Genomic DNA, 56,870 nt, shown 5'->3' on the forward strand with positions numbered 1-56,870 from the left:
TTTGCTTTGTGCGCCGGAAATACCAGGTGGCGGCACCGACTGACCGTGCCTACAATTGTTAAAACGATTTTTACAATGGTGCCGCTTTGACACGTCCCTTTAATTACCAACAAGATTTTGCCAATATTAATTTCCGTGACCATGCAGAGCTGTATCAGGTGGGGCGGGGAGAGCAGGGTGTGCTCATGGTGGAACCTTACAAAAGCGAGATCCTTCCGCACTGGCGATACAAAGATGCTGAAGTTGCAGCGCGATCGGCAAAAGAAATTTACGCCCTGTTTGAAGAATATCGTCAGCAAAACGACTTTGTGGGTATGGATATGGCGCGTAAATTCATTCAGATGGGCTATACGCGCGCCAGGCGATACGCCAATCATAAAGGCGGTAAAAAGTACGATGAGAAGCGCCAGGTCAAACCGCTGGATTGCGATCCCGTAAAAGCCGAAGCCGCCGCGGTCTTCAAAAAGTGGTGGGATAAAATTCGTGCAGATGAAGATTATTTGCAGCGAAAAAAGGCGCATCAGCAGAAGTGGGGATAATTGCTACGTCCGCTAATAATTCGAGACCTGATCGAGTTCACAAAACGTAATGAAACATATTGGAAACATTTTATTTACCTAACGATTCGTTTTAAATCCGGTTTTACTGTTTGTGGGCAATGGCCCGCAATGTGAGACAGGGGATTTTAAAATGACAGAAACCGTAGCCAGTGCAGATACGGATAACACCAATTTGGCAGGTAAGGATACCCGTCGTCGGGTTTGGGCAATCGTTGGGGCCTCCTCGGGGAACCTCGTAGAGTGGTTTGACTTTTACGTCTATTCATTCTGTTCACTCTACTTTGCGCATATCTTTTTCCCGTCCGGGAATACCACCACTCAGCTTCTGCAAACCGCAGGCGTTTTTGCCGCCGGGTTCCTGATGCGCCCGATCGGTGGATGGCTGTTCGGCAGGATCGCAGACAGAAAAGGGCGCAAGACCTCCATGCTCATCTCCGTATGCATGATGTGCGTCGGCTCGCTGGTGATTGCCTGCCTGCCCGGATATGACACTATCGGAACATGGGCACCAGCGTTGCTGCTGCTGGCACGTCTGTTCCAGGGGCTGTCGGTCGGTGGGGAATACGGCACCAGTGCGACATACATGAGCGAAGTGGCGGTTGAAGGCCGAAAAGGTTTCTATGCATCATTCCAGTATGTGACCCTCATTGGCGGACAGCTGCTGGCATTACTGGTTGTGGTGATCCTGCAACAAATCCTTAGCGATGAAGATCTGCACGCCTGGGGCTGGCGCATCCCGTTTGCTATGGGCGCTGCCCTGGCGGTTGTCGCCCTGTGGCTACGCCGTCAGCTTGATGAAACCTCTCAACAGGAGGTCAGGGCGCTGAAAGAGGCGGGCTCGATGAAGGGGCTCTGGCGAAACCGCAAAGCATTTTTGATGGTGTTAGGTTTTACCGCCGCGGGCTCGCTAAGTTTCTATACCTTTACCACCTATATGCAAAAATATCTGGTTAACACCACGGGCATGCATGCAAACGTTGCGAGCGTCGTCATGACGGTGGCGTTACTCGTCTTTATGCTTATCCAGCCGATTGTCGGCGCGCTGTCGGACAAAATAGGTCGCCGCACCTCCATGCTGATCTTTGGCGGCATGCTCACCCTGGGTACCGTTCCGCTTTTGACTGCGCTACAGCAGACAACGTCGCCGTATGCCGCTTTCGCGCTGATCATGGTGGCACTCATTATTATCAGTTTTTACACGGCAATCAGCGGCATTTTGAAAGCGGAAATGTTTCCCGCACAGGTGAGGGCGCTGGGTGTTGGCCTCTCTTATGCGGTCGCGAATGCCCTGTTTGGCGGTTCGGCAGAGTATGTCGCGCTATCGCTTAAGTCGTGGGGCAGTGAAACGACCTTCTTCTGGTATGTCACCGTAATGGGAGCGCTGGCGTTTATTGTCTCGCTGATGCTGCATCGCAAAGGAAAAGGTATCCGCCTTTAATAATGTGCCATCTGCCAGACGGCGTAGCCGGTTGTTGCGCCGGCTACGTCCCAGGCGAAATCTTTCCAGCTCCAGCCGCTCCCTGCGGGGCGGCTATCCCATAGTTCTTTTGATGCCCCAAGGCCCACTGAGAACATCAACCCTATCGCCGCGCTACGGTCCCGGCTGTATCCCTGATGCTGCGCGTACTCATTACCGGCTGCAGACAGCATAGCGGAAGCGAGGAAGTGTTGTGCTTTGTCCTGACCGGACCAGCTATCATTGGCCATATGACTGCAGCCAGTCAGAAAGAAAGCGCTCAGTAACAGAGGAATACGCATCAACGGGCTCCATAAAAAAGCCCTGCGGGTAACAGGGCCTGGACATTACAGAATTCGGCTGATAAGTCGGTCAATACGGATACGACGCAAGCGGCGAATCAGCTTGCGAACTTTCACCGGATAATCGGCAATGCTCTGCAGCTCGCGGTAATGATTAACCACCGTGGTGTGCGTGCGAATCAACTCCAGTTCACGCTCACGCTGTGCGGCTAACTCATGCTGCGGGTCATGGATCAGGATCGCGTTTTCCAGATCCAGTCTCCACGCGCGCGGGTTCAGGTTGTTACCGGTCAGCAGCATCCACTCATCGTCGACCCACATACCTTTCAGATGGTAACTGTTGTCTTCATCTTTCCACAGACGCACAACCAACTGGTCAGTGTTTACGTAATACTGTAAACGGCTCAGGAAGCGGCGCAGGTTAATTTCATAAAGATAAGGCAGCGCACCGATGATTTTGAACGGCTGATCTTCAGGTATGAAGAAGTCGTTCGCCGTTTTATCCCCAACGATAATTTCCACTTTTTTACCATCGCGCAGCAGCTGAATGATATTACGCACCAGCACGGCAGGAAGGTTAAAGTACGGCGTACAGATGGTGAGCTTTTGCTCCGCGCACGGCATCAGATGGAAAATCGTTTTATTCAGCAGGCTTGATTTGCCAAGCCCAACCAGCGGGGTAACGGATAACTCTTCGTTGTTAGCGTCGCCCTGAAAATGGTAAACAGCATCGCGCAGCTCCTGGCGGAAGGCGCGAACATCGTTTTTGATTTCCGGGCTCTTAGGGCGCTCGGGATCGTCAAGGCGATTAACGCCACGGCCATGTACCAGGTTTTTATCAACCCAGTTAAACATGATATCGGCCATCTGAGGATTACGGATCAGATGGTAGCGGTCATAGCGATATTTATCGAGCTGATGAAGGTAGACATCATTGAGGCTTGCGCCGCTGTAAAGCACGCTGTCATCGATGATGAACCCTTTAAAATGAAGGACACCGAGCGCTTCGCGGGTATTCACCGGGACGCCATAAACAGGTACATCGACGCCAGGATTTTCCTGCGCCGTGCGGCAATACCAGTCTGCATTGGTGTTTGAAGCGGCCGCGCCAATACGGCCACGCTGGGCGCGATGCCAGTCAACCAGCACGCGAACATCCAGTTCCGGACGCAGACGCTTGGCTTCATAGAGCGCGTTCAGGATCGCGCGCCCGCCTTCATCTTGTTCAAGATACAGGGCCACAATGCAAATGCGTCGCGTGGCACTGGCAATCTTTTCCAGAAGCGTCTCCCGAAAATGAGCGGGAGCGTAAAAGAACTCTACATCATCAACTGACTGAGAAATCTTCGGTAGTTGAGCAAGGTGTTGTTGATGTTTATTACGCTTAAATTTTGACAACATCACAGTGCGTTTCTTCTCTGTTCATTGAAGGGTTGTCTGTACCATGCAAACAACATAAGCGGACAATGATACCACCAGTCCCGTCCAAAGTGGGTAACATTTCCAGTAGCTTACTCGGGTTTGTCTGCCGGTGTCAGGCCGAGGGATAAGGCGACAATACCTTCGTCCAGCTGAATATCAACGTCAAATCCGAGTTTTCGCGCCAGGGTCACCATACCGCGATTGTTCGGCATAGTAATGCCATTCAGGCGTAACAATCCGTGATCTCGCGTATAACTGATGAGTTTTTCCAGCAGTCGTCTGCCCAGACCCAGGCCTTTAAGATCGGAGCGCACCAGCACAGCAAATTCCGCGTCAATGTTATCCGGGTCAGAAATTGCGCGCGTCACGCCGAGGATCTCATCGCCCCGATCGGAACGTCGAACGGCCACAAACGCCATCTCTCGATCGTAGTCGATTTGGGTCATATTGGCTAAATCATCGTGGGTAAATTCGTTGATTTCGCTAAAGTAGCGATAATAGAGATCTTCTTTCGTAACCTGAGAAATAAAGGTACGCAGCTGCGGTTCATCTTCCGGCAGAATAGGGCGGAACAGGGCGCGTTCCCCATTCTTCATCTCGACCCACTCCTCCAGCTGCAGAGGATACGGACGGATCGCCAGGCGACTCTCTCTGTCCCCTTCAAATGGCGCGATATCCAGCGTTACGTCCAGCGCCGTAAACTCAGTGCCGGAGGCGAGCAGCGGATGGATATCCAGCCGCTGGATCTCCGCACAATCTACAACCAGGTTAGACACCTGCACCAGGAACTGACTCAACCCGGCAATATCGAGCGGACGCAGGGCGCTGCGGCCCCGGATCTTTTTGCTTTTAATCGCCTGAATGATCAGATAGCGCGCCAGATTCATGTTCAGCGGCGGTAGCGCCACCGCGGCCTGTTCCTCTGGACGCCACTCAACGCCGCCTTCCCCCAGCATAATGAGCGGGCCGAAGACAGGATCGTGTTCAACCACCACCCGCAGTTCCTGGGCGCCCGCGCGGTTAGCCATGCTTTGCACCAGCAGTCCGTGGATCCGAGCCTGCGGCCAGGCCATTTTGACGCGATCGAAAATGGCATCAGCTGCCTGCTGCACCTCCGTTGCCGTACGCAGGTACAACATGACCCCCTGAACGTCCGACTTATGCGGGATATCGGGGGAACGAAGCTTCAGGGCGACCGGGTAGCCAATCTGTTCGGCTATATGTACGGCCTCAGCGCTGTCGCTGGCGATCCAGGTTGGCAGAGTTTGCATCCCGTAGCTGCCCAGTATGGGCTGCACTTCATGCGTATCAAGCGAGGTCGCGCCTTCTTCAATGGCCTGCTGTAACAGCCGATGAACGTCGACGGTGTTCGCCGTCAGGTTTCCGGGCAAAGCCGGTGTCTCACGCAGCTGTTTCTGGTTGCGGCGATATTCCACCATATGCATAAATGCCGTGATGGTGCCTTCCGGCGTGCGGTAGGTTGGCAGTCCGGCTTCACTGAACAAGCGTCGCGCCTCCTGAGAGGAAAACTCACCGCACCAGTTGGTCAGCAGGGTGACATATTTGCCGCGCGGATGATTTCGTACCGCCTCAATCAGCGCCCGCGCGCTTTCACTGCCCGGCGCGGCCGCGCTGGGGGAGTGGATAATCATTAGCGCATCGAAATCCTGGCTGTCCAGCAATATGGAGATTGCTCTGATATAGCGATCGCTGCTGGCATCATCGCGCAAATCAAGCGGATTGCCAGGCGTCACGCTTGCCGGAAGCGCCTCTCTGAGGCGTTGCAGCGTCTCTTCACCCAGCGTGGCCAGCTTGCCGTTACGCAGCCAAAGCTCATCCAGCGCCAGCGCGGCAGGGGCCGCGCCATTGCTGACAATCATTAACTTCTCGCCGCGCAGCGGACGCATGTGGCTCAACGTCTCAACGGCGGAAAAAAGCTCGTGTGTATCCTGCACCCGCAGCAACCCCGCGCGCTGAATGGCAGCATCCCATGCCGGATCCATACCGGAATGAGACTGCAGCAGACGCTGCGCCGCAGGGCTGCGACCGCTTTTGATAACGAGGATCGGTTTATTGCGCGATGCGCTACGCGAAGCGGAAACAAAACGACGGGCGTCGCTCAGGTGCTCAAGATAAAGGAGGATTGCGCTGGTTTTGCTGTCACGCGCCAGGAAATCCAGCAGTTCGTCAACATCAATATCCAGGCTGTCGCCCAGAGCAATGAAGTAGGAGAATCCCATTTCACGCTGCTGCGCCCAGTCAAGGATGGTGTTTGAGACCGCAGCCGACTGCGAGATAAACGCCAGCTTGCCTTTACGGATCGGCACCGGGGAGAAGCTGGCGTTCAGCCCCTGCCAGGGCGCGAGCAGACCCAGGCTGTTCGGCCCGAGAATGCGCATCTGATAGCGGCTGGCGCAGGCCAGCAGTTCGGGCTGCTGTTCAGGCGGAGACGAGAGAATAATGCAGGTTTTACACCCTTTCTTGCCGAGTGACTCCAGCAGTTCCGGATTGCGTTTGGCGTTTGTACACAGAACGGCGAGATCCGGTACGAAAGGCAGGCTCTCCACGTCCGGCCAGGCAAGCACGCCCTGAACGGCCTTATAAGACGGCGTGACGGGCATAACGGGACCGTTAAATCCTCCGGCCAGAAGGTTGCGCATCATCAGATAGCCTGCACGATCCGGTTTCATTGATGCGCCGATGACGGCAATGGATTTAGGACGGAGTAGCGCTTCTAACCCTCTCTGGCTCATGCAGGCCTCCTGTGAATGCAAGCGACCTGATGATTTTAAACGCTTTCTGTCTCCGTTGCTGTGATGCTGCCCTTATGAACGGTTTTTCCCGCCAGATAGCGCTCCCGGAAGCATGAGAAATGGTTGCCCAGGGCACCAGCTGCAGCGGTATCTCCTGCTAAATCCAGTAGCGCAATAGCTACTTCGGCAGTGCAGTATTGCCCGTCAGCATGCGCTTCGCGCAGGCGGTAGGCCGAGACGCGGGAAAGATCGACAGAAATAACCGGCAGAGCGTCGAGGTAAGGGCTTTTGCGAAACATTTTCCGCGCTTCGGTCCAGGTACCGTCCAGCATAATAAACAGCGGTGGTTTCCCTGATGGCGGCGCGGTGAGGACCTGACGCTGTTCTCCCGCATAAGATGCCGGGAAAACCACCATCGGCTGGTAGTCCGGGCTTGCCACCAGGTCGAGCAGAGCCTGAGGTGGCTCAGTGCGCGACCACTGAAACGCGGCGGTATCCGGCAGAATATCGGCAATAAGACGCCCCGTATTACTGGGCTTCATCGGCTCGGTATCGAACATGACCAGACAAAAGCGGCTCTCCGCAGTACTTGGGGCCAGCGTCTCGCACAGACACACCTTTAGCGGCAGCAGGCAGCGCTGACAGCGACGTATGCGATTGCCACGAGCAAGAAAGGGGCGAGTCGCGCGCGCAAGGCGTTCGGCGCGTAATTTAAGGACAGCGTTATCAGTCATGGGCGAAATGGAGGAAAAACCCTATTTTCGCAGAGGCGGGAACGGGGCACAAGGTGTGCCCCGGGAATGTTACAGCGATTCGTTTAACCAGCTATCAAAAGGTGCTTTTGGAACCGCACCGTTGAGCATATCGATCACTTCACCATTTTTGAAAATCATGATGGTCGGGATACTGCGAATACGAAAACGTGCGCTTAGCTCGCGTTCGGCCTCGGTATTAACCTTAACGAACCGCATTTTTCCGCTGCGCTCTTCGGCCACATCTTCGAAGATTGGCGCGAAGCTGCGGCACGGACCGCACCATGGCGCCCAGAAATCGACCACCACCGGGAGATCGTCCTTGAGGAGTTTGTCCAGCGTAGCACCCGTCGCGTTAATGACATCGCCATCAAACAATTCATGGCCACAACGTCCGCATTTCGCACCGTCATCCATCCGATCGTCCGGAATGCGGTTTAAAGCCTGACAGTTGGCACATACGGTATTCATAACTAACCTCTGATAGAGCCGTGGGACAGCGGCAGAACGCCGATAATGTTTCTGATATGTTACATATTATCAGTGAGCCTGTATGAAACGACAATGCGTTTTATTCAATGGGAACAATAGTCACAGGCTTTTGTACGAAATTATGGCTATGCGCTGGCACATCGGGTAATCTGCGCGCTTCGCGCAGCGCTGGTGGAGAAAAGCATGAACGACGAAATGAAAAACAAAAGCGGCAAGGTCAAAGTGATGTATGTCCGCAGTGATGATGACTCTGATAAACGCACCCAAAATCCGCGTACCGGAAAAGGTGGCGGGCGTCCAGCGTCCTCTCGTGCAGACGGTGGCCGTCGCCCCGCCCGCGATGACAGAAATAACCGCGGTGATGACCGCAAACGTGATGACCGCAAGCGTGACGATCGCAAGCGCGATGACCGTCCGCGTGATGACTTCTCACGTGATAACGCCTCTCCGTGGCGCACCGTTTCTCGCGCCCCAGGCGATGAGACGCCGGAAAAAGCCGATCACGGCGGTATCAGCGGTAAAAGCTTTATCGACCCGGAAGTGCTGCGTCGTCAGCGCGCGGAAGAGACCCGCGTATATGGCGAGAACGCCTGCCAGGCGCTGTTCCAGAGCCGTCCTGAGTGTATCGTCCGCGCCTGGTTTATCCAGAGCGTAACCCCGCGCTTCAAAGAAGCGCTGCGCTGGATGGCGGCGAACCGCAAAGCCTACCACGTGGTTGATGATGCTGAACTGACAAAAGCGTCCGGTACCGAGCACCACGGCGGCGTCTGCTTCCTGATTAAAAAACGTAACGGCACGACAGTTCAGCAGTGGGTCAGCCAGGCAGATGCCGATGACTGCGTGCTGGCGCTGGAAGACGTGGGCAACCCGCACAACCTGGGCGCAATGATGCGCAGCTGCGCGCATTTTGGCGTGAAGGGCGTGCTGCTGCAGGATGCCGCGCTGCTGGAATCCGGCGCCGCGATCCGTACTGCGGAAGGCGGAGCCGAGCACGTTCAGCCGATCACCGGCGACAGCGTTCTGGATGCCCTCGAGCAGTTCCGTAAAGCGGGCTATTCCATCGTGACCACATCCAGCCATGCCGGTACGCCGCTGTTTAAAGCGACGCTGCCGCGCAAGATGGTGCTGGTGTTGGGTCAGGAACGCGATGGTCTGTCTGATGCGGCGCTCTCCAGTTCGGATCTGAGCGTCTCCATCGACGGGACGGGCAATGTGGAAAGTCTGAACGTATCCGTTGCGACCGGCGTGCTGCTGGCCGAGTGGTGGCGTCAGAATAAGGCATAAGCCTCTTATGTGCCGGGCCTGACCCGGCACATTCAAACCCTACTCGCTCTCTGCCGGTAACACAGGCATCCAGTCAATTGGCGTTTCGCCACGTTTTTCCAGCCATTCATTTGCCAGAACAAAATGATTACTGCCAAAGAAACCGCGATGGGCAGAAAGCGGTGACGGGTGCGGTGCCTTCAACACGTGATGACGCTGACGATCGATAATTGCCCCTTTCTTCTGCGCGTGAGAACCCCAGAGTAAAAACACGACCCCTTCACGATGCTCGTTGATAAGGCTGATAACTTTATCGGTAAAGGTTTCCCACCCTAGGCTGGCGTGCGAGTGCGCCTGGCCCGCCCGTACGGTGAGCACCGTGTTCAATAACAGCACGCCCTGGCGCGCCCAGCTTTCCAGATAACCGTGGTTGGGGCGGGTAAACCCGGGCACGGTTCCCTCAAGCTCTTTATACATGTTGAGCAGAGAAGGGGGGATCGCCACGCCTGGGCGTACGGAAAATGCCAGCCCGTGCGCCTGCCCAGGGCCGTGATAAGGATCCTGGCCCAGAATGACGACTTTCACATCGCTCAACTCGGTATAGCGAAACGCGTTGAATACATCTTTTTGCGGCGGATAAATCGTTTGCCCGGACTGACGCTCAGCGGCAACGGTACTGAGCGTATTGATAAAATAAGGCTGCTGCTTTTCTTCTGCCAGCACGTCATGCCAGGTTAAAGGTGTCGTCATGTCGCTCTCCTGCGAATCTCAATCTGTCACTAGCTTACCTGTTTAACGCTTGTGAGCAAAATTACGCGCTGAAATGCGTGCTAAGTCGTTAAATTTATTTTGAAATGATGCAGATTAAGTTGAGTTGATGGGGGTATGAAATTGATCTAAAGCAATAAATTCAAACCACACACTTTATGTGGTTGGTGTTTTTGTTGATTTAAATCAATAAATCGCCGTGGTGTGAATGATATATATACTCACAAGAAACAATGGTTTTACCAATTGGCCGCGTAAGGCCAGCATCAGTTAATGTAGCCTAAGGGAGGCAACACATGATTACAGGTATCCAGATTACCAAAGCGGCAAATGACGATCTGCTCAACTCTTTCTGGCTGCTGGACAGCGAGAAAAATGAAGCGCGCTGTGTGGTTGCGAAAGCGGGTTTTGCTGAAGATGAAATCGTACCGGTGAATAAACTGGGCGAAATCGAATACCGTGAAATCCCAATGGAAGTGCAGCCGGAAGTGCGCGTTGAAGGGGGTCAGCACCTGAACGTTAACGTGCTGCGCCGCGAAACGCTGATGGATGCCGTTGAGCACCCGGAAAAATACCCACAGCTGACTATCCGCGTGTCTGGTTATGCGGTTCGCTTTAACTCACTGACTCCAGAACAGCAGCGCGACGTTATCGCCCGTACCTTTACTGAAAGCCTGTAAGGCTTCAGCCACGGGGGGGGAACAAAAAAGCCGGGGATTACCCCGGCTTTTTCTTACTCTTCAGTCTTCGTTTCCTGCGCGGCAGCGCTTGGCTTACGACGCTTACCAATGTTTTTGGTATCGCGGTGGCGCTGCTTCACGCGCGGCTTCTCTTTTTCTTTCTCTTTTCTCTCAGCACGTTTCGCGAGCGCTTTCTTGGACGGTTTACCCGTCATTTTTTCACTCGGCGCACGTGTGGTTGGGCGCAAGCCATCAATAACGCGCGCTTTCAGCGGCTCGTCAACATAGCGGCCAATTTTCTGCAGCAGCAGGTAGTCATGCGCTTCAACCAGTGAAATTGCAATCCCTTTGCGACCCGCGCGACCGGTACGGCCAATGCGGTGCAGGTAGGTATCTCCGCTGCGCGGCATATCGAAGTTAATGACGTGGCTCACGTCAGGGATGTCGATCCCGCGGGCGGCAACGTCTGTTGCGACCAGCACGTTAACGCGGCCATCGGTCAGGCGCTTAATGCCTTCGGTACGCTTGATCTGCGCCATCTCACCTTCAAGATAGCAGTTGTTGATCCCGGCGTTGCGCAGCATTTCAGCCAGCTCGTGCACGCGCTCGCGCTTACGCACAAACACGATAGTGCGGGTGGCGTCTTCCTGCTTCAGCAGGTGCTTGAGCAGCTCAACCTTATGCTCAAGGTTGTCCGCACGGTAATACCACTGGTGGATCTTTTTACGCTCTCGCGTAGATGGCGTCGCAGAGACTTCCACCGGATCTTCCAGCAGACGCTCTGCGAAGTCTTTAATCGCATCCCCTTCAAGGGTGGCAGAGAACAGCATCGTCTGGTTACGCCAGCGCGTTTCACCTGCAATATGCTCGATATCCTGCGCAAAGCCCATGTCCAGCATGCGGTCCGCTTCGTCGAGGATCAGCGTTTCTACCGCGCGGCAGTCGAAGTTTTCTTCTTTAATATACTGCAGCAGGCGGCCCGTCGTCGCGACGACGATGTCCTGGTTTTCGCTGAACACTTCGGCGTGGTTCATATACGCAACGCCGCCGGTGATGGTGGCGATATCCAGATGCGTATTCGCTGCGAGTTCACGCGCGTGATCGGCAACCTGCATGGCCAGCTCGCGCGTAGGCGTCAGGATCAAAATACGCGGCGGGCCAGATTTTTTACGTGGAAAGTCGAGCAGGTGCTGCAACACAGGCAGCAAATAGGCTGCTGTCTTCCCCGTGCCGGTTGGCGCAGAACCGAGCACATCGCGGCCCTCAAGCGCAGGCGGAATGGCCGCTGCCTGAATGGCGGTCGGGCGTGTAAAGCCTTTGCTCTCAAGAGCATTGAGCAGGCTTTCATCGAGTTCAAGTTCGGAAAAAGTCGTTACAGTCATGTTCTACCTCTGTGTGGGGCGCTGATTATAGACGTTACGGCTGTAATCTTCATCTGTTTGTATGGATATCGCTTTGCGGCCACTTCGCTTTCCCCTATGCTACTCCAGTTTCACTTAGAAGGTTGCCCTGACATGTCTCAACTCAAAGCGCAGCTGCGCCGCGATGGTTTTACGTTTAAACAATTCTTTGTCGCTCACGATCGCTGTGCCATGAAAGTCGGTACAGACGGCATTTTACTGGGAGCATGGGCACCTGTCGCAGGTGTTAAGCGTATTCTTGATATCGGTACCGGCAGCGGGCTGGTGGCCTTGATGCTGGCGCAGCGTACTGAAGAGCATGTCACTATTGATGCCGTTGAGCTGGATGCGCAGGCCGCAGGGCAGGCGGGTGAAAACGCGGCCGAGTCACCCTGGGCTGACCGGATAACCGTTAAGTGCGCGGACGTGCTTGCCTGGGCGCCAGAGCAGACGGCGCGTTACGATCTTATCGTCAGCAACCCCCCTTACTACGAGCCCGGCGTGGAGTGCGGTACACCGGAGCGTGAACAGGCGCGCTATACCGGTTCACTCGATCACAAAGCGCTGCTCGTCAACGCGGCTGAACTTATCTCAGAAGAGGGCTTTTTCTGCGTGGTGCTGCCAGAAAGTACGGGCAACACGTTTATCGCTACCGCGCAGGAGATCGGCTGGACGTTACGTTTGCGAACTGACATCTCAGATACGGAAAGCCGATTGCCGCACCGCGTGCTGCTGGCGCTTTCGCCAAAAGAGGGTGAGTGTTTTAATGACCGTATGGTGATCCGTGGGCCAGACCAGCGTTATTCCGAAGATTACACGGCTCTGACCCAGGCGTTTTATTTGTTTATGTAAACCTGCGGGGCAAGTATCGACGGGCCGGACTCAGCAAGCCGATCCGGGTAGTCGAGTGTGTAGTGCAAACCCCGGCTCTCTTTACGCAACATCGCGCAGCGAACAATCAGCTCGGCAACCTGCACCAGATTGCGCAGCTCCAGCAGATTATTGGAGACGCGGAAATGGGCATAATATTCATCAATTTCCTGCTGCAGCATCGTAATGCGGCGCAACGCGCGTTCCAGACGTTTCGTGGTGCGCACAATCCCAACGTAGTCCCACATAAACAGCCGTAGCTCGTGCCAGTTGTGCTGGATCACCACCAGCTCGTCCGGGTTCTCCACGCGGCTTTCATCCCAGGCCGGTAAACGCTCTGTTTCACGGGCGTAAGGCATGCGCTTCGTGATGTCCTCCGCCGCTGACCAGCCGTACACCAGACATTCAAGCAGCGAGTTAGACGCCATACGGTTCGCGCCGTGTAGCCCGGTATAGCTGACCTCACCAATAGCATACAGACCGTCTACATCAGTGCGTCCGTGATCGTCAACCATCACGCCGCCGCAGGTATAGTGGGCGGCTGGCACAATGGGCACCGGATCGCGTGTTAAATCAATGCCAAGATTGAGCAGCTTTTCGTAAATCATCGGGAAATGCTGGCGAATGAATTCTGCCGGCTTATGGCTGATATCGAGATACATGCAGTCCACGCCAAGGCGCTTCATTTCGTGGTCGATGGCGCGGGCAACAATATCACGCGGCGCCAGTTCACCGCGGGCGTCAAAGTCCGGCATAAAGCGGGTACCGTCAGGGCGTTTTAGATAAGCCCCTTCGCCGCGCAGGGCTTCCGTCAGCAGGAAATTTCGCGCCTGAGGGTGGAACAGGGCGGTGGGGTGAAACTGATTAAATTCGAGATTCGCCACGCGGCAGCCGGCGCGCCAGGCCATAGCGATACCGTCCCCGGAAGCGATATCCGGATTAGTGGTGTACTGATACACCTTAGAGGCGCCACCTGTAGCCAACACCACAGCCTTCGCCTGACAGGTTTCCACCTTCTCTTTATTACGGTTCCAGACCCACGCTCCCACCACGCGACGCGTACCGGGCAGGCCTATCTTGTCGGAAATGATCAGATCAACCGCGTTGCTCCGCTCAAGGACCCGGATGTTAGGATGGTTCAGCGCTTTGCTGACCAGCGTGGTTTCCACTTCTTTTCCGGTAGCATCCGCGGCGTGCAGGATGCGGCGGTGGCTATGGCCGCCTTCACGCGTTAAGTGGTAGCTCTCTTCACCGTTGGGCTGAACCTGAGTATCGAATAAAACACCCTGATCGATAAGCCACTGAACACAATGGCGGGCATTGCTGGCGACAAACTCTGCCGCGTGCGCATCCACGATCCCGGCCCCGGCAATCAGCGTATCTTCCACATGTGACGCAATGCTGTCGGTCTCGTCAAATACTGCGGCAATGCCGCCCTGAGCATAAAATGTGGAGCCTTCACTTATCGGGCCTTTGCTCAGAACGATAACGTTCTGATGTTCAGCCAGACGCAGCGCCAGAGAGAGACCGGCAGCGCCGCTGCCGATGATCAGTACATCACAATGAAGTTCAGGTGTTGTGTTCATGATTTTTGTTTAATTTACTAAACAGTGTTGGGGCAGAATAGCACCTGAATGCGAAATATCGCACGTTTTTTTTAAGGGAAGTTGCAATGACTAAACGCGCAGGCAGGGGTAAACGAAGGGTAAATAAATGAAATTATTTTGCGAAGCAGATCGTTAGCGTCAGATTTTGTGGTGAAATAAAGCCTGTGTTGCGTTACTCTTCTGGCGGGAAAAAGATGTTTCTTGTCAGAAAGTGGTGCGTATCGTGAACAGACTTATAATGAGAGAAAATGAACGGTCTGCGGCGCGATGAACAAAAACAAAGGCGTTACGGAACTTATTGAAGATCAGACACTCTAAGCTGGTGCTTGCTCAAAGTGCGGTAGTTATAGAGTGGCGTTTCGATAACGCGTGGAATTTAGGTTTGGGGAGACATTACCTCGGATGAGCGAGCAGTTAACGGACCAGGTCCTGGTTGAACGGGTCCAGAAGGGAGATCAGAAAGCCTTTAACCTACTGGTGGTGCGCTACCAGCATAAGGTGGCGAGTCTGGTTTCCCGCTATGTACCGTCAGGTGATGTACCTGATGTGGTGCAAGAGTCTTTTATTAAGGCCTATCGCGCGCTGGAATCTTTCCGGGGAGATAGTGCTTTTTATACCTGGCTGTACCGTATTGCTGTCAATACGGCAAAGAATTACCTTGTTGCTCAGGGTCGTCGCCCGCCGTCCAGTGATGTAGACGCTATCGACGCCGAAAACTTCGAAAGTGGCGGTGCGCTGAAAGAAATTTCGAACCCTGAGAACTTAATGTTGTCAGAAGAACTGAGACAAATTGTTTTTCGCACGATCGAGTCACTCCCGGAAGATTTACGCATGGCAATTACGTTACGGGAGCTTGATGGTCTGAGCTATGAAGAGATAGCCGCTATCATGGATTGTCCGGTCGGCACGGTTCGTTCACGAATTTTCCGTGCGCGAGAAGCTATTGATAATAAAGTTCAACCGCTTATCAGGCGTTGACGATAGCGGGATACTGGAAAAGGTATTAGGCATGCAGAAAGAAAAACTTTCCGCTTTAATGGATGGTGAGACGCTGGATAGTGAGCTGCTCAACGAGCTGTCTCATTCTCCCGAAATGCAAGAGACCTGGGAGAGTTACCATCTCATCCGTGACACGCTGCGCGGTGATACCGGAGAGGTTCTCCATTTCGATATCTCAGCCCGCGTGATGGCGGCCATCGAGAATGAGCCTGTTCATCAGACCACTCCGCTGATTCCTGAAGCGCAACCCGCACCGCACCAGTGGCAAAAAATGCCGTTCTGGCAAAAAGTGCGTCCGTGGGCCAGCCAGCTCACCCAAATGGGGGTGGCTGCATGCGTATCGCTTGCAGTTATCGTTGGCGTCCAGCACTATAATACTCAGTCTGAAACTAATCAGCAGCCAGAAGCGCCAGTGTTTAACACACTGCCGATGATGGGCAAAGCCAGCCCGGTAAGTCTGGGCGTACCGGCTGATGCCTCCGCCAGCGGCGGTCAGCAACAGCAGGTTCAGGAGCAGCGCCGTCGCATTAATGCGATGTTGCAGGATTATGAGTTGCAGCGTCGTCTGCACTCTGAACAGCTTCAGTTTGAGCAGGCCCAAACTCAGCAAGCTGCTGTGCAGGTGCCCGGAAACCAAACTTTAGGAACGCAATCGCAGTAATGAAGCAACTTTGGTTCGCCATGTCTCTGATGGCGGGTAGCCTGTTCTTCTCTGCTAACGCCTCGGCTGATGTTTCATCCGGGGCGTTGTTGCAGCAAATGAATCTGGCCAGCCAGTCACTCAATTACGAGTTGGCATTTATCAGCATCAACAAGCAGGGCGTCGAGTCGTTACGCTATCGCCATGCCCGTCTTGATAACCAGCCGCTCGCCCAGCTTTTACAGATGGATGGCCCGCGTCGGGAAGTTGTCCAGCGTGGCAACGAAATCAGCTATTTCGAGCCCGGTCTGGAGCCTTTCACGCTGAATGGCGACTATATCGTTGATTCTCTACCGTCGCTTATCTATACCGACTTCAAACGACTTGCCCCTTACTATGATTTTATTTCGGTAGGGCGTACCCGTATTGCAGACAGGCTGTGTGAAGTGATCCGCGTGGTTGCGCGCGATGGTACGCGCTACAGCTATATCGTCTGGATTGATGCGGAAACCAAGCTGCCGATGCGCGTGGACCTGCTCGACCGCGACGGCGAGACGCTTGAACAGTTCCGCGTCATCTCCTTCAGCGTGAACAATCAGGTTGGCAACAGCATGCAGAATCTGGCGAAGGCCAGCCTGCCGCCGCTGCTTTCTGTTCCTGCAGGGGACTCCGCTAATTTCAACTGGGTTCCTTCCTGGATACCGCAAGGCTTTAGCGAAGTGTCCAGCAGCCGTCGTCAGTTGCCCACCATTGATACGCCGGTTGAATCACGCCTCTATTCCGATGGCTTGTTCAGCTTCTCGGTGAATATCAACCGCGCAACGGCAAACAGCGCTGAACAAATGCTTCGTACCGGGCGTCGTACGGTCAGCACCACGGTTCGCGATAACGCAGAAATCACGATTGTGGGGGAGTTACCTCCGCAGACGGCGAAGCGCATTTCAGACAGCATTAAATTCAGGGCCGCACAATGATTAAAGAGTGGGCGACCGTCGTCTCGTGGCAGAATGGTATTGCGCTGGTCAGCTGTGATGTTAAAGCCTCATGCAATAGCTGCGCATCCCGAGCCGGTTGTGGCAGTCGCGTGCTGAATAAGTTAGGGCCACAGACATCGCATACGATCTCCGTGCCGAGCGAACAGCCGCTGGTGGCGGGTCAGAAGGTGGAACTGGGCATTACGGAAGGCAGTCTGCTGAGTTCCGCGATGCTGGTCTATCTCTCGCCGCTGGTGGGGCTGTTTGTCATGGGCGGCCTTTTTCAGATGCTGTTTGGTACCGACGTGGCCGCCATGTGCGGTGCAGCTTTGGGTGGCGTAGGGGGATTCTGGATTGCCAAAGGCATCTCACCGAAGCTCGCCGCGCGCGATGAGTGGCAGCCCGTTATTCTGAGCGTTGCGCTGGCGCCTGACCAACTTCGCGTCGAGACGCACTCTTCTGAGGCCCGGTGATCCACCGGGCTTTATCATTATTTACATCTCAAAAAAGAAAACGCCATTTCTTCGCGCTATGCTTGGCTCTAAGTGCATTTCCAGGTTGCGGGTATGTAGTGTAGAATGCTGCGTTTTCGCACTGAAAAACGTCAGGCTAAGAACAGCGGCCTCCAGGAATTCGTAAGGCATAATTATTTAACTATATGAAGAACATACGTAACTTTTCGATCATTGCTCACATTGACCACGGTAAGTCGACGCTGTCTGACCGTATTATCCAGATTTGCGGTGGCCTGTCTGATCGTGAAATGGCAGCCCAGGTACTGGACTCCATGGACCTGGAACGCGAACGCGGTATCACCATCAAAGCGCAGAGCGTGACGCTCGACTATAAAGCTTCTGATGGCGAAACCTATCAACTGAACTTTATCGACACCCCAGGCCACGTTGACTTCTCCTATGAAGTATCACGCTCGCTGGCGGCCTGTGAAGGTGCGCTGCTGGTGGTCGATGCCGGGCAGGGCGTTGAAGCCCAGACCCTGGCGAACTGCTACACCGCGATGGAAATGGATCTCGAGGTTGTGCCGGTTCTGAACAAAATCGACCTGCCAGCCGCCGATCCTGAGCGCGTGGCGGAAGAGATTGAAGACATTGTCGGCATTGACGCGACCGACGCCGTACGCTGCTCCGCGAAAACCGGTGTAGGTGTGACCGACGTGCTGGAACGCCTGGTACGTGATATTCCGGCCCCGGAAGGCGACCCGGATGGTCCATTGCAGGCGCTGATCATCGACTCCTGGTTCGATAACTACCTGGGCGTGGTCTCTCTGGTGCGTATCAAAAACGGCACCATGCGTAAAGGCGACAAAATCAAGGTTATGAGTACCGGACAGGTCTACAACGCAGACCGTCTGGGTATCTTCACGCCAAAACAGGTTGACCGTACCGAGCTGAAATGCGGCGAGGTGGGCTGGCTGGTCTGCGCGATTAAAGACATCCTCGGCGCGCCAGTAGGCGATACCCTGACCGGCGCGCGTAACCCGGCAGACAAAGCGCTGCCAGGCTTCAAAAAGGTGAAACCGCAGGTTTACGCGGGTCTGTTCCCGGTCAGCTCTGACGACTACGAAAACTTCCGCGATGCGCTCGGCAAGCTGAGCCTGAACGATGCCTCCCTGTTCTACGAGCCAGAAAGTTCAACGGCGCTGGGCTTCGGCTTCCGCTGCGGCTTCCTCGGCCTGCTGCACATGGAGATTATTCAGGAGCGTCTGGAGCGTGAATACGATCTGGATCTGATCACCACCGCACCAACGGTAGTCTACGAAGTAGAAACCACCTCGAAAGAAGTGATCTACGTTGACAGCCCGTCCAAGCTGCCGCCGCTGAACAACATTCACGAGCTGCGCGAGCCTATTGCAGAATGTCACATGCTGCTGCCGCAGGAGTTCCTGGGGAACGTTATTACGCTCTGTATTGAGAAGCGTGGCGTGCAGACCAACATGGTTTACCACGGTAACCAGGTGGCGCTGACCTATGAAATCCCTATGGCGGAAGTGGTACTCGACTTCTTCGACCGTCTGAAGTCTACCTCCCGTGGCTATGCGTCACTGGATTACAACTTCAAGCGTTTCCAGGCCTCCAACATGGTGCGCGTGGACGTGCTGATCAACGGCGAGCGTGTGGATGCGCTGGCGCTCATCACCCACAATGACAATGCGCCGTACCGTGGCCGCGAGCTGGTTGAGAAGATGAAAGATCTGATCCCGCGTCAGCAGTTTGACATTGCGATTCAGGCGGCCATCGGTAACCACATCATTGCCCGCTCAACCGTGAAGCAGCTGCGTAAAAACGTTCTGGCGAAGTGCTATGGCGGTGACGTCAGCCGTAAGAAAAAGCTGCTGCAGAAGCAGAAAGAAGGTAAGAAGCGTATGAAGCAGGTCGGTAACGTTGAGCTGCCGCAGGAAGCATTCCTTGCCATTCTTCATGTCGGTAAAGACGGCAAATAACTTTTAAGGAGTTGGCATGGCGAACATGTTTGCCCTGATCCTGGTCATCGCTACGCTGGTGACAGGCCTGCTGTGGTGCCTGGATAAGTTTATCTTCGCCCCAAAACGCCGTGAACGTCAGGCTGCCGCGCAGGCAGCGACTGGCGATGCGCTTGACGCGAAAACCCTGAAGAAAGTTGGCCCGAAACCGGGCTGGCTGGAAACGGGCGCGTCGGTGTTCCCGGTGCTGGCGATTGTGCTGGTGGTACGTTCGTTTATTTATGAGCCGTTCCAGATCCCATCGGGATCAATGATGCCAACGCTGCTGATCGGTGATTTTATTCTGGTTGAGAAGTTTGCCTACGGCATTAAAGATCCGATTTACCAGAAAACGCTGATCGAAACGGGGCATCCGAAACGTGGCGACATCGTGGTGTTTAAATATCCGGACGATCCGCGTCTGGATTACATTAAGCGCGCGGTGGGGCTGCCGGGTGATAAAGTGACCTACGATCCGGTTGCGAAGGAAGTCACCGTTCAGCCGGGCTGCAGCTCCGGTACCGCGTGTGAAAACGCGCTGCCAATCACCTACTCAAACGTTGAGCCAAGTGATTTCGTGCAGACTTTCGCCCGTCGTAACGGCGGTGAAGCGACCAGCGGATTCTTCCAGGTGCCAAAAGGTGAAACCAAAGAGAACGGCATTCGTCTGGTTGAGCGCAAAGAGACGCTGGGCGATGTCACTCACCGCATTCTGACCGTGCCAATCGCGCAGGACCAAGTGGGGATGTATTACAAACAGCCGGGTCAGCAGCTGGCCAGCTGGATCGTACCGCCGGGACACTACTTCATGATGGGCGATAACCGCGATAACTCCGCGGACAGCCGTTACTGGGGCTTTGTGCCGGAAGCGAATCTGGTGGGTAAAGCAACCGCGATCTGGATGAGTTTTGAGAAGCAGGAAGGCGAGTGGCCGACCGGGGTGCGCCTGAATCGTATTGGCGGAATCCATTAATTCTCAGGAAAAGAACACGTAGCCGCGTTATTTCGCGGCTACGTGAATTATTTCCTCGATAAATCTCTTTGAACTAACGACATCCCCTGTCGTTGTGTATAGAATATTCCCCCGAAGTTTATGGTTGGCCCTGCAAGGGTGCCACGGCACACGAAACCGCGTTGGTTTTCTCAGGTCGGTTTCGTGTGCTGCATTTTTGACGCATTCATTTATTGGTATCGCATGAACCCCATCGTAATTAATCGGCTTCAACGGAAGCTGGGCTACACTTTTCATCATCAGGAGTTGTTGCAACAGGCATTAACCCATCGCAGTGCCAGCAGCAAACATAATGAGCGTCTCGAGTTTCTGGGTGACTCTATTTTAAGTTTCGTGATTGCGAATGCGCTTTATCATCGTTTCCCGCGCGTGGACGAAGGTGATATGAGCCGCATGCGCGCCACGCTGGTGCGCGGCAACACCCTCGCTGAAATCGCGCGCGAATTTGAACTGGGCGAATGTCTGCGTCTTGGGCCGGGTGAACTGAAAAGCGGCGGCTTCCGTCGTGAATCTATTCTTGCCGATACGGTCGAAGCATTAATTGGTGGCGTGTTCCTGGACAGCGATATCCAGACCGTAGAAAAGCTGATCCTTAACTGGTATCAGACCCGTCTGGACGAAATTAGCCCGGGCGATAAACAAAAAGATCCGAAAACGCGCCTGCAGGAATATTTGCAGGGCCGTCATCTGCCGCTGCCATCCTATCTGGTGGTGCAGGTTCGTGGCGAAGCGCACGATCAGGAATTTACCATCCATTGCCAGGTCAGTGGCCTGAGTGAACCGGTGGTGGGCACAGGTTCGAGCCGCCGTAAGGCTGAACAGGCTGCCGCCGAACAGGCGTTAAAAATGCTGGAGCTGGAATGAGCGAAGAAAAAACCTATTGCGGATTTATTGCCATCGTCGGACGTCCGAACGTCGGCAAATCCACCCTGCTGAATAATCTGCTTGGGCAGAAGATTTCCATCACCTCGCGTAAGGCGCAGACCACGCGTCACCGCATCGTCGGCATCCATACTGAAGGCGCATATCAGGCAATCTACGTCGATACCCCTGGCCTGCACATGGAAGAGAAGCGCGCCATTAACCGTCTGATGAACAAGGCGGCGAGCAGCTCCATCGGCGACGTAGAACTGGTGATTTTCGTTGTGGAGGGCACCCGCTGGACGCCGGACGACGAAATGGTACTGAACAAGCTGCGTGACGGCAAAACGCCGGTGATCCTCGCGGTCAACAAAGTTGACAACGTGCAGGAAAAAGCTGACCTGCTGCCGCACCTGCAGTGGCTGGGCAGCCAGATGAACTTCCTCGATATCGTTCCGCTGTCTGCTGAGACCGGCCTGAACGTCGATACCATCGCGGGCATCGTACGTAAGCATCTGCCGGAAGCGATTCACCACTTCCCGGAAGATTACATCACCGATCGCTCTCAGCGCTTTATGGCGTCTGAAATCATCCGTGAAAAGCTGATGCGTTTCCTGGGTGCCGAGCTGCCGTACTCTGTGACGGTGGAGATCGAGCGTTTCCAGAGCAACGAGCGCGGTGGCTACGACATTAACGGCCTGATCCTCGTCGAGCGTGAAGGGCAGAAGAAGATGGTGATCGGCAACAAAGGCGCCAAGATCAAAACCATCGGTATCGAAGCCCGTAAGGACATGCAGGAGATGTTCGAAGCGCCAGTTCATCTGGAACTGTGGGTGAAGGTGAAATCTGGCTGGGCCGATGATGAGCGTGCTCTGCGCAGCCTCGGTTACGGCGAAGATCAGTAACTCAAGACGACGAGTATAATGGAAGGTTGGCAGCGCGCCTTCGTTCTCCATAGTCGTCCCTGGAGCGAAACCAGCCTGATGCTGGACGTCTTCACGGAAGAGTCGGGCCGCGTGCGCCTTGTTGCGAAAGGCGCACGTTCCAAACGTTCTAATCTGAAGGGTGCCCTACAGCCTTTTACGCCGCTGCTGGTTCGCTTTGGCGGGCGAGGGGAAGTCAAAACCTTGCGCAGCGCTGAAGCCGTCTCTCTGGCGCTTCCCCTTTCTGGCATCACGCTCTACAGCGGTCTGTATGTCAACGAGCTCATCTCCCGCGTCCTTGAACATGAGACTCGCTTCTCGGAACTTTTCTTCGATTATCTGCACTGTATCCAGGCACTGGCGGGTGCGACCGGCACGCCCGAACCCGCCCTGCGTCGTTTCGAACTGGCGCTGCTGGGCCACCTCGGGTACGGCGTGGATTTTCTGCACTGCGCAGGCAGCGGTGATGAGGTGGAAGACACCATGACCTACCGCTACCGCGAAGAAAAAGGCTTTATTGCCAGCGTCGTCGTTGATAACAGTACTTTTACCGGACGCCAGCTCAGAGCGCTTTATGAACGCGAGTTTCCGGACGCCGATACCCTGCGCGCAGCAAAACGCTTTACCCGGATTGCCCTCAAGCCGTATCTTGGCGGCAAGCCCTTAAAGAGCCGCGAATTATTCAGGCAGTTTATGCCCAAACGTTAGACCACAGCATCAGAAAGAAAACCGAGGATTGTCATGGCTGAATTACTGTTAGGCGTCAACATCGACCACATCGCCACCCTGCGTAACGCGCGCGGCACGGCGTATCCCGATCCGGTTCAGGCGGCGTTTATCGCTGAACAGGCTGGTGCCGACGGCATTACCGTTCACCTGCGTGAAGACCGCCGCCACATTACCGACCGCGACGTGCGCATTCTTCGTCAGACGCTGGACACCCGTATGAATCTGGAGATGGCGGTCACCGAAGAGATGCTGACCATTGCCTGCGAGACCAAACCGCACTTCTGCTGCCTGGTGCCGGAAAAACGCCAGGAAGTGACCACCGAAGGTGGACTGGACGTGGCGGGGCAGCAGGACAAAATGCGCGATGCCTGCAAGCGCCTGGCGGATGCCGGTATCCTGGTTTCTCTGTTTATCGACGCCGATTTCGCGCAGATTAAAGCGGCAGCCGACGTGGGCGCGCCGTATATCGAAATTCACACCGGCTGCTATGCCGATGCTAAAAACGATGCCGAGCAGGCCAAAGAGCTGGAGCGTATCGCCAAAGCGGCCACCTACGCCGCGAGCCTGGGACTGAAGGTTAATGCCGGTCACGGCCTGACCTACCACAACGTGAAGGCCATTGCTGCTCTGCCGGAAATGCATGAGCTGAACATCGGCCACGCCATTATTGGCCGCGCGGTGATGAGCGGCCTGAAAGAAGCGGTTTCAGAGATGAAACGCCTGATGCTGGAAGCGCGTCAGTAATGGCCATTCTGGGCTTAGGCACCGATATCGTCGAAATAGCTCGCATTGAAGCGGTGATCGCCCGGAGCGGCGATCGCCTGGCAAGGCGCGTGCTGAGCGATAACGAATGGGCCATCTGGGAAGCGCACCAGCAGCCGGTGCGTTTTCTGGCAAAGCGCTTTGCGGTAAAAGAGGCGGCAGCCAAAGCGTTCGGGACCGGCATTCGTAACGGCCTGGCATTTAACCAGTTCGAAGTTTTTAATGATGATCTGGGCAAACCGCGCCTGCGTCTGTGGGGTGAAGCGCAAAAGCTGGCGGAGAGGCTGGGGGTGAATCATATGCACGTGACGATCGCAGATGAACGCCACTATGCCAGCGCGACGGTGATTATCGAAAGCTAAATTTTGTCCGCGTGGTGCATCAGGACAAATTTATCCCACAGCTGCTCTTCGCTCTCGACGTGTGTCGGATCCTTCAGAATAGTGTTGGGGATCGGGCACACCTTCTGGCAGGTCGGTGTCTCATAGTGGCCGACGCATTCCGTGCAGCGGTCGCTGTTAATCTCGTAAATGCTGTCGCCCATCGAAATCGCCTGGTTCGGGCATTCGGGTTCGCACATATCGCAATTGATGCATTTTTTGGTAATTAACAGCGCCATCAGGAAATTCTCAGAAACAACACAAACTGGGCGGGCATTATACGCGTCAAACCAGTTTCTTTACCAGTTCTTCGCTGTGACGAATGCGCTCGGGCGCGCGCTCCAGATCCTGCTGTACCAGCGCCATAAACAGCAGGTCCGTCAGCATCATTTGTGCGCTGGTGGACGAAATTGCCGCGCTGCGCGTGGCCTGCTCTTCGGCAATGGTATACAAACAGCGCGTTGCCCGCTGCTGCAGCGCATTTGGCGTAAAGCCGGTGATCGCCAGAATTTTGCCGCCGACGCGCAGGGCTTCGTCGGTCGCCATGTTGATCTCGCGGCGCTCGCCGGAGTAGGAGATGGCCAGCAGCAGATCGTCAGGATCCATCGCCTGCACGGTCGCCAGCAGGGCGTGCATATCCTGCTCGACGATGGCGTTAAAACCGATTTTAGTCAGCTTCCAGCCAAAATTACGCGCCACCAGACCGGACGCGCCAATACCGGTCAAAATAATACGCCGCGCCGCCCGCAGCATCGCCACGCTTTCCAGTAATTTCTCTTCGGTATTCACGTCCAGCGTGGCGTGCATGGCCGCCACGTTCTCCTTGATCAGCTTTTCCCCAACCAGACGCATCGGGTCATCGCCGCGGATCTGGTTATGCACCGGCATGGACTGCGGATTCGGGTTACTCACCAGCGCTTCGCTGATTGCCAGCTTAAGAGCGGGAAAACCCTTAAACCCGATCTTCTGGGCAAATTTCACCACGCTTGACTGGCTCACTCCAGCTTCGCTTGCCAGCTGCTGTGAGCTGAGGTGGCGGGCGCGATCGGGCTGAGAAAGCAGAAAATCCGCCAGCTTTTTGTCGCTTTGAGCAAAGCCGGCGTAGCGCTGGCGAATGCGAATTAAACAGTTCATGAGTACTCCCGGCGGAAATGTGATTGTCTGCGCAAAAACGAATTCTGCTCGCCTGAATGAATTTTATATTCCATTATAGTGTGATTATTATGAATTAAAAATTCTTGAGGTACAAAAAATGAATCTTGGCTCACTTGTTTCTGAAAGGCGTAACCCGCAAACCATGGATCTGGATGCGCTCTCCACCCTGGAGCTGGTTAACCGCTTTAATCAACAGGATACGCTGGTAGCGCAGGCAGTGAAAGAGACATTGCCAGAGGTGGCGAAAGCGGTCGATGCGGCGGCGGAAGCTCTTAAGGTCGGTGGTCGCATTATCTATATGGGGGCCGGTACCAGCGGGCGTCTCGGGGTGCTGGATGCCTCGGAATGTCCGCCCACCTTTGGCGTTCCGCACGGCCTGGTGGTTGGCCTGATTGCAGGTGGTCCCGGCGCGCTGCTGAAGGCCGTTGAAGGGGCGGAGGACAACAAACAGCTGGGTGAGGATGACCTGAAGGATCTGAACCTGACGGCGAACGATCTGGTGGTCGGCCTGGCGGCATCCGGGCGCACGCCGTACGTCATTGGCGGCCTGGAATACGCCAACCGGACCGGCTGCACGACGGTCGCCATCTCCTGCAACCCCGGCTCGCCGATTGCGCAGGTGGCCGCTATCGCCATCTCTCCGGTCGTTGGGCCGGAAGCGCTCACCGGCTCCACGCGCCTGAAATCCGGGACCGCGCAAAAGCTGGTGCTCAATATGATCTCCACCGGTGCGATGGTGAAGTTCGGCAAGGTCTACCAGAACCTGATGGTCGATATGCAGGCCACCAACGTCAAGCTGGTGGACAGAGCCTGCCGCATGGTGATGGAGGCGACAGGCGCGGGCCGTGAAGAGGCAGAAGCGGTGCTCAGGCAGACCGATCACGACGTAAAACCAGCCATTTTGATGATCTTAAGCGGGCTGGACGCGGCGGCTGCGCGAGCCAAACTCGACGCGCACAACGGCTTCTTACGGGCGGCTTTAGAAAACTAGCAGAGGCGTTTATGGACAAAACAGCAGCGCTCGCCAGCGATATCCTGCAGGGGATAGGCGGGGAGAAAAATATTCAGCGTCTGGAAAACTGCATGACGCGCGTGCGCGTCGAGGTGCATAACGACGATCAGCTTGACGTGCCGGGCCTGAAGAAGCTGTCCGGCGTCAGTGGCTACGTGAAACAGGGGCAGCAACACCAGTTGATCGTCGGGCCGGGCAAGGCGGCGCAGGTTGTCGACGCCATGCGCGCGCTGATGGTCGGCGGTACAAGCGTGACGGTTGACGACGCTGAACGCACCAAAGCGCAGGCGAAGGCCAAATACAAAGCTCCCATGAGCGATGCGCTGCGACAGCTGGCAAACGTCTTTATCCCGCTGATCCCGGCGTTTATAGCTTCCGGCTTGATCACCGGGATCATCAACATCCTCAAGCGGCCAGATATTGTCGGGGATTTTGCCACGCAGTATCCGAACCTGCTGGGCATTCTCGGGATCTTCGGCAGCGCGGTGTTTGCCATTATGAACATCCTGGTCGGGGTCAATACTGCGAAGGTGTTTGGCGGCTCGCTGGCAATGGGCGGCGTGATGGCAGGGATCTTGTCCAGCCCGCAGCTGGCGCAAATCACGCTGTTTGGCGAGGCGCTCCAGCCTGGTCGCGGCGGGGTGATTGCCGTGCTGCTGGTGGTTATTCTTATGTGCTGGATCGAGAAAAAGCTACGCGCGGTTCTGCCTGGCTCGATTGAGCTGATCCTCAACCCGCTGCTGACCACGTTAATTACCGGTAGCGTCGCGATTGTGGTCCTTCAGCCACTAGGCGGGTGGATCTCTGACGCCATCGCCCACGGCGCGTCTCTGGCTATCGACCGCGGCGGCCTGCTGGTGGGGGCGGTGCTGTCAGGTACCTTCCTGCCGCTGGTGCTGACCGGCCTGCATCAGGGGCTGGTGCCGATCCACGTCGAGCTGGTGCAGGCGCACGGTTATAACGCGCTGCTGCCTATTCTCTCGATGGCGGGCGTCGGGCAGGTGGGGGCAGCGATTGCCGTCCTGATGAAAACCCGCAACGCGCGCCTGAAAAAAGTGATTAAAGGGGCGCTGCCGGTCGGGCTGCTCGGCATTGGCGAGCCGCTGATATTCGGCGTCACGCTGCCGCTGGGTAAACCGTTCCTTGCGGCCTGTCTGGGGGGCGCGGTAGGCGGGGCTCTCATCAGCTACTGGAAAGTCGCCACCGTTATCACCTTTGGTCTCTCCGGTTTACCGCTGGCATTAACCATCGTGACCGGAAAAGTCATGCTCTATCTGTTAGGCTATTTAGTAGCGGTGATCGCCGGGTTCCTGTTTACCTGGCTGTTAGGATTCAACGACCCAGAGGAGTAAGGTTTGGCCAATCACGAGCGTCGCGTTGTCTTTTTCGATCTGGATGGAACGCTGCATCAGCAGGATATGTTTGGTACGTTTATGCGCTACCTGCTGCGGCGTCAGCCTCTGAACGCGCTGCTCGTCTTACCGCTCTTACCCCTCATTGGCATCGCGCTGCTGGTAAAAGGCCGGGCGGCGCGCTGGCCGATGAGCCTGCTGCTGTGGGGATGTACGTTTGGCCACAGCGAAGCGCGGCTCAAACAGCTCGAAAAGGAGTTCGCTCTCTGGTTCCGCGGCCACGTTGCCGCGTTTCCCGTGGTGCAGGCGCGACTGACCAGCTATCTTGACGCCAACGATGCCGATATCTGGCTGATTACCGGCTCCCCGCAGACGCTGGTGGAGCAGGTCTACTTTGATACCCCCTGGCTGCCGCGCGTAAATCTTATCGCCACGCAAATCTCCCGCGGCTACGGCGGCTGGGTCCTGACGATGCGCTGTCTGGGGCATGAAAAAGTGGTCCAGCTGGAAAAACGCATCGGCACGCCGCTGCGTCTTTACAGCGGCTACAGCGACAGCAAGCAGGACAACCCGCTGCTCTATTTTTGCCAGCACCGCTGGCGCGTTACTCCCCTCGGTGAACTTCAGCAACTCGAATAGTCTTATCTGTAAGGGCTGTGTATAATGCCGCCCGCTTTTCGACTGGAGTATCAATCCTTGTCCACCTCAGAACACAATCATGAATACTGGATGCGCCACGCGCTGGCGCTGGCTCAACGGGCCTGGGACGAGGGCGAAGTGCCCGTGGGCGCGGTGCTGGTTCATAACAACCGGGTGATTGGGGAAGGGTGGAACCGTCCTATTGGCCGCCACGATCCTACCGCGCACGCCGAAATTATGGCGCTTCGTCAGGGCGGGCTGGTGCTGCAAAACTATCGTCTGCTCGATACCACCCTGTACGTCACCCTTGAACCCTGCGTGATGTGCTCCGGGGCGATGGTGCACAGCCGAATCGGTACCCTGGTGTTTGGAGCGCGGGATGAAAAAACCGGTGCGGCCGGTTCACTGATGGACGTGCTGGGTCATCCCGGAATGAATCATCAGGTGCAGACTATCGGTGGGGTACTTGCACCAGAGTGTTCGGGGCTATTAAGCGATTTCTTTCGAATGCGCCGTCAGCAGAAAAAGCAACAAAAGGCAGAATTGAAGTTGTCGGATGATTAAGCTCGTCCGGCGCCACAACCGGATAACTTTCCGCCAGCTGTTTTGCCTCTGTTGCCTCTTTCTCTTTCTCCAGCAGATAGCCGACCAGGCTAATCTGATACTTACGTATATTTTCCACGTAGGCGTAGGCTTCATGTCCGCGCGCGTAGCCATACGTCAGCTTGTTGTACCATGGCTTCTGGCTCAGCAGCGGCAGGCGCTGTTTTACGTCTGACCAGCTGTCCGGGTTTCCCTTCGTTTTCGCCGTCAGAGCCCGCGCGTCAAGCATGTGCGCGTAGCCCATGTTGTAGGCCGCCAGCGCAAACCAGATCCGTTCTTCTTCCGGCACGGTTTCCGGGACTTTAGCCATCATATCCTGCAGGTAGCGCGTCCCGCCGCTGATGCTCTGTTCCGCATCGGTGCGGTCGTTAACGCCCAGGCTCAGCGCGGTATTTTTGGTTAACATCATCAGTCCGCGTACGCCCGTTGGCGACGTGGCCTGGGTGTCCCAGTGGGACTCCTGGTACGAGATAGCCGCCAGCAGTTTCCAGTCAATCTCCTGGGCATATTTTTCGAAAAGCGGCTGCAGGTCAGGCAGGACGCTGTCAACCGCGCGCAGGAAGCTGCGGGTGTCAACGTAGTCAAAGTCATCCCCGTGGCCGAGGTACTTCTCCTCAAGTCGCGCCAGCGTGCCGTCTTCATTGATGGTGTTATAAAAATCCAGCATGGCCGCCGAGAGGGTCTGGTCATCATCCAGATGGGTAAACCAGGTCACCGGCTGTTCGTCCGTCACGTCCAGCGCCACGGCGATTTCAGGATGCACCCGCTGGAACAGGCTGATCGCCACCGAATCGGCGATGGTGTAGGGCAGTTTCTGATCTTTGACCTGCTCCAGCAGCTCCGTCGTGCCGAGTTTAGGGTCAACCGTCCAGCTCAGATCCGGGTATTTTTTCTCCTTTAACTCACGCAGGTCGTCAATCACTACGTGGCCGGGAGCAATCGTCAGCTGTTGCGCGTTGATCGAGGCAAGCGTACGCGGGCGCAGGCTCCCGACGCGATAAACCAGCTGCTGGGAAACGGAGTAGTAGGTCGGGCCCGGCTGGTAGTTCTTGCTGCGCTCGCTGTTATAGACCAGCCCGGCAGCGAGGATATCGGCGTTGTTGTTGTCCAGGTCGTCAAACAGCTGGTTGATGTTCTGGCGGACGGTAATTTTAAGCTTCACGCCCAGATAATCGGCAAACTGCTGCGCCAGCTCATAATCCAGACCAATAATTTTGCCGTTGATGTCGCTGTAAATCAGCGGAGAGTTGAGGGTACTGACGCGCAGTTCCCCCCGCTCCTGAATGGCGGCGATACGATTTTCGGCTTTGCCGAACCAGGGGATGGAAGGCCAGAGGGCCACTGCCAGCAGCAACGTTACAATGCCGATGAGCAGATAATTAATCTTTAATTTTTTCAATTAGTTAATTCTCTGCGACGCCGGTTGCCTCAGTCTGCTGTAGCCATGTTAATCATAAGGTTTGTCATTGAATGAGCGGCATTTTGCGTAAACTTGCGCCACTTGGCAACCAATTAGAGAGACAGGTCACATCTATTGTTAAACGCTGAAGTCGATTTTATTTCGACGCAAACGGTTTCGTCGGCGCTCAGGATTCTCTATAATGACGCCCGTTTTCCCCCCTTGCGCACACTGTAAGCGCCCCGGCGCTTCGAAGACGAGAGACTTATGATGGAAATTCTGCGTGGTTCGCCTGCACTGTCTGCCTTCCGTATTACCAAACTGCTGGCACGTTTTCAGGCGGCCGACCTTCCGGTAAGCAATATTTACGCTGAGTATGTCCATTTTGCTGACCTGAATGCCCCCCTGAATGCAGAGGAGCGCGTACAGCTGGAACGCCTGCTCAAGTATGGCCCAAATCTGAGCAGCCATACGCCAACCGGCAAACTGATCCTTGCGACGCCGCGTCCGGGCACCATCTCCCCCTGGTCTTCCAAAGCCACCGACATTGCCCACAACTGCGGCCTGAGCCAGATTAACCGTCTGGAGCGCGGCGTAGCGTACTACGTCGAAGCCTCTACCCTGAGCGACGCGCAGTGGCAGGCGGTTGCGGCTGAATTGCACGACCGCATGATGGAGAGCGTGTTTGCCTCTCTTGATGACGCACAGAAGCTTTTCTCCCATCATCAGCCTGCGCCGGTACAGAGCGTGGACCTGCTGGGGCAGGGCCGCCAGGCGCTGATTGACGCCAACCTGCGTCTCGGCCTGGCGCTGGCAGAAGACGAAATTGACTACCTGCAGGACGCGTTCGTTAAGCTCAACCGCAACCCGAACGACATCGAACTCTACATGTTCGCGCAGGCCAACTCTGAGCACTGCCGCCATAAGATTTTCAATGCCGACTGGATTATCGACGGCGAACAGCAGCCGAAGTCGCTGTTCAAAATGATCAAAAACACCATGGAACAAACCCCTGACCACGTGCTGTCTGCCTATAAAGACAACGCCGCGGTGATGGAAGGTTCCGAGGTGGGCCGCTTCTTCGCCGATCGCGAAGCAGGGCGCTATGACTTCCATCAGGAGCCTGCGCATATTCTGATGAAAGTGGAAACCCACAACCACCCGACGGCCATTTCTCCGTGGCCGGGTGCGGCGACCGGCTCCGGCGGCGAAATCCGTGACGAAGGGGCGACCGGTCGTGGGGCGAAACCAAAAGCGGGTCTGGTCGGCTTTTCCGTTTCTAACCTGCGCATCCCTGGCTTTGAACAGCCGTGGGAAGAAGATTTCGGCAAGCCAGAGCGCATCGTGACCGCGCTGGATATCATGACCGAAGGTCCGCTGGGCGGCGCGGCGTTTAACAACGAATTTGGCCGTCCGGCGCTGAACGGTTACTTCCGTACCTACGAAGAGAAGGTGGACAGCCACAACGGCGAAGAGCTGCGTGGCTACCACAAACCGATCATGCTGGCGGGCGGGATCGGCAACATCCGTGCCGATCACGTGCAAAAAGGCGAGATCGTCGTCGGCGCGAAGCTGATCGTGCTGGGCGGCCCGGCGATGAACATCGGTCTGGGCGGCGGTGCGGCCTCCTCTATGGCCTCCGGCCAGTCTGATGCGGATCTCGACTTCGCGTCCGTGCAGCGTGACAACCCTGAGATGGAGCGTCGCTGCCAGGAAGTGATCGACCGCTGCTGGCAGCTGGGCGATGCTAACCCGATTCTGTTCATCCACGACGTGGGCGCGGGCGGTCTGTCCAACGCTATGCCGGAGCTGGTGAGCGACGGTGGTCGCGGTGGCCGTTTCAACCTGCGCGATATCCTGAGCGATGAGCCGGGCATGAGCCCGCTGGAAATCTGGTGTAACGAATCCCAGGAGCGCTACGTGCTGGCGGTTGCGGCCGACCAGCTGCCGCTGTTTGACGAGCTGTGCCGCCGCGAACGCGCGCCGTATGCCGTCATCGGTGAAGCAACCGAAGAGCAGCACCTGACTCTGAGCGACACCCATTTCGACAACCAGCCTATCGATCTGCCGCTGGACGTGCTGCTCGGTAAAACGCCGAAGATGACCCGCGACGTGCAGACCCGTAAAGCGGCGGGCAAAGCGCTGGATCGCCAGGGCATCACCGTGGCGGAAGCGGTGAACCGCGTACTGCACCTGCCTGCTGTGGCAGAGAAAACCTTCCTGGTGACCATCGGCGACCGTACCGTGACCGGTATGGTATCCCGCGATCAAATGGTTGGCCCGTGGCAGATCCCGGTGGCGAACTGCGCCGTGACCACCGCGAGCCTCGACAGCTACTACGGCGAAGCGATGGCGCTGGGTGAACGCGCCCCGGTGGCGCTGCTGGACTTCGCCGCCTCTGCACGACTGGCGGTTGGTGAAGCGCTGACCAACATCGCGGCGACGCAGATTGGCGACATCAAACGTATCAAACTTTCCGCGAACTGGATGGCGGCAGCCGGTCACCCTGGTGAAGACGCTGGCCTGTATGAAGCCGTGAAAGCGGTGGGTGAGGAACTGTGCCCAGCCCTCGGCCTGACCATTCCGGTGGGTAAAGACTCCATGTCGATGAAAACCCGCTGGCAGGAGGGTAACGAGCAGCGCGAGATGACGTCTCCGCTGTCGCTGGTGATCACCGCGTTTGCCCGCGTGGAAGACGTGCGCCATACCGTTACGCCGCAGCTGGCGACCGAAGATAACGCCCTGCTGTTGATTGACCTGGGTAAGGGCCACAACGCGCTGGGCGCCACCGCACTGGCGCAGGTTTACCGTCAACTTGGCGACAAGCCAGCCGACGTGCGCGACGTGGCGCAGCTAAAAGGTTTCTACGACGCAATTCAGGCGCTGGTGGCACAGCGCAAGCTGCTGGCCTACCATGACCGTTCCGACGGCGGCCTGCTGGTGACCCTGGCAGAGATGGCCTTCACCGGCCACTGCGGCGTGGAAGCGAACATTGCAACGCTTGGCGAAGACCGCCTGGCGGCGCTGTTTAACGAAGAGCTGGGTGCGGTGATTCAGGTTCGCGCCGCAGACCGCGAGGCGGTGGAAGCGATTCTGGCGAAGCACGGTCTGGCAGACTGCGTCCACTATCTGGGGAAAGCCGTTCAGGGCGACCGCTTCGTCATTGAGGCCGACGGTCACGCCGTGTTCAGCGAAAGCCGCACCACGCTGCGCATGTGGTGGGCAGAAACTACATGGCAGATGCAGCGCCTGCGCGATAACCCGGAATGCGCCGATCAGGAGCATAACGCGAAAGCGAATGACCAGGATCCTGGCCTGAACGTGAAGCTCTCCTTCGACATCAACGAAGACATCGCTGCGCCGTACATTGCGACCGGCGCGCGTCCGAAAGTGGCCGTGCTGCGCGAGCAGGGCGTTAACTCCCACGTTGAGATGGCGGCAGCCTTCCACCGCGCGGGCTTTGACGCTATCGACGTCCACATGAGCGACCTGCTGGCCGGGCGTATCGGTCTGGAAGATTTCCATGCGCTGGTGGCGTGCGGCGGTTTCTCCTACGGCGACGTGCTGGGCGCAGGCGAAGGCTGGGCGAAGTCCATTCTGTTTAACAGCCGCGTGCGCGACGAGTTCGAGACCTTCTTCCATCGTCCGCAAACCCTGGCGCTGGGCGTGTGCAACGGCTGCCAGATGATGTCTAACCTGCGCGAGCTGATCCCGGGCAGCGAATCCTGGCCACGCTTTGTGCGCAACCAGTCCGACCGCTTCGAAGCGCGCTTCAGTCTGGTTGAAGTGACTCAGAGCCCGTCTCTGCTGCTGCAGGGGATGGTTGGCTCTCAGATGCCAATCGCCGTTTCCCACGGCGAAGGTCAGGTAGAAGTGCGCGATGCGGCCCATCTGGCGCAGCTCGAGAGCAAAGGCCTGGTGGCGCTGCGCTTTGTCGATAACTTCGGCAAGGTCACGGAAACCTATCCGGCGAACCCGAACGGCTCCGTCAATGGTATTACGGCGGTGACCAGCGAAAGCGGTCGCGCGACCATCATGATGCCGCACCCTGAACGCGTGTTCCGTACCGTGAGCAACTCCTGGCACCCGGAAAACTGGGGCGAGGACAGCCCGTGGATGCGTATCTTCCGCAACGCGCGTAAACAGCTGGGTTAAGATGTAAAGCAGGTACTTTGTAGGCCCGGTGAGCGTAGCGCCACCGGGTTTTTTTATGCGTGTCGCAAAATTGCGACAAAGATGGTATAGGGCTGTCTCCAATTGGAGACACTTAACCCATTGATTTATATATGGCCGGACAGGTTCCCGTTAAGGTGTTGCTTAATAGCGACACTTAGCCTGGAAATCATTCAGCGCACAATAAATAGATTAAACGAATAAAAGATATATATTTCAAAGTGTTAATATTTTGTTTTGCATTCTGGCATGGGTGTTGCATAATATCAACCAGTGGCTCATTCACCTTCTTATGTCAGCCCCTTCGGGACGTGCTACATAAACTTCGAATGACGCACAAAAAGGTGCCTGCCGTCCAACTACTGATCATAGCGATGCTTTATCAGGCCAGGGCGAAACGTCGAGTTAGGCACCGCCTTATTCCATAACAAAGCCGGGTTTTTACCCGGCTTTGTTGTATCTGAAGGGCAGACTCAGTTACGCTCTCCGTAAACCCCCATGAAGAGAGTAATGCGTTGAAACGCTGGCCCGTTTTTCCCCGCTCCCTGCGACAGCTCGTGATGATGGCCTTTCTGCTGATCCTGCTGCCGCTGCTGATCCTCGCCTGGCAGGCATGGCAGAGCCTCAACGCGCTGAGTGCCCAGGCGGCACTGACGAACCGCACCACGCTTATCGATGCCAGACGCAGTGAAGCGATGACCAACGCCGCGCTGGAGATGGAGCGTAGCTATCGTCAGTACTGCGTGCTCGACGATCGGACGCTGGAGAAGGTCTACCAGAGCCAGCGCAAGCGCTACAGCGAAATGCTGGATGCCCACGCGGGCGTGCTGCCGGACGACAGACTGTATCAGGCGTTACGTCAGGATCTGAACGATCTCGCGCAGCTGCAGTGCCAGAACAGCGGCCCGGATGCGGCTGCCGCCGCGCGCCTTGAGGCATTCGCCGCCGCCAATACCGAAATGGTGCAGTCAACGCGCACGGTCATTTTCTCTCGCGGCCAGCAACTGCAGCAGGAGATTGCCGAGCGCGGCCAGTTCTTCGGCTGGCAGGCGCTGGTGCTGTTCCTGGTGAGCCTCGGGCTGGTGCTGCTCTTTACCCGCATGATCATCGGCCCGGTGAAGGGTATTCAGCGTATGATCAACCGCCTGGGGGAGGGGAAATCGCTCGGGGATACGGTTGCCTTTAAAGGCCCGCGCGAGCTGCGATCCGTCGGGCAGCGCATTATCTGGCTATCCGAGCGCCTGGCGTGGCTGGAATCCCAGCGTCATCAGTTCCTGCGCCATATTTCCCATGAGCTGAAAACCCCGCTGGCCAGCATGCGTGAAGGAACGGAGCTGCTGGCGGACGAGGTGGCAGGGTCGCTTACTCCGGAGCAGAAAGAGATTGTCGAAATTCTGGACGCCAGCAGCCGCAACCTGCAAAAGCTGATCGAGCAGCTTCTGGATTACAACCGCAAGCTGGCTGACGGGACGGTGGTACTGGAAGAGGTGGAGATTGAGCCACTGGTGGATATGGTGATCTCCGCCCATAGCTTGCCGGCAAGAGCTAAAATGATGCATACCGGGGTGGAGCTGAATGCGCCGACATGCCTGGCTGAACCCATGCTATTAATGAGCGTTCTGGATAATCTTTACTCCAATGCGGTGCACTATGGTACTGAATCCGGTAACATTTATATCCGAAGTTATACGAAGGGCTCCCGGGTGTTTATTGACGTCGCAAACACCGGCACCCCGATCCCCGATGACGAAAAAACCATGATCTTCGAACCCTTTTTCCAGGGGAGTCATCAGCGGAAAGGCGCGGTAAAAGGAAGCGGTCTGGGATTAAGCATTGCTCGGGACTGCATACGACGCATGCAGGGTGAGCTAAACATTGCCACGGACGAACGTTCAGATGTTTGCTTCCGTATTGAACTGCCCCTGAGCCGGAAAAATTAATAAAATGAATCTATATCTGGTGAGTATGTCACACGTCTTTTTCCGCGCCATACGCGCGGTGTTTTCCAGCAAAGCGGGTCGCCTGAGTCTGCCCTGTTTAGTTCTGGCGGGGTGCGTTTCCCATGCGCCGCAAAGTGCGATAAGCGGTAAACAGGAAGACAAATGGCCCGATAACCAGCTGGCGGATTTCCTCTCTACCCGCTGTGAGGATATCTGGAATCTGTCAGGGCATGATGTCGAAAATAATCCGCTGTTCTGGCTGCGCGGAATAGATTGCGCCCAGCGGCTTGCGCCGGTAGACGCCCGCATGAAGGCGGCGATGCTGGATGAAGACACCTGGCAGGACGCTTTCAAGCGTGGGATTTTACTGGCCGATGCGAAAATTACACCCGTTGAACGTCGGGCCAACGTGACCCGTCTGGACACGTTTGTGATCAATCTTCCCGCACAGGTGCGCCCGGTATACCAGCTCTGGCGGGATGGGCAGACGTTACAGCTGCAGTTGTCTGAAGAGCGCTCCCGCTACAGCAAGCTACAGCAGTCAACTGACAGCGAGCTGGATACGCTGCGCCAACAGCAACAGCATTTACGTACTCAGCTGGATACCACGACGCGAAAGCTGGAAAACCTGACCGATATCGAAAGACAGCTCTCGTCGCGTAAATATCAGCCGGGTAGTTCATCTGCTGCACCGGACAGCGATATGCCGAAACAAGAGGATGTGAAGCATGACGAGCCGTAAACCAGCCCATCTCTTACTGGTGGATGACGATCCCGGCCTGTTAAAGCTGCTGGGGATGCGTCTGGTCAGTGAAGGCTACACCGTGGTGACCGCGGAAAGCGGGCAGGAGGGGCTTAAAGTCCTCAGCCGCGAAAAGATTGACCTGGTGATCAGCGACCTGCGGATGGACGAAATGGATGGCATGCAGCTGTTCGCCGAAATCCAGAAGCAGCAGCCTGGCATGCCGGTCATTATCCTGACGGCGCACGGGTCAATCCCGGATGCCGTCGCCGCAACCCAGCAGGGCGTGTTCAGCTTCCTCACCAAGCCGGTAGATAAAGACGCGCTCTACAAAGCTATCGACAGCGCGCTGGAGCACGCCGCGCCCTCCGGAGGCGACGCATGGCGTGAATCTATCGTCACCCGCAGCCCGATAATGCTGCGTCTGCTTGAGCAGGCGCGAATGGTCGCACAGTCAGACGTCAGCGTGTTGATTAACGGCCAGAGCGGAACCGGGAAAGAGATCCTGGCGCAGGCGATCCACAACGCCAGCCCGCGCAGTAAAAATGCTTTTATCGCCATTAACTGCGGTGCCCTCCCAGAGCAGCTTCTTGAGTCTGAACTTTTTGGCCATGCCCGCGGCGCATTTACCGGCGCGGTAAGCAGCCGGGAAGGGCTGTTCCAGGCCGCGGAAGGCGGCACGCTGTTCCTCGACGAGATTGGCGACATGCCTGCGCCGCTGCAGGTCAAACTGTTGCGCGTACTTCAGGAGCGCAAAGTGCGCCCGTTGGGCAGCAACCGCGATATTGATATTAACGTGCGAATCATTTCCGCTACCCACCGCGACTTGCCCAAAGTGATGGCCCGCAACGAGTTCCGTGAAGATCTCTACTACCGTCTGAACGTGGTGAACCTGAAGATCCCGGCGCTGGCGGAGCGTGCGGAAGATATTCCGCTGCTGGCGAATCACCTCCTGCGCCAGGCGGCAGATCGGCATAAACCGTTCGTGCGCGCCTTTTCGACTGATGCGATGAAACGGCTGATGGCCGCCAGCTGGCCGGGTAACGTGCGCCAGCTGGTGAACGTGATTGAGCAGTGCGTGGCGCTGACGTCCTCGCCCGTTATCAGCGATGCGCTGGTGGAACAGGCGCTGGAAGGGGAGAACACGGCCTTGCCGACGTTTGCGGAAGCGCGTAACCAGTTCGAGCTGAACTATCTGCGCAAGCTGCTGCAGATCACCAAAGGCAACGTGACCCACGCGGCGCGGATGGCCGGACGCAACCGCACCGAGTTCTATAAGCTGCTCTCACGCCACGAGCTGGAAGCAAACGATTTTAAAGAGTAATGCCGTATGGTACTGTGAGCAATCGATTACGAGGCAGCTTACAGGCAAGAGTTTAAGGACCCACCATGAAAAAGATTGATGCGATTATTAAACCTTTCAAACTGGATGATGTACGTGAAGCGCTGGCGGAAGTAGGCATCACCGGGATGACCGTGACGGAAGTGAAAGGTTTTGGTCGTCAGAAGGGCCACACCGAACTTTATCGTGGCGCAGAGTACATGGTCGACTTTCTGCCGAAAGTGAAAATTGAAATCGTGGTCAGCGACGATATCGTCGATACCTGCGTGGATACCATTATCCGCACGGCGCAGACGGGCAAAATTGGCGACGGGAAAATCTTCGTCTTTGACGTGGCGCGCGTGATCCGTATCCGTACCGGCGAAGAAGACGACGCCGCGATTTAACCATTCGCCACCCGGCGAAAAAAAAGCCCCTCGAACGAGGGGCTTTTTGCGTTACAGCACCTTATGCGGCCCGAAACATTCGTAATGAATGTTGTCTTTATTCACGCCCAGCTCAACCAGCTGCTTCGCGGCATACTGCATAAACGCCACCGGTCCACAGACGTAGAACTGCATTTCCGGCGCGCTAAACGCCCCTTCCATCTGGCTTAAATTCATCAGTCCTTCGCTGTCAAAGCGTGCGGCAGTGCGGTCTGGCTCCGTCGGCAGGCGATACCAGGTATGCGCGGTGAAACGCGGCAGGGTCGCTCCCAGCGCTTTCACTTCATCCGCAAAGGCGTGCACGTCGCCGTTCTCCGCTGCGTGGAACCAGTTAACCTGCGCGCTGTGGTTTGCTTTCGCCAGCGTATCCAGCATCGCCAGCATTGGCGTTTGGCCCACGCCCGCGGAGATCAGCGTGACCGGGGTATTGGTTTCAATGGCCATAAAGAAGTCGCCCGCCGGCGCGGCCAGATGGACCACGTCGCCCACGCTCGCTTCGTTATGCAGCCAGTTGGATACCTGACCGCCGTCCTCGCGCTTCACCGCAATGCGGTAGCCTTTGCCGTTTGGTTTGCGGGTCAAAGAGTACTGGCGGATCTCCTGATGCGGGAAGCCTTCAGGCTTCAGCCATACGCCCAGATACTGGCCCGGCTGGTAATCGGCCACCGGCTGGCCGTCAACCGGCTCAAATTCAAAACTGGTGATAAGCGCGCTGCGTGGCGTTTTCTCGACGATACGGAAGGCGCGCGTTCCTTCCCAGCCGCCGTTCTTGCTGGCGTTTTCGCTGTAGATCTGCGCTTCACGGTTGATAAACACGTTTGCCAGCACGCCGTAGGCTTTACCCCAGGCGTCCAGCACCTCCTGGCCCGGGCTGAACATTTCGTCCAGCGTTGCCAGCAGGTGAGCGCCGACGATGTTGTACTGCTCGGGTTGGATCTGGAAGCTGGTGTGCTTCTGGGCGATTTTTTCCACCGCAGGCAGCAACGCCGCCAGGTTTTCGATATTGCTGGCGTAGGCCGCGATGGCGTTGAAAAGCGCTTCACGCTGATCGCCGTTACGCTGGTTGCTCATATTGAAAATCTCTTTGAGCTCCGGATTGTGCGTGAACATGCGATCGTAGAAATGGGCGGTAAGTTTAGGGCCGGTTTCCACCAGCAGGGGAATGGTGGCTTTAACGGTAGCGATGGTTTGAGCGTCGAGCATGGCAGCTTCCTTCTGATATTACCTAATGATGTATTTTAAATGCATCTTATAAAAAATACCCATGCTTTGTAAATGGTTCTTTGCAAGATGAAAAATACGCATCACAAACCTGAAAAGAAATCCGCTGGAAATAGTGAGATCTTTATTCCTCAAACCCTTGCGTGGCGTGAAGGAAAACGTTTGCGTAAAATCGTTTGTCAAGACCTGTTATCACAGAACTATTCAGTTATACTGTTGCCCGTCGTCCAACAGGACTGCCTTTTCAGGCCAAAATTTACTTGTTAGCTGAGTCAGGAGATGCGGATGTTAAAGCGTGAAATGAACATTGCCGATTATGATGCCGAACTGTGGCAGGCTATGGAGCAGGAAAAAGTACGTCAGGAAGAGCACATCGAACTGATCGCCTCCGAAAACTACACCAGCCCGCGCGTGATGCAGGCGCAGGGCTCTCAGCTGACCAACAAATACGCTGAAGGTTACCCGGGCAAGCGCTACTACGGCGGTTGCGAGTACGTTGATATCGTTGAGCAGCTGGCTATCGACCGTGCGAAAGCACTCTTCGGCGCTGACTACGCGAACGTTCAGCCGCACTCCGGCTCTCAGGCTAACTTCGCTGTTTACACCGCGCTGCTGCAGCCGGGCGATACCGTTCTGGGTATGAACCTGGCGCAGGGCGGCCACCTGACTCACGGCTCCCCGGTTAACTTCTCCGGCAAACTGTACAACATCATTCCTTACGGTATTGATGAGTCCGGTAAAATTGACTACGAAGACATGGCGAAGCAGGCTAAAGAGCACAAGCCGAAGATGATCATCGGTGGCTTCTCTGCTTACTCCGGTATCGTTGACTGGGCAAAAATGCGTGAAATCGCAGACAGCATCGGCGCGTACCTGTTCGTTGACATGGCGCACGTTGCGGGCCTTATTGCCGCAGGCGTTTACCCGAACCCGGTTCCTCACGCTCACGTTGTGACCACCACTACTCACAAAACCCTGGCGGGTCCACGCGGTGGCCTGATCCTGGCGAAAGGCGGTGACGAAGAGCTGTACAAAAAACTGAACTCTGCCGTGTTCCCAAGCGCGCAGGGCGGCCCGCTGATGCACGTTATCGCCGCAAAAGCGGTCGCGCTGAAAGAAGCGATGGAGCCAGAGTTCAAGGTGTATCAGCAGCAGGTTGCTAAGAACGCCAAAGCGATGGTGGAAGTGTTCCTGAACCGTGGCTACAAAGTGGTATCCGGCGGGACTGAAAACCACCTGTTCCTGCTGGACCTTGTTGATAAGAACCTGACCGGTAAAGAAGCTGACGCTGCCCTGGGCCGCGCCAACATCACCGTGAACAAAAACAGCGTGCCAAACGATCCGAAGAGCCCGTTCGTGACCTCCGGTATCCGTATCGGTTCTCCGGCCGTGACGCGTCGCGGCTTTAAAGAAGCGGAAGTGAAAGAGCTGGCTGGCTGGATGTGTGACGTTCTGGACAACATCAATGACGAAGCGGTTATCGAGCGCGTCAAAGGTAAAGTTCTGGATATCTGCGCACGCTTCCCGGTATACGCATAATTCCTCTGCTTTGCAGAAATAAAAAAGGCCGCGCTTGCGGCCTTTTTTTATGGCTTAACGCCGGTCCAGGGAAATGGCCCCCGGTCCCACAATCGCCAGCAAAATAAACGCGCCAGCAATACTGACGTTCTTGTAGAAATTAATCATATTCGGCACAACCGCATCTCCGGTCATATCCCAGTAGTGGTGACCGATAATCGCCGTGCCCAGCGTATAGAAGATAAAGAGCACCGCCAGGGGGCGGGTGAAAAAGCCGAGCACGATCAGGATAGCGGCGGGAACCTCCATTACTACGGCGATAATGGCCGCCAGCATCGGCATGGGGGCGCCGAGCGACGTCATATACTGAACGGTGCCGCTAAACCCCGTCAGCTTGGGATAGCCAAAAATAATAAACAGGACAACGATGGCAATACGGGCAATCAATAGCAGGAAGGAGCGTGAGGAGCCGAAATCGAAATAACGTAAGCTGTTCATGGCAAACGACCTCTTCAGGCGATGTCTTTTAAACGTAATACAATTTTGCCGCTCACGCCATACGCCGACCGGCTGTCCAGGACGTTAATTTATCGTTAATTTATAGCGCGCTAACGACTTGCTAAAGTGCAGGATAAACGCCAGACTATCGCCTCCATTTCGGGAGGGATTCATGGTCTTGCATTCCACGCGCTGGCTGGCGCTCAGCTACTTCACCTACTTCTTTAGCTACGGTATTTTTCTGCCTTTCTGGAGCGTCTGGCTCAAGGGAATTGGTTTGACGCCAGAAACCATCGGCATTCTGCTGGGCGCGGGGCTGGTGGCGCGTTTCCTCGGAAGCCTGCTGATTGCCCCCCGCGTCAGCGATCCCTCCTTACTGATTAAAGCGGTGCGCATTCTGGCCCTGCTGACGCTGGTCTTTGCGGCCTGCTTCTGGGTCAGCCATCAGTTTGCCTGGCTGATGGTGGTGATGGTTGGCTTTAATCTGTTCTTCTCCCCGCTGGTACCCCTGACGGATGCGCTGGCGAACACCTGGCAAAAGCAGATCACCATGGATTATGGTCGCGTGCGCCTCTGGGGATCGATTGCCTTCGTGATCGGCTCGGCGTTGGTGGGGAAACTGGTCAGCCTTTACGACTACCGCGCGATTCTGGCGCTGCTGAGTATCGGTATTGCCTCGATGCTGCTGGGCATGCTGCTGCGCCCGTCGGTGATGCCGCAAGGGGAGAGTCGCCATCAGGAGAGCGCCGGCTGGCCCGCCTGGCGGAGCCTGGTGGCCCAGAGCTGGCGTTTTCTGGCGTGCGTCTGTCTGCTTCAGGGGGCGCATGCGGCGTACTATGGCTTCAGCGCCATCTACTGGCAGGGGGCGGGCTACTCGGCCTCTGCTGTCGGTTACCTGTGGTCGCTGGGGGTGGTGGCAGAAGTCATTATTTTCGCCCTGAGCAAAAAGTTGTTCCGCCGCTTCGGCGCGCGCGATCTGCTGCTGCTTTCCGCGGTCTGCGGCGTGGCGCGCTGGGGGATTATGGGCTGGACGACCGAACTGCCGTGGCTGATTATGGCGCAGATCCTTCACTGCGGCACCTTCACCGTGTGCCACCTGGCGGCGATGCGCTATATCGCGGCGCGCGAGGGCGGGGACGTGATCCGTCTGCAGGCGGTCTACTCTGCGGTGGCGATGGGCGGCAGCATTGCGGTGATGACGGTCTTTGCGGGCTTTCTGTATCAGCATCTGGGACACGGCGTGTTCTGGGTCATGGCGCTGGTGGCGCTCCCGGCGATGTTTGTTCGACCGAAAGTGGCCGCTCGGGCGTAGCTACGATTCCAGCATGGCGCGAATATGTTCCTGCTGCTGCGCGTTAAGTGATTCAACCGCGTGGATCAGCGGCGGCGAGAACAGCGGCAGCACGGTAGGATAGGGGGTGATAACCAGCGCGGCTTCGCGCGGTGCCCCCTCTTTCTGGAACGCCTGCAGCGTCAGATAGCGAATGTTGAGCGGCAGCAGGGTTAATTCGCGCAGCTGCTGTTCAATCACCTCCTCACAGGATTTATCCTCCCCGGTCAGCAGCACTACCTGTTTTTCATGCAGATCGGTCTCCTGCATCAGCCAGGCGCCGAAAATAACCGCTACCAGCGCCATCTCTTCATCGGAGAACCGCAGCCCAAATTCGGCTTCCAGCTCAAAGAGTGCCTCTTTCGTGGTGCGTAACAGCCGGGGATAGAGACGGTGAATTTCCTCGGGCAGGCTATTGTCGATGCCGATCTCAAACAGCGAGCGGTCCAGCGCCTGAGCCAGATGGATATACAGCTGATCGGTCAGCCCCTGCTCATCGCTGAAGTTCATCCCGGTCTGGGAGCGGAAACGGGCCACCATGCGCACAATGGCGCGGCGCAGGCGCTGATCCTGCTGGTGTTTATCGAGCACCGGATCGGGCGTGCGGAGCATCATAAACAGCAGCGCCAGAAACAGCTGCTCGTCCACGTGCGCGCCCTGCGGCACGCGCCGCTTCCAGTGACGAACAATCTCCTGCGCCGTAAAATACTCTCCCCGCGACTGGGTCCAGTTGCGCTGCGCGTGGGAAAACTGCGGCGTATTCCCTAAGTGGTGCTGGATGAGGCAGTATTGCAAGTAGAGCTGTAAGAACTGGACGTCCCGGCATTCAAACTGACGCTGCAGCTTGCGTGAGCAGAAGCCGATCAGCGCCCGCAGATTAGCATCGTCGTAGAGCGGCCGCGCGATGCCGTGCTGTTTAAGCGCGGTTTTTAAGGCTGGGGTAAACTGGTGCGAGACAAACTGCGGACAAAGGCGGAGCGCCCTGCGCAGCCAGTGCAGCAGACATAAACGCTGATTCAGGGCAGTGCCTTCAATTCGGTAGCTGCCGTCATGGTGCGTGACGATATCCAGCCGGTGATAGCGCTGGATTTCATCGCGCGTCTCGGCTATATCTTGCCGTGCCATGACCTCGTCCACGCCGTTGGCAGCGATTATGCTCTGTGCGGTGACGGCAGCATCGGGCAGGTAAAGCATCAAAAGCACCTGGCAGCGGCGCTGCGAACTGGAAAGCACAGATGGAATTTCAAGCGTCGTCATCATCTGTCGGGTATCCAGTGTGAATGTTTGATAAGAATAGCTAAAGGATGGGCGCTGAAAAGCGCGCCGGCAGGCCTTTCACTCAGGATTGCTGGGGAACATCACAGAATTTTTGACGTGAGGAATTGATGCAGACAGTTAAACAAAATGCGATGGCGTTATTTTTGGCGGTTATCACCTTTACCGCCAGCGCACATCCTCACAGTTTTATCAGCCTGAAAACCGAGCTGGTCACCGACGGCACGCAGCTGAGCGGCCTGAAAATGCGCTGGACGATGGATGAAATCACCTCGGCGGATCTGCTTTATGATGCGGGTAACGCGAAGCCGGGCGACGAAATCTGGAAAAAGCTGGCGGCAGAAGTGATGGCCAACGTGCTCGGGCAGCACTACTTCACCGAGTTCTGGCATAACGGACAAAAGGTGAAGTTCCTCAATCGCCCGACAGAATACGGCATGTCCCGCGACGGACATCAGGCGGTGCTGACGTTCGTGCTTCCACTGGCGCATCCGCAGCCGCTGGCAGGACAAACCTATACGTTTTCTACCTTTGACCCAACGTACTACGTCGATATGAGCTACGCCGAGGACAGCGACGTGCAGCTTCCTGCGTCGTTGCAAAAAACCTGCAACATTACGGTTCACACCCCGAAGCCCAGCGAAGAGACGCTGAATTTTGCTGTCTCTCTTGATAAAGAGGATGCCCCACCGGAGGACATGGAACTGGGTAAACAGTTTGCGCAGAAGGTAACGTTACAATGTCAGTGATCTCCTCTCCGGTACGAAAGCCGCGCCGCTGGCTGCACCTCTGGCCGCTGGCGCTTTTTCTACTGCTCGCCGTTTGCGGTTCGCTCTGGCTGTGGCAGGCCTGGCCGCAGGTGATGATGAAAAGCATCATCTGGCAGCGTGAGGTCAACCAGCAGATGAGCGGGCTGCTGAAGGCGGTGGCAGAGAACCCGACCAAAGCGGGCGGTTCCCTGCTGGCGTTCAGCTTTATCTATGGCGTGCTGCACGCGCTGGGGCCGGGGCACGGCAAAATCGTTATTACCACCTGGCTTGCCACCCATCCGTCGAAGCTGAAATCAAGCATTGGCCTGACGCTGGCCTCTTCGCTGCTTCAGGGGGGCGTGGCGATTGCGCTGGTGGTGGTTGTGCTTTCGCTATTACAGCTTCCCGCGCGCCAGCTGCACCTGAGCAGCTTCTGGCTGGAGAAGGGCAGCTATGCGCTGGTCGGCGTGCTGGGGCTGATCCTCTGCTGGCGGGCGCTGAAAAAGCTGCGCGCGCTGCTGCAAAAGCCCAAATTCAAAACCTTTACGCCGCACCACGTTCATGATGAACACTGCGGCTGCGGGCATCAGCATCTGCCGACGCAGGAACAATTACAGAGCGGTGACGACTGGCGCGCGCGGCTGATGATAGTTCTCTCTATGGGGATGCGCCCGTGCTCGGGGGCAATCATGGTGCTGCTGTTCAGTAAAGTGATTGGCGTGTTCGGCTGGGGCATGCTCTCGGCGCTGGCGATGGCGGCAGGAACCTCTCTCACCATTTCGTCTTTGGCGTTGCTGGTTCACAGCTTCCGTCAGCTTGCGGTAAAACTCAGCGGCAATAAAACGCCGGTACTGTGGCGGCAGGTAGGATGGACAACGCTCGCGCTGGCGGGGGGAGTGATTCTGCTGGTGGCGGCGGTAACGATGTGGATGAGCGCGGCGCCGTTTAGCACCCTCTCCCCTTTGGGGAGAGGGCTGAGATGAGGAGATTAACGCTTCAGCGCATCGCTCAGCTCGTCACGCATGTTGGCCAGCATGGCTTTAACAACGCGTGGGTTACCCGCAACGATGTTGCCGGTGGTCATGTAGTTGTGGCCGCCGGTGAAGTCGCAAACAATCGCGCCTGCTTCACGTGCGATCAGCTCGCCCGCAGCGAAGTCCCACGGCTTCAGTGACAGTTCGAAGTAACCGTCAACGCGGCCGGTTGCCACGTAGGCCAGATCCAACGCAGCAGAGCCGGTGCGACGGAAGTCTGCGCATTCGGTGAACAGCTTGCCCAGGATATTCATATAGGTGGTTGCGTGCTGCTTCGCCTTGAACGGGAAGCCGGTCGCCAGGATGGTGCCGTCCAGATCGCGTGCATTGCTGCAGCGCAGACGGTAGCCGTTCAGCTGTGCGCCCTGACCGCGGGTCGCGGTGAACAGTTCGTTACGCATTGGATCGTAAACAACGGCGACTTCAGTACGGCCTTTAATGCGTACTGCGATTGACACAGAGAAGTGTGGCAGGCGTTTAACGAAGTTGGTGGTGCCATCCAGTGGATCGATAACCCATTGAACATCCTGATCGGTACCTTCATGTTCACCGCTTTCTTCGGTGATGATGGTGTGCTGCGGGTAAGATTTGCGGATCGTTTCGATAATAATCGCTTCTGCGGCTTTATCGACGTTAGTCACGAAATCATTGCTGCCTTTCTGGCTGGTTTCTACGGAGTCTGGCGTTTCGTAGTGTTTGGCAATTACATTACCCGCCTTGCGCGCTGCGCGCACGGCGATGGTCAGCATCGGATGCATCGGTCTCTCTCACTGGATGTTAAAGAACAGGAAAATCGGCGCAGAGTATAGCAGCGGGATCGGATTATGTCTCCCGTTTATGATAATATGCCCGAATATTCTTCAGACACTGAACCCAGACATCTAAAAATTATGCTGCAAAACATTCGAATCGTGCTGGTCGAAACATCGCACACCGGCAACATGGGCTCTGTGGCCCGCGCTATGAAAACCATGGGCTTAACGAACCTGTGGCTGGTTAATCCGCTGGTGAAACCAGACTCTCAGGCTATCGCCCTGGCGGCCGGGGCCAGCGACGTGATCGGTAATGCGCAGATCGTTGATACCCTCGACGAAGCGCTGGCCGGCTGCAGCCTCGTTGTCGGCACCAGCGCGCGCTCACGCACGCTGCCGTGGCCGATGCTGGACCCGCGCGAATGCGGCCTGAAAAGCGTCTCAGAAGCAGAGCAGGCGCCGGTTGCGCTGGTGTTTGGCCGCGAGCGCGTTGGCCTGACCAACGACGAACTGCAGAAGTGCCACTACCACGTGGCAATTGCCGCCAACCCAGAATACAGCTCGCTGAACCTGGCAATGGCGGTGCAGGTAATCGCCTACGAAGTGCGCATGGCATGGCTGGCGACGCAGGAGAAGCAGGCAGAACCGAAAGAAGAGACGGCCTACCCGCTGGTGGACGACCTTGAGCGTTTCTACGGTCACCTGGAGCAGACGCTGCTCGCTACCGGCTTCATCCGTGAAGGCCACCCTGGCCAGGTAATGAACAAGCTGCGCCGCATGTTTACCCGCGCGCGTCCAGAAAGCCAGGAGCTGAACATCCTGCGCGGAATTCTGGCGTCGATTGAGCAGAAGAATAAAGAGTAGTGCCGATTTCCCCCTCTCCCCGTGGGAGAGGGTTGGGGTGAGGGCATCAGGCCGCACCTATATTATGAAGGCACAGAAGGTTAAATACCTGACTAAAACAGTCAAGTAAATAGTTGACCATTTTAGTCAGGAATGTCAGACTTGGCCCTGCTATGCAATACCCCCATTTTACAATAAAAAACCCCGGGCAGGGGCGAGTTTGAGGTTAAGTAAGACATGAGACTGACATCTAAAGGGCGTTATGCCGTGACCGCGATGCTGGACGTTGCGCTCAACTCCGAAGCGGGCCCGGTTCCGTTGGCTGATATTTCTGAACGACAAGGGATCTCCCTCTCTTACCTGGAACAGCTGTTCTCCAGACTGCGTAAAAATGGACTGGTGTCCAGCGTTCGTGGCCCGGGCGGCGGTTATCTGCTGGGTAAAGACGCGGGCAGTATTGCGGTTGGCGAAGTGATTAGCGCGGTGGATGAATCCGTTGACGCAACCCGTTGCCAGGGTAAAGGCGGCTGCCAGGGCGGCGATAAGTGCCTGACCCACGCGCTGTGGCGCGATCTGAGCGACCGTCTGACCGGCTTCCTGAACAACATCACCCTCGGTGAACTGGTCAATAACCAGGAAGTTCTGGACGTATCAGGCCGTCAGCACAGCCATGATTCACAACGCAGCACCCGCGCGCAGGACGCTATCGACGTCAAATTACGCGCGTAATAAAACGATAAGTATTTCAGAATCAGGCCGGGGTGGTCACACCCCGCGTACTCGGTCGTACATCCAGCCGGTTGCCTGATTCCTTGCATTGAAGCGATGTACGGAGTTTATAGAGCAATGAAATTACCGATTTATCTCGACTACTCCGCAACCACGCCGGTGGACCCGCGTGTTGCCGAGAAAATGATGCAGTGTCTGACCCTGGACGGAAACTTTGGTAACCCAGCTTCCCGTTCACACCGTTTTGGCTGGCATGCTGAAGAAGCGGTGGATATCGCCCGTAATCAGATTGCTGACCTGGTGGGTGCCGACCCGCGTGAGATTGTTTTCACCTCCGGTGCGACCGAATCCGACAACCTGGCGATCAAAGGTGCAGCCAACTTTTATCAGAAAAAAGGCAAGCACATCATCACCAGCAAAACCGAACACAAAGCCGTGCTGGACACCTGCCGCCAGCTGGAGCGTGAAGGGTTCGAAGTGACCTATCTGGCGCCGCAGAGCAACGGTATTATTGACCTGAAAGAGCTCGAAGCGGCGATGCGTGACGACACCATCCTGGTCTCCATCATGCACGTTAACAACGAAATCGGCGTCGTTCAGGACATCGCGACCATCGGCGAAATGTGCCGCGCGCGCGGTATCATCTACCACGTGGATGCGACCCAGAGCGTGGGCAAACTGCCTATCGACCTGAGCCAGCTGAAAGTAGACCTGATGTCCTTCTCCGGCCACAAAATCTATGGCCCGAAAGGGATTGGCGCGCTGTACGTTCGTCGTAAGCCACGTATCCGCATCGAAGCACAGATGCACGGCGGCGGTCACGAGCGCGGCATGCGTTCCGGTACGCTGCCTGTTCACCAGATCGTGGGCATGGGCGAAGCGTACCGCATTGCGAAAGAAGAGATGGAAACCGAGATGGCGCGCCTGCGCACGCTGCGTAACCGTCTGTGGGACGGCGTGAAAGATATGGAAGAAGTGTATCTGAACGGCGATCTCGAGCAGGGCGCGCCGAACATCCTCAACGTCAGCTTCAACTATGTTGAAGGCGAATCGCTGATCATGGCGCTGAAAGACCTGGCCGTTTCTTCCGGTTCTGCCTGTACGTCTGCAAGCCTGGAGCCATCCTACGTGCTGCGCGCGCTGGGTATGACTGACGAGCTGGCACACAGCTCTATCCGTTTCTCTTTAGGTCGTTTCACTACCGAAGAAGAGATTGACTACACCATCAAGCTGGTTCGTAACTCTATTGGCCGTCTGCGCGACCTTTCTCCACTGTGGGAAATGTTCAAGCAGGGCGTGGATCTGAACAGCATTGAATGGTCACATCACTAATCGGTATATAAGGAGAATTCAATCATGGCATACAGCGAAAAAGTTATCGATCATTACGAGAACCCGCGCAACGTTGGCTCTTTTGACAACAGCGATGAATCTGTCGGTAGCGGCATGGTTGGCGCGCCGGCGTGTGGCGACGTAATGAAGTTGCAGATTAAAGTCAACAATGAAGGTATCATTGAAGACGCGCGCTTCAAGACCTACGGCTGCGGTTCTGCAATTGCGTCCAGCTCCCTGGTCACCGAGTGGGTGAAGGGCAAGTCTCTGGACGAAGCACAGGCAATCAAGAACACGGATATTGCTGAAGAACTCGAACTGCCGCCGGTGAAAATTCACTGTTCAATTCTGGCAGAAGACGCGATCAAAGCCGCCATTGCGGATTACAAAAGCAAACGTGAAGCAAAATAATTGAGGTTTGAGTATGTCGATTACCCTTAGCGACAGCGCTGCCGCGCGAGTAAGCTCTTTTCTGGCGAACCGTGGTAAAGGCTTTGGCCTGCGACTGGGCGTACGTACCTCCGGCTGTTCTGGTATGGCTTACGTACTGGAGTTTGTTGACGAGCCGGCGTCTGATGACACCGTGTTTGAAGACAAGGGCGTGAAGGTGGTGGTCGATGGCAAAAGCCTGCAATTTCTCAACGGCACTCAGCTGGACTTCGTAAAAGAAGGCCTGAACGAAGGGTTCAAATTCACGAACCCGAACGTCAAAGACGAGTGTGGTTGCGGCGAAAGCTTCCACGTTTAACCGCGCGTCATCCGAAACCCCACCGTGGCTTTGCTGCGCGTGGGGTTTGTTCTAACAGGCTACCCCTGAGATTGTTATGGATTACTTCACTCTCTTCGGACTACCCGCTCAATACCCGATCGATCTTCAGGCACTGACGGTCCGTTTTCAGGATCTGCAGCGTCAGTATCATCCGGATAAATTCGCCAGCGGGACGCAGGCAGAGCAGCTGGCTGCGGTATCGCACTCCGCGACCATCAACCAGGCCTGGCAGACGCTGCGCCATCCGCTGGCGCGTGCAGAATATCTGCTCTCGCTCCACGGCTTTGATCTGGCGAGCGAACAGCACACCGTGCGCGACACCGCGTTTCTGATGGAACAGCTGGAGCTGCGCGAAGAGCTGGATGAGATTGAACAGGCCAAAGACGAAGCGCGTCTGGAACGTTTTATCACGCGCGTGAAGGGCATGTTCGATACCCGCCATCAGCAGATGGTGGAGCAACTGAACAACGAGACCTGGGACGTGGCGGCAGACACTGTGCGCAAACTCCGTTTTCTCGATAAACTGCGAAGCAGCGCTGAACAACTCGAAGAAAAGCTGCTCGATTTTTAATTTCGGAAGCAATTATGGCCTTATTACAAATTAGTGAGCCTGGCTTAAGCGCCGCACCGCACCAGCGTCGTCTGGCGGTCGGTATTGACCTGGGCACCACCAATTCCCTCGTGGCGACCGTGCGCAGCGGCCAGGCGGAAACGCTGGCCGACGAGCAGGGCCGCCATCTGCTGCCTTCCGTGGTCCACTACCAGCAGCAGGGTCACGCGGTCGGCTATGACGCCCGCGCCAACGCCGCGCGCGATCCGGCCAACACCATCAGCTCCGTAAAGCGCATGATGGGCCGCTCGCTGGCTGATATCCAGACCCGCTACCCGCACCTGCCGTATCAGCTGCAGGCCAGTGAAAACGGTCTGCCGATGATTGCCACGGCGGCCGGTTTGCTGAACCCAATTCGCGTGTCTGCTGACATCCTCAAAGCGCTGGCGGCGCGCGCGACGGCGACGCTCGGCGGCGATCTGGACGGCGTAGTGATCACCGTTCCGGCCTATTTTGACGACGCACAGCGTCAGGGCACCAAAGACGCCGCGCGTCTGGCGGGCCTGCACGTGCTGCGCCTGCTGAACGAACCGACGGCGGCGGCGATTGCCTACGGCCTCGACTCCGGTCAGGAAGGGGTGATTGCGGTTTACGACCTCGGCGGCGGTACCTTTGATATTTCTATCCTGCGCCTGAGCCGCGGCGTGTTTGAAGTGCTGGCGACCGGCGGGGATTCCGCGCTCGGCGGCGATGATTTCGACCATCTGCTGGCGGACTACATCCGCGATCAGGCTGGCATCAGCGACCGCAGCGATGCGCGCGTTCAGCGCGAACTGCTGGATGCGGCCATCGACGCCAAAATTGCGCTGAGCGATGCGCAGTCGGTCAGCGTTAATGTCGCAGGCTGGCAGGGTGAAATCACCCGCGACCAGTTCAGCGAGCTGATTGCGCCTCTGGTTAAACGCACCCTGCTGGCCTGCCGTCGCGCATTGAAGGATGCGGGCGTGGAGGCTGACGAGGTGCTGGAAGTGGTCATGGTGGGCGGCTCAACGCGCGTGCCGCTGGTGCGCGAGCGCGTGGGCGAATTCTTTGGCCGCACGCCGCTGACCTCCATCGACCCGGACAAAGTGGTTGCCGTCGGCGCCGCTATCCAGGCCGATATTCTGGTTGGCAACAAGCCGGACAGCGAAATGCTGCTGCTGGACGTCATCCCGCTGTCTCTCGGTTTAGAAACTATGGGCGGCCTGGTGGAGAAAGTGATCCCGCGTAACACCACCATTCCGGTGGCGCGTGCGCAGGAGTTCACCACCTTCAAAGACGGCCAGACCGCGATGTCCATCCATGTGATGCAGGGCGAGCGCGAACTGGTGCAGGACTGCCGCTCTCTGGCCCGCTTTGCGCTGCGCGGCATCCCGGCGCTGCCAGCTGGCGGGGCGCATATTCGCGTGACCTTCCAGGTAGATGCGGACGGCCTGCTGAGCGTCACGGCGATGGAAAAATCGACCGGCGTGGAGTCGTCCATCCAGGTGAAGCCGTCCTACGGCCTGACCGATGGCGAAATCGCCTCCATGATCCAGGATTCAATGAGCTACGCCGAGCAGGATGTGAAGGCGCGTATGCTGGCTGAACAGAAAGTTGAAGCCGCACGTGTGCTGGAAAGTCTGAACGGGGCGCTCGCTGCCGATGCCGCGCTGTTAAGCGCCGCCGAGCGTCAGGTGATTGACGAGGCTGCCGCGCGCTTACGCGCAGTCGCCGAAGGCAATGACGCTGACGCAATAGAAGAAGCCATTAAAAACGTTGATAAACAAACCCAGGACTTCGCTGCTCGCCGCATGGACAAATCTGTCCGCGTCGCGCTGAAAGGCCAGTCCGTGGACGAGGTTTAATATGCCAAAGATTGTTATTTTGCCTCATGCGGACCTCTGTCCGGATGGCGCTGTTCTGGAAGCGAAGACCGGTGAAACCATTCTCGATGTTGCCCTGCGTGCAGGTATCGAAGTGGAACACGCCTGTGAAAAATCCTGTGCCTGCACCACCTGCCACTGCATCGTGCGTGAAGGTTTTGACTCTCTCGCCGAGAGCACCGAAGACGAAGACGACATGCTGGATAAAGCATGGGGTCTGGAGCCAGACAGCCGCCTGAGCTGCCAGGCCGCGGTGACCGATGAAGATCTGGTCGTGGAATTCCCACGCTACACCATCAACCACGCACGCGAGCATTAATATGGGACTGAAGTGGACAGACAGCCGTGAAATCGGTGAAGCGCTCTACGACGCGAACCCGGATCTCGATCCCAAAACCGTACGATTCACCGACATGCACCAGTGGATCTGCGATTTAGAGGATTTCGACGACGATCCAAACGCATCCAATGAAAAAATTCTGGAGGCGATTCTGTTAGTCTGGTTAGATGAAGCAGAGTAAATCACTTAACGGGCTGCCTTCAGGCGGCCCGTTTGCTAATAAGGATAAATAAAATGACCGAAGCGATGAAGATTACGCTCTCTACGCAGCCCGCCGACGCGCGCTGGGGCGAGAAAGCCAGCTACAGCATCAACAACGACGGTATCACCCTGCACCTGACGGGCAAAGATGATTTAGGTCTGATCCAGCGCGCCGCGCGTAAAATTGACGGCCTGGGCATTAAGCATGTCTCGCTGGAAGGCGAAGGTTGGGATACTGACCGCAGCTGGGCGTTCTGGGCGGGCTACAAAGGCCCGAAAGGCACCCGTAAAATTGAGTGGGCGAACCTCGATGAAGCCGGTCAGAAAGAACTGGAAAGCCGCCTGAAAATTATCGACTGGGTGCGCGATACCATTAACGCCCCTGCGGAGGAGTTAGGCCCTGAGCAACTGGCGCAGCGCGCCGTTGACCTGCTGTGCGGCGTGGCGGGGGATAACATGTCCTACCGCATCACCAAAGGTGAAGATCTGCGCGAGCAGAACTACATGGGCATCCACACCGTGGGCCGCGGCTCCGAACGTCCTCCGGTCCTGCTGGCGCTGGATTACAACCCAACCGGCGATAAAGAAGCGCCTGTCTTTGCCTGCCTGGTCGGTAAAGGTATCACCTTCGACACCGGCGGCTACAGCCTGAAGCAGAGCGCGTTCATGGATTCCATGAAGTCCGACATGGGCGGCGCGGCAACCATCACCGGCGCGCTGGCATTCGCCATCACCCGCGGTCTTAACAAGCGCGTGAAGCTCTACCTGTGCTGCGCGGACAACATGGTGAGCGGCAACGCCTTCAAGCTGGGCGACATCATTCGCTACCGCAACGGTAAAAATGTCGAAGTGATGAACACCGATGCCGAAGGCCGTCTGGTGCTGGCCGATGGCCTGATCGACGCCTCTGCCCAGAAGCCAGAGCTGATTATCGACATGGCGACCCTGACCGGCGCGGCGAAAACCGCCCTGGGCAACGACTACCACGCGCTGTTCAGCTTTGACGACAAGCTGGCCGCTCGCCTGCTGGCAAGCGCGGCTGCGGAAAACGAACCGTTCTGGCGTCTGCCGCTGGCCGAGTTCCACCGCAGCCAGCTGCCGTCTAACTTTGCCGAGCTGAACAACACCGCGAGCGCGGCGTACCCGGCGGGGGCAAGCACCGCTGCGGGCTTCCTGTCTCACTTCGTTGAGAACTATCATGAAGGCTGGCTGCACATCGACTGCTCCGCAACCTACCGTAAGGCGGCAGTTGAGCAGTGGTCCGCGGGCGCGACCGGTCTGGGCGTGCGTACCGTGGCGAACCTGCTGACGGCTGAGTGATCTTTTTTGCCCGGCGGCGCTGCGCTTGCACGGGCCTGTGGTTTTGTAGGCCGGGTAAGCAAAGCGCCACCCGGCGTTTATTGAAGTAGCCAAACTATGTCAGATACCAAAAACGAATTAGAAACCCTGCTGGAACAGGCGGCGACCGAGCCAGCCCATCGTCCGGCATTTTTCCGCACGCTGCTGGAATCCACCGTCTGGGTGCCGGGCACCGCGGCGGAAGGTGAGCAGGTAGTGGAAGACAGCGCGCTGGATCTGCTGCACTGGGAGAAAGATGACGGCACGTCGGTGATCCCGTTCTTCACTTCATTGGAAGCGTTGCAGGAAGCGGTAGAAGATGAACAGGCGTTCGTGGTAATGCCGGTGCGCACACTGTTCGAAATGACGCTGGGCCAGACGCTGTTCCTTAACGCTAAGCTGCCAACCGGGAAAGAGTTTACCCCGCGCGAGATCAGCCACCTGATTGGTGAAGAGGGTAACCCGCTTAGCACCCAGGAGGTGCTGGAAGGGGGCGAAACGCTGCTGCTGTCTGAGGTGGCCGAGCCGCCTGCGCAGATGATCGATTCCCTGACGACGCTGTTCAAAACGCTCAAGCCCGTCAGGCGCGCGTTTCTCTGCTCCATTAAAGAGCGCGCGGACGAAAAGCCGGTGCTGTTGATCGGTATTGAAGCCGATGGCGATTTCGACGAGATCGTTCAGGCGGCGGGAAGCGTGGCCACCGACACGCTACCGGGCGATGAGCCGATTGATATCTGTCAGGTGAAAAACGGTGAGAAGGGCATCAGCCACTTCATCACCGAGCATATCACGCCGTTCTACGAGCGTCGCTGGGGCGGCTTCCTGCGCGATCTCAAGACCAACCGCATCATCTGATTACGGCGGGGTGAATGTCACCCCGTTGCCTCCAGCAGCAGTAAATCCATCAGCAGCACCAGATTCGACTCAAACGACGTCACGCCCGCGGCTTCGGCGGCGAAGTGCACCGCTTCGTCATACAGTGCAAAGTGCACGTCCGCCATGCCCGCCAGCGTATTGGCCGAGGCGCGGGTAAAGGCGACGACCGTCATGCCGACATTTTTGGCAATCCGCGCCTTATCCAGCACCTGTTCCGTTTCGCCGCTGCGGGAGACGGCAATAAATACCTGATAACGCGCGGCGTTGCTGAGAAAAATGTTTCGGCTGTCCCCCGGCCCGGAGATGAACGCCGTTTTGCCCAGCACCTGCAGCTTCTTGGTCAGGTATTCGGCAAAGAGATAGGAAAACCCGGCCCCGTAGAGGAAAAAGCTTTCTTTCTGCCGCAGCAGGTTGGCGAACTGCTGGCGCTTCTCCTGCGTGATCCACTGGAAGGTGTGCTGATAGTTAGCGATAAACTGATTAAACAGCGCCGGGAGCTCAGGAAGGGATTGAGCCTGAGCGGCAATATGTGGCGTGTCGGAGAGCAGCTGCTTGCAGTGCCAGATAAACTCGCTAAAGCCGCTAAACCCCAGCTTCTGACACAGCCGCATAATGGTGGCGGTAGAAACAAATGTCGCCTGCGCCAGCTCGCGCACCGTGATGTTGCCCACCAGCAGCGGATGCTCCGTCAGGTGGGCGAGGACGCGATACTCCGCGCGGGTCAGCGACGCCCCGCGCGTTAACAGCG

The 56,870-nt window shown here is 56.6% G+C and carries 57 protein-coding genes (1 of these 57 running past the window's edge); 41 read left to right on the forward strand and 16 right to left on the reverse strand.

Annotated features, from left to right (window positions below):
• Positions 1 to 86 precede the first annotated feature (86 nt).
• Positions 87 to 539 (forward strand): DUF4385 domain-containing protein, encoded by a 453-nt coding sequence (locus IM313_RS15080; RefSeq protein ID WP_045260159.1) that lies wholly within the window; start codon positions 87 to 89, stop codon positions 537 to 539.
• A gap of 151 nt (positions 540 to 690) precedes the next feature.
• Complete coding sequence (locus IM313_RS15085; RefSeq protein WP_041908648.1) at positions 691 to 1,998, forward strand: MFS transporter; 1,308 nt, start codon at positions 691 to 693, stop codon at positions 1,996 to 1,998.
• Here IM313_RS15085 and IM313_RS15090 read toward each other — a convergent pair.
• The 5 genes from IM313_RS15090 to trxC form a co-directional block, all read right to left on the reverse strand.
• Positions 1,995 to 2,318 (reverse strand): YfiM family lipoprotein, encoded by a 324-nt coding sequence (locus IM313_RS15090; RefSeq protein ID WP_045260160.1) that lies wholly within the window; start codon positions 2,316 to 2,318, stop codon positions 1,995 to 1,997. The genes IM313_RS15085 and IM313_RS15090 overlap by 4 nt on opposite strands.
• Positions 2,319 to 2,363: 45 nt before the next feature.
• Complete coding sequence (gene pssA, locus IM313_RS15095) at positions 2,364 to 3,719, reverse strand: CDP-diacylglycerol--serine O-phosphatidyltransferase (RefSeq protein ID WP_045260161.1); 1,356 nt, start codon at positions 3,717 to 3,719, stop codon at positions 2,364 to 2,366.
• A 110-nt stretch (positions 3,720 to 3,829) separates the two neighbouring features.
• On the reverse strand, positions 3,830 to 6,493 hold the full coding sequence (pat, locus tag IM313_RS15100) for a protein lysine acetyltransferase (protein WP_048999423.1): 2,664 nt from the start codon (positions 6,491 to 6,493) through the stop codon (positions 3,830 to 3,832).
• A gap of 35 nt (positions 6,494 to 6,528) precedes the next feature.
• Entirely contained in the window at positions 6,529 to 7,227 is a 699-nt protein-coding gene (gene tapT / locus IM313_RS15105) for a tRNA-uridine aminocarboxypropyltransferase (RefSeq protein ID WP_045260163.1), read from the reverse strand.
• Between the two features lie 69 nt (positions 7,228 to 7,296).
• Positions 7,297 to 7,716, reverse strand: coding sequence for a thioredoxin TrxC (trxC, locus tag IM313_RS15110; RefSeq protein ID WP_028014108.1), 420 nt, complete (start codon positions 7,714 to 7,716; stop codon positions 7,297 to 7,299).
• Between the two features lie 204 nt (positions 7,717 to 7,920).
• On the opposite strand from trxC, the gene IM313_RS15115 reads away from it, so the two are divergent.
• Positions 7,921 to 9,021, forward strand: coding sequence for a tRNA/rRNA methyltransferase (locus tag IM313_RS15115; protein WP_041908658.1), 1,101 nt, complete (start codon positions 7,921 to 7,923; stop codon positions 9,019 to 9,021).
• A gap of 39 nt (positions 9,022 to 9,060) precedes the next feature.
• Here IM313_RS15115 and ung read toward each other — a convergent pair whose 3' ends face one another.
• The gene (gene ung / locus IM313_RS15120; RefSeq protein WP_023333064.1) at positions 9,061 to 9,750 is read right to left on the reverse strand and encodes a uracil-DNA glycosylase; all 690 of its coding nucleotides are present in this window, start codon (positions 9,748 to 9,750) and stop codon (positions 9,061 to 9,063) included.
• Between the two features lie 314 nt (positions 9,751 to 10,064).
• Here ung and grcA point away from each other — a divergent pair, with 314 nt between their 5' ends.
• Positions 10,065 to 10,448 carry an autonomous glycyl radical cofactor GrcA gene (gene grcA, locus IM313_RS15125; RefSeq protein WP_006176733.1) on the forward strand — a complete coding sequence of 128 codons (384 nt, stop codon included), beginning with the start codon at positions 10,065 to 10,067 and terminating at the stop codon, positions 10,446 to 10,448.
• Between the two features lie 53 nt (positions 10,449 to 10,501).
• Here grcA and srmB read toward each other — a convergent pair whose 3' ends face one another.
• On the reverse strand, positions 10,502 to 11,830 hold the full coding sequence (srmB, locus tag IM313_RS15130) for an ATP-dependent RNA helicase SrmB (RefSeq protein WP_041908660.1): 1,329 nt from the start codon (positions 11,828 to 11,830) through the stop codon (positions 10,502 to 10,504).
• A gap of 132 nt (positions 11,831 to 11,962) precedes the next feature.
• On the opposite strand from srmB, the gene IM313_RS15135 reads away from it, so the two are divergent.
• Positions 11,963 to 12,700 (forward strand): tRNA1(Val) (adenine(37)-N6)-methyltransferase, encoded by a 738-nt coding sequence (locus IM313_RS15135; protein WP_059358610.1) that lies wholly within the window; start codon positions 11,963 to 11,965, stop codon positions 12,698 to 12,700.
• On the opposite strand, the gene nadB is transcribed toward IM313_RS15135, so the two are convergent.
• On the reverse strand, positions 12,685 to 14,304 hold the full coding sequence (gene nadB, locus IM313_RS15140) for an L-aspartate oxidase (RefSeq protein WP_059358607.1): 1,620 nt from the start codon (positions 14,302 to 14,304) through the stop codon (positions 12,685 to 12,687). The two genes, IM313_RS15135 and nadB, sit on opposite strands and share 16 nt — an antisense overlap.
• A gap of 343 nt (positions 14,305 to 14,647) precedes the next feature.
• Between nadB and rseD the strand changes: the two genes are divergently transcribed.
• From rseD to acpS, 12 genes are all read left to right on the forward strand, one after another.
• Positions 14,648 to 14,731 (forward strand): rpoE leader peptide RseD, encoded by an 84-nt coding sequence (gene rseD / locus IM313_RS22790; RefSeq protein WP_231940818.1) that lies wholly within the window; start codon positions 14,648 to 14,650, stop codon positions 14,729 to 14,731.
• Entirely contained in the window at positions 14,728 to 15,303 is a 576-nt protein-coding gene (rpoE, locus tag IM313_RS15150) for an RNA polymerase sigma factor RpoE (protein ID WP_028014102.1), read from the forward strand. Before rseD ends, rpoE begins: the two co-directional genes overlap by 4 nt.
• Positions 15,304 to 15,334: 31 nt before the next feature.
• The gene (gene rseA, locus IM313_RS15155) at positions 15,335 to 15,985 is read left to right on the forward strand and encodes an anti-sigma-E factor RseA (RefSeq protein WP_014832926.1); all 651 of its coding nucleotides are present in this window, start codon (positions 15,335 to 15,337) and stop codon (positions 15,983 to 15,985) included.
• Positions 15,985 to 16,938 carry a sigma-E factor regulatory protein RseB gene (rseB, locus tag IM313_RS15160; protein WP_041908666.1) on the forward strand — a complete coding sequence of 318 codons (954 nt, stop codon included), beginning with the start codon at positions 15,985 to 15,987 and terminating at the stop codon, positions 16,936 to 16,938. The genes rseA and rseB overlap by 1 nt, the downstream gene beginning before the upstream one ends.
• Positions 16,935 to 17,411, forward strand: coding sequence for a SoxR-reducing system protein RseC (gene rseC, locus IM313_RS15165; protein ID WP_192971197.1), 477 nt, complete (start codon positions 16,935 to 16,937; stop codon positions 17,409 to 17,411). The genes rseB and rseC overlap by 4 nt, the downstream gene beginning before the upstream one ends.
• Before the next feature lie 185 nt (positions 17,412 to 17,596).
• The gene (gene lepA, locus IM313_RS15170; RefSeq protein ID WP_028014099.1) at positions 17,597 to 19,396 is read left to right on the forward strand and encodes a translation elongation factor 4; all 1,800 of its coding nucleotides are present in this window, start codon (positions 17,597 to 17,599) and stop codon (positions 19,394 to 19,396) included.
• A gap of 16 nt (positions 19,397 to 19,412) precedes the next feature.
• Positions 19,413 to 20,387 (forward strand): signal peptidase I, encoded by a 975-nt coding sequence (gene lepB, locus IM313_RS15175; RefSeq protein ID WP_047364182.1) that lies wholly within the window; start codon positions 19,413 to 19,415, stop codon positions 20,385 to 20,387.
• A 222-nt stretch (positions 20,388 to 20,609) separates the two neighbouring features.
• Entirely contained in the window at positions 20,610 to 21,290 is a 681-nt protein-coding gene (gene rnc / locus IM313_RS15180) for a ribonuclease III (protein WP_003860711.1), read from the forward strand.
• Positions 21,287 to 22,192, forward strand: coding sequence for a GTPase Era (era, locus tag IM313_RS15185; protein ID WP_028014097.1), 906 nt, complete (start codon positions 21,287 to 21,289; stop codon positions 22,190 to 22,192). The genes rnc and era overlap by 4 nt, the downstream gene beginning before the upstream one ends.
• Before the next feature lie 18 nt (positions 22,193 to 22,210).
• On the forward strand, positions 22,211 to 22,918 hold the full coding sequence (gene recO / locus IM313_RS15190) for a DNA repair protein RecO (RefSeq protein ID WP_028014096.1): 708 nt from the start codon (positions 22,211 to 22,213) through the stop codon (positions 22,916 to 22,918).
• 33 nt (positions 22,919 to 22,951) lie between these two features.
• Positions 22,952 to 23,683, forward strand: coding sequence for a pyridoxine 5'-phosphate synthase (pdxJ, locus tag IM313_RS15195; RefSeq protein ID WP_041908673.1), 732 nt, complete (start codon positions 22,952 to 22,954; stop codon positions 23,681 to 23,683).
• Entirely contained in the window at positions 23,683 to 24,063 is a 381-nt protein-coding gene (gene acpS / locus IM313_RS15200; protein WP_048999420.1) for a holo-ACP synthase, read from the forward strand. Before pdxJ ends, acpS begins: the two co-directional genes overlap by 1 nt.
• Here the strand turns inward: acpS and IM313_RS15205 are convergent.
• Positions 24,060 to 24,320 carry a YfhL family 4Fe-4S dicluster ferredoxin gene (locus tag IM313_RS15205; RefSeq protein ID WP_028014093.1) on the reverse strand — a complete coding sequence of 87 codons (261 nt, stop codon included), beginning with the start codon at positions 24,318 to 24,320 and terminating at the stop codon, positions 24,060 to 24,062. The genes acpS and IM313_RS15205 overlap by 4 nt on opposite strands.
• 46 nt (positions 24,321 to 24,366) lie before the next feature.
• On the reverse strand, positions 24,367 to 25,215 hold the full coding sequence (locus tag IM313_RS15210) for a MurR/RpiR family transcriptional regulator (RefSeq protein ID WP_028014092.1): 849 nt from the start codon (positions 25,213 to 25,215) through the stop codon (positions 24,367 to 24,369).
• Positions 25,216 to 25,333: 118 nt separating this feature from the next.
• Between IM313_RS15210 and murQ the strand changes: the two genes are divergently transcribed.
• The 4 genes from murQ to tadA are packed head-to-tail and all read left to right on the forward strand — an operon-like array spanning position 25,334 to position 28,803.
• Complete coding sequence (gene murQ, locus IM313_RS15215) at positions 25,334 to 26,227, forward strand: N-acetylmuramic acid 6-phosphate etherase (RefSeq protein ID WP_048999418.1); 894 nt, start codon at positions 25,334 to 25,336, stop codon at positions 26,225 to 26,227.
• A gap of 11 nt (positions 26,228 to 26,238) precedes the next feature.
• Positions 26,239 to 27,600, forward strand: a complete 1,362-nt coding sequence (locus tag IM313_RS15220) for a PTS transporter subunit EIIC (protein ID WP_048999417.1) — start codon at positions 26,239 to 26,241, stop codon at positions 27,598 to 27,600.
• A gap of 3 nt (positions 27,601 to 27,603) precedes the next feature.
• Positions 27,604 to 28,239 carry a phosphatidylglycerophosphatase C gene (gene yfhb, locus IM313_RS15225; RefSeq protein WP_028014089.1) on the forward strand — a complete coding sequence of 212 codons (636 nt, stop codon included), beginning with the start codon at positions 27,604 to 27,606 and terminating at the stop codon, positions 28,237 to 28,239.
• Between the two features lie 24 nt (positions 28,240 to 28,263).
• Positions 28,264 to 28,803 (forward strand): tRNA adenosine(34) deaminase TadA, encoded by a 540-nt coding sequence (gene tadA, locus IM313_RS15230; RefSeq protein ID WP_032644904.1) that lies wholly within the window; start codon positions 28,264 to 28,266, stop codon positions 28,801 to 28,803.
• Here the strand turns inward: tadA and mltF are convergent.
• On the reverse strand, positions 28,691 to 30,241 hold the full coding sequence (gene mltF / locus IM313_RS15235; RefSeq protein ID WP_048999416.1) for a membrane-bound lytic murein transglycosylase MltF: 1,551 nt from the start codon (positions 30,239 to 30,241) through the stop codon (positions 28,691 to 28,693). The genes tadA and mltF overlap by 113 nt on opposite strands.
• Before the next feature lie 267 nt (positions 30,242 to 30,508).
• On the opposite strand from mltF, the gene purL reads away from it, so the two are divergent.
• The 5 genes from purL to glnB all read left to right on the forward strand — a co-directional run bounded on the left by purL (position 30,509) and on the right by glnB (position 38,824).
• Complete coding sequence (gene purL / locus IM313_RS15240) at positions 30,509 to 34,396, forward strand: phosphoribosylformylglycinamidine synthase (protein ID WP_192971198.1); 3,888 nt, start codon at positions 30,509 to 30,511, stop codon at positions 34,394 to 34,396.
• 533 nt (positions 34,397 to 34,929) lie between these two features.
• Positions 34,930 to 36,354: a two component system sensor histidine kinase QseE/GlrK gene (qseE, locus tag IM313_RS15245; protein WP_127334645.1), complete on the forward strand. Its 1,425-nt coding sequence runs from the start codon at positions 34,930 to 34,932 to the stop codon at positions 36,352 to 36,354.
• Between the two features lie 4 nt (positions 36,355 to 36,358).
• Complete coding sequence (qseG, locus tag IM313_RS15250; RefSeq protein ID WP_028014085.1) at positions 36,359 to 37,096, forward strand: two-component system QseEF-associated lipoprotein QseG; 738 nt, start codon at positions 36,359 to 36,361, stop codon at positions 37,094 to 37,096.
• On the forward strand, positions 37,083 to 38,420 hold the full coding sequence (glrR, locus tag IM313_RS15255) for a two-component system response regulator GlrR (protein WP_192971199.1): 1,338 nt from the start codon (positions 37,083 to 37,085) through the stop codon (positions 38,418 to 38,420). Before qseG ends, glrR begins: the two co-directional genes overlap by 14 nt.
• A gap of 65 nt (positions 38,421 to 38,485) precedes the next feature.
• Positions 38,486 to 38,824, forward strand: coding sequence for a nitrogen regulatory protein P-II (gene glnB / locus IM313_RS15260; protein ID WP_003860685.1), 339 nt, complete (start codon positions 38,486 to 38,488; stop codon positions 38,822 to 38,824).
• A gap of 51 nt (positions 38,825 to 38,875) precedes the next feature.
• Here the strand turns inward: glnB and hmpA are convergent, their stop codons facing one another.
• Positions 38,876 to 40,066: an NO-inducible flavohemoprotein gene (gene hmpA, locus IM313_RS15265; protein WP_192971200.1), complete on the reverse strand. Its 1,191-nt coding sequence runs from the start codon at positions 40,064 to 40,066 to the stop codon at positions 38,876 to 38,878.
• Positions 40,067 to 40,369: 303 nt separating this feature from the next.
• On the opposite strand from hmpA, the gene glyA reads away from it, so the two are divergent.
• Complete coding sequence (glyA, locus tag IM313_RS15270; RefSeq protein WP_025757663.1) at positions 40,370 to 41,623, forward strand: serine hydroxymethyltransferase; 1,254 nt, start codon at positions 40,370 to 40,372, stop codon at positions 41,621 to 41,623.
• 54 nt (positions 41,624 to 41,677) lie between these two features.
• On the opposite strand, the gene IM313_RS15275 is transcribed toward glyA, so the two are convergent.
• Positions 41,678 to 42,100, reverse strand: coding sequence for a DoxX family protein (locus tag IM313_RS15275; protein ID WP_059358596.1), 423 nt, complete (start codon positions 42,098 to 42,100; stop codon positions 41,678 to 41,680).
• A 172-nt stretch (positions 42,101 to 42,272) separates the two neighbouring features.
• Here IM313_RS15275 and IM313_RS15280 point away from each other — a divergent pair, with 172 nt between their 5' ends.
• Positions 42,273 to 43,412, forward strand: a complete 1,140-nt coding sequence (locus IM313_RS15280) for a 3-phenylpropionate MFS transporter (RefSeq protein WP_028014081.1) — start codon at positions 42,273 to 42,275, stop codon at positions 43,410 to 43,412.
• On the opposite strand, the gene csiE is transcribed toward IM313_RS15280, so the two are convergent.
• Positions 43,413 to 44,690 (reverse strand): stationary phase inducible protein CsiE, encoded by a 1,278-nt coding sequence (gene csiE, locus IM313_RS15285; RefSeq protein WP_192971201.1) that lies wholly within the window; start codon positions 44,688 to 44,690, stop codon positions 43,413 to 43,415.
• A gap of 125 nt (positions 44,691 to 44,815) precedes the next feature.
• On the opposite strand from csiE, the gene IM313_RS15290 reads away from it, so the two are divergent.
• A complete protein-coding gene (locus IM313_RS15290) occupies positions 44,816 to 45,454 on the forward strand; it encodes a DUF1007 family protein (protein WP_028014079.1) in 639 nt (212 codons plus the stop codon).
• A complete protein-coding gene (locus tag IM313_RS15295; protein WP_028014078.1) occupies positions 45,445 to 46,437 on the forward strand; it encodes a nickel/cobalt transporter in 993 nt (330 codons plus the stop codon). Before IM313_RS15290 ends, IM313_RS15295 begins: the two co-directional genes overlap by 10 nt.
• A gap of 5 nt (positions 46,438 to 46,442) precedes the next feature.
• Here the strand turns inward: IM313_RS15295 and suhB are convergent, their stop codons facing one another.
• Positions 46,443 to 47,246 (reverse strand): inositol-1-monophosphatase, encoded by an 804-nt coding sequence (gene suhB / locus IM313_RS15300; protein ID WP_028014077.1) that lies wholly within the window; start codon positions 47,244 to 47,246, stop codon positions 46,443 to 46,445.
• 132 nt (positions 47,247 to 47,378) lie between these two features.
• Between suhB and trmJ the strand changes: the two genes are divergently transcribed.
• The 11 genes from trmJ to sseB all read left to right on the forward strand — a co-directional run bounded on the left by trmJ (position 47,379) and on the right by sseB (position 56,101).
• Positions 47,379 to 48,104, forward strand: coding sequence for a tRNA (cytosine(32)/uridine(32)-2'-O)-methyltransferase TrmJ (trmJ, locus tag IM313_RS15305; RefSeq protein WP_028014076.1), 726 nt, complete (start codon positions 47,379 to 47,381; stop codon positions 48,102 to 48,104).
• 216 nt (positions 48,105 to 48,320) lie between these two features.
• Positions 48,321 to 48,812, forward strand: a complete 492-nt coding sequence (gene iscR, locus IM313_RS15310; protein WP_008502158.1) for a Fe-S cluster assembly transcriptional regulator IscR — start codon at positions 48,321 to 48,323, stop codon at positions 48,810 to 48,812.
• 117 nt (positions 48,813 to 48,929) lie between these two features.
• Entirely contained in the window at positions 48,930 to 50,144 is a 1,215-nt protein-coding gene (gene iscS / locus IM313_RS15315; protein WP_003860663.1) for a cysteine desulfurase, read from the forward strand.
• A 24-nt stretch (positions 50,145 to 50,168) separates the two neighbouring features.
• Positions 50,169 to 50,555, forward strand: coding sequence for a Fe-S cluster assembly scaffold IscU (gene iscU / locus IM313_RS15320; protein ID WP_003860661.1), 387 nt, complete (start codon positions 50,169 to 50,171; stop codon positions 50,553 to 50,555).
• A gap of 13 nt (positions 50,556 to 50,568) precedes the next feature.
• Positions 50,569 to 50,892 carry an iron-sulfur cluster assembly protein IscA gene (iscA, locus tag IM313_RS15325; protein WP_003860659.1) on the forward strand — a complete coding sequence of 108 codons (324 nt, stop codon included), beginning with the start codon at positions 50,569 to 50,571 and terminating at the stop codon, positions 50,890 to 50,892.
• A 76-nt stretch (positions 50,893 to 50,968) separates the two neighbouring features.
• Positions 50,969 to 51,484, forward strand: coding sequence for a co-chaperone HscB (gene hscB / locus IM313_RS15330; RefSeq protein WP_045260178.1), 516 nt, complete (start codon positions 50,969 to 50,971; stop codon positions 51,482 to 51,484).
• 14 nt (positions 51,485 to 51,498) lie between these two features.
• A complete protein-coding gene (hscA, locus tag IM313_RS15335) occupies positions 51,499 to 53,349 on the forward strand; it encodes a Fe-S protein assembly chaperone HscA (protein WP_045260179.1) in 1,851 nt (616 codons plus the stop codon).
• Position 53,350: 1 nt separating this feature from the next.
• Positions 53,351 to 53,686, forward strand: a complete 336-nt coding sequence (gene fdx, locus IM313_RS15340) for an ISC system 2Fe-2S type ferredoxin (RefSeq protein WP_003860652.1) — start codon at positions 53,351 to 53,353, stop codon at positions 53,684 to 53,686.
• A 1-nt stretch (position 53,687) separates the two neighbouring features.
• Positions 53,688 to 53,888, forward strand: coding sequence for a Fe-S cluster assembly protein IscX (gene iscX, locus IM313_RS15345; RefSeq protein WP_003860650.1), 201 nt, complete (start codon positions 53,688 to 53,690; stop codon positions 53,886 to 53,888).
• Positions 53,889 to 53,941: 53 nt separating this feature from the next.
• Positions 53,942 to 55,228, forward strand: a complete 1,287-nt coding sequence (gene pepB / locus IM313_RS15350) for an aminopeptidase PepB (protein ID WP_041908707.1) — start codon at positions 53,942 to 53,944, stop codon at positions 55,226 to 55,228.
• Positions 55,229 to 55,324: 96 nt separating this feature from the next.
• Entirely contained in the window at positions 55,325 to 56,101 is a 777-nt protein-coding gene (gene sseB, locus IM313_RS15355; protein ID WP_032648693.1) for an enhanced serine sensitivity protein SseB, read from the forward strand.
• Between the two features lie 17 nt (positions 56,102 to 56,118).
• On the opposite strand, the gene IM313_RS15360 is transcribed toward sseB, so the two are convergent.
• Positions 56,119 to 56,870, reverse strand: partial view of a MurR/RpiR family transcriptional regulator gene (locus IM313_RS15360; RefSeq protein ID WP_192971202.1) — the 3' portion only. 19 nt of this gene lie beyond the right edge of the window; only the last 752 of its 771 coding nucleotides appear in the window; the start codon falls outside the window, past its right edge; it ends in the stop codon at positions 56,119 to 56,121.

This window comes from Enterobacter cloacae complex sp. P2B (assembly GCF_014895985.1).
GTDB lineage: Bacteria > Pseudomonadota > Gammaproteobacteria > Enterobacterales > Enterobacteriaceae > Enterobacter > Enterobacter bugandensis.

Coding starts and splice junctions, on each gene's coding strand:
- IM313_RS15085 (WP_041908648.1), top strand. CDS start 691: ATGACAGAAACCGTAGCCAGTGCAGATACGGATAACACCAATTTGGCA.
- IM313_RS15090 (WP_045260160.1), bottom strand. CDS start 2,318: ATGCGTATTCCTCTGTTACTGAGCGCTTTCTTTCTGACTGGCTGCAGT.
- pssA (WP_045260161.1), bottom strand. CDS start 3,719: ATGTTGTCAAAATTTAAGCGTAATAAACATCAACAACACCTTGCTCAA.
- pat (WP_048999423.1), bottom strand. CDS start 6,493: ATGAGCCAGAGAGGGTTAGAAGCGCTACTCCGTCCTAAATCCATTGCC.
- tapT (WP_045260163.1), bottom strand. CDS start 7,227: ATGACTGATAACGCTGTCCTTAAATTACGCGCCGAACGCCTTGCGCGC.
- trxC (WP_028014108.1), bottom strand. CDS start 7,716: ATGAATACCGTATGTGCCAACTGTCAGGCTTTAAACCGCATTCCGGAC.
- IM313_RS15115 (WP_041908658.1), top strand. CDS start 7,921: ATGAACGACGAAATGAAAAACAAAAGCGGCAAGGTCAAAGTGATGTAT.
- ung (WP_023333064.1), bottom strand. CDS start 9,750: ATGACGACACCTTTAACCTGGCATGACGTGCTGGCAGAAGAAAAGCAG.
- grcA (WP_006176733.1), top strand. CDS start 10,065: ATGATTACAGGTATCCAGATTACCAAAGCGGCAAATGACGATCTGCTC.
- srmB (WP_041908660.1), bottom strand. CDS start 11,830: ATGACTGTAACGACTTTTTCCGAACTTGAACTCGATGAAAGCCTGCTC.
- IM313_RS15135 (WP_059358610.1), top strand. CDS start 11,963: ATGTCTCAACTCAAAGCGCAGCTGCGCCGCGATGGTTTTACGTTTAAA.
- nadB (WP_059358607.1), bottom strand. CDS start 14,304: ATGAACACAACACCTGAACTTCATTGTGATGTACTGATCATCGGCAGC.
- rpoE (WP_028014102.1), top strand. CDS start 14,728: ATGAGCGAGCAGTTAACGGACCAGGTCCTGGTTGAACGGGTCCAGAAG.
- rseA (WP_014832926.1), top strand. CDS start 15,335: ATGCAGAAAGAAAAACTTTCCGCTTTAATGGATGGTGAGACGCTGGAT.
- rseB (WP_041908666.1), top strand. CDS start 15,985: ATGAAGCAACTTTGGTTCGCCATGTCTCTGATGGCGGGTAGCCTGTTC.
- rseC (WP_192971197.1), top strand. CDS start 16,935: ATGATTAAAGAGTGGGCGACCGTCGTCTCGTGGCAGAATGGTATTGCG.
- lepA (WP_028014099.1), top strand. CDS start 17,597: ATGAAGAACATACGTAACTTTTCGATCATTGCTCACATTGACCACGGT.
- lepB (WP_047364182.1), top strand. CDS start 19,413: ATGGCGAACATGTTTGCCCTGATCCTGGTCATCGCTACGCTGGTGACA.
- rnc (WP_003860711.1), top strand. CDS start 20,610: ATGAACCCCATCGTAATTAATCGGCTTCAACGGAAGCTGGGCTACACT.
- era (WP_028014097.1), top strand. CDS start 21,287: ATGAGCGAAGAAAAAACCTATTGCGGATTTATTGCCATCGTCGGACGT.
- recO (WP_028014096.1), top strand. CDS start 22,211: ATGGAAGGTTGGCAGCGCGCCTTCGTTCTCCATAGTCGTCCCTGGAGC.
- pdxJ (WP_041908673.1), top strand. CDS start 22,952: ATGGCTGAATTACTGTTAGGCGTCAACATCGACCACATCGCCACCCTG.
- acpS (WP_048999420.1), top strand. CDS start 23,683: ATGGCCATTCTGGGCTTAGGCACCGATATCGTCGAAATAGCTCGCATT.
- IM313_RS15205 (WP_028014093.1), bottom strand. CDS start 24,320: ATGGCGCTGTTAATTACCAAAAAATGCATCAATTGCGATATGTGCGAA.
- IM313_RS15210 (WP_028014092.1), bottom strand. CDS start 25,215: ATGAACTGTTTAATTCGCATTCGCCAGCGCTACGCCGGCTTTGCTCAA.
- murQ (WP_048999418.1), top strand. CDS start 25,334: ATGAATCTTGGCTCACTTGTTTCTGAAAGGCGTAACCCGCAAACCATG.
- IM313_RS15220 (WP_048999417.1), top strand. CDS start 26,239: ATGGACAAAACAGCAGCGCTCGCCAGCGATATCCTGCAGGGGATAGGC.
- tadA (WP_032644904.1), top strand. CDS start 28,264: ATGCCGCCCGCTTTTCGACTGGAGTATCAATCCTTGTCCACCTCAGAA.
- purL (WP_192971198.1), top strand. CDS start 30,509: ATGATGGAAATTCTGCGTGGTTCGCCTGCACTGTCTGCCTTCCGTATT.
- qseG (WP_028014085.1), top strand. CDS start 36,359: ATGAATCTATATCTGGTGAGTATGTCACACGTCTTTTTCCGCGCCATA.
- glrR (WP_192971199.1), top strand. CDS start 37,083: ATGACGAGCCGTAAACCAGCCCATCTCTTACTGGTGGATGACGATCCC.
- glnB (WP_003860685.1), top strand. CDS start 38,486: ATGAAAAAGATTGATGCGATTATTAAACCTTTCAAACTGGATGATGTA.
- hmpA (WP_192971200.1), bottom strand. CDS start 40,066: ATGCTCGACGCTCAAACCATCGCTACCGTTAAAGCCACCATTCCCCTG.
- glyA (WP_025757663.1), top strand. CDS start 40,370: ATGTTAAAGCGTGAAATGAACATTGCCGATTATGATGCCGAACTGTGG.
- IM313_RS15275 (WP_059358596.1), bottom strand. CDS start 42,100: ATGAACAGCTTACGTTATTTCGATTTCGGCTCCTCACGCTCCTTCCTG.
- IM313_RS15280 (WP_028014081.1), top strand. CDS start 42,273: ATGGTCTTGCATTCCACGCGCTGGCTGGCGCTCAGCTACTTCACCTAC.
- csiE (WP_192971201.1), bottom strand. CDS start 44,690: ATGATGACGACGCTTGAAATTCCATCTGTGCTTTCCAGTTCGCAGCGC.
- IM313_RS15290 (WP_028014079.1), top strand. CDS start 44,816: ATGCAGACAGTTAAACAAAATGCGATGGCGTTATTTTTGGCGGTTATC.
- IM313_RS15295 (WP_028014078.1), top strand. CDS start 45,445: ATGTCAGTGATCTCCTCTCCGGTACGAAAGCCGCGCCGCTGGCTGCAC.
- suhB (WP_028014077.1), bottom strand. CDS start 47,246: ATGCATCCGATGCTGACCATCGCCGTGCGCGCAGCGCGCAAGGCGGGT.
- trmJ (WP_028014076.1), top strand. CDS start 47,379: ATGCTGCAAAACATTCGAATCGTGCTGGTCGAAACATCGCACACCGGC.
- iscR (WP_008502158.1), top strand. CDS start 48,321: ATGAGACTGACATCTAAAGGGCGTTATGCCGTGACCGCGATGCTGGAC.
- iscS (WP_003860663.1), top strand. CDS start 48,930: ATGAAATTACCGATTTATCTCGACTACTCCGCAACCACGCCGGTGGAC.
- iscU (WP_003860661.1), top strand. CDS start 50,169: ATGGCATACAGCGAAAAAGTTATCGATCATTACGAGAACCCGCGCAAC.
- iscA (WP_003860659.1), top strand. CDS start 50,569: ATGTCGATTACCCTTAGCGACAGCGCTGCCGCGCGAGTAAGCTCTTTT.
- hscB (WP_045260178.1), top strand. CDS start 50,969: ATGGATTACTTCACTCTCTTCGGACTACCCGCTCAATACCCGATCGAT.
- hscA (WP_045260179.1), top strand. CDS start 51,499: ATGGCCTTATTACAAATTAGTGAGCCTGGCTTAAGCGCCGCACCGCAC.
- fdx (WP_003860652.1), top strand. CDS start 53,351: ATGCCAAAGATTGTTATTTTGCCTCATGCGGACCTCTGTCCGGATGGC.
- iscX (WP_003860650.1), top strand. CDS start 53,688: ATGGGACTGAAGTGGACAGACAGCCGTGAAATCGGTGAAGCGCTCTAC.
- pepB (WP_041908707.1), top strand. CDS start 53,942: ATGACCGAAGCGATGAAGATTACGCTCTCTACGCAGCCCGCCGACGCG.
- sseB (WP_032648693.1), top strand. CDS start 55,325: ATGTCAGATACCAAAAACGAATTAGAAACCCTGCTGGAACAGGCGGCG.